Here is a 56,339-nt window from a genome sequence, read left to right on the forward strand (position 1 = left end):
TTCATGGGTGTAGGCGGCATGGCATCCGTCCCCGGCCCGCCGCCAGGTCCGCTGCAGCTGACGTCGGTCAGTGAGACTGTGACACGGCGGGTGTACAGGTTGACTCCGCGGACCTCGACGAACACCTCATCGCCGGCCTGCGGGTCGAAGGCCGTACGGTCGGCGTGGTCGGCCAGGGGCACCAGGGCCTGGATGCCCTCGCTGACCTCGACGAAGAATCCGATCGGTGCGATCGTCGTCACTCGGGCCTTGATCCGCTGCCCCAGCTTGGTGCGAGCGAAATCCTGGAGGGGATCGGGAGACAAGTCCTTGATGGACAGCGCGACGTCCCCCCGCTCCGGGTCGATCCCGAGGACGACGACCTTCACCTCGTCTCCGACACTCACCGCCTCGGAGAGGTCGCCGAGGCGCTGCCAGGACACCTGAGGAACGGTGACCAGGCCTTCCACTCCGCCGCCGATGTCCACCAGCACTCCGAAGTGGGCGACGGACGACACCACGCCCGTGCGCACCTCGCCGGGCTGCAACGATTCGATGCCAGACCTGTCCACCTCTACGCCTCTCTCCGGTACGGCTATCCCTCGAAGATCTCACCGTCGTCGCTCCAGCCCATCTGGGCGTCGTGGTTCCAATTCCACCACTTGGCCTCGGCGATGAGGGAGTTGAACCGGGGGATGTGCTCCTGGTCGATGATCCATTCATACTCCTCGGAGCCGCGGGAGTTCTGGTGGATGCGCCGGTACCTAGGGTTGTCGGCCGGGAACTCCTGCTCGAACTCAGGCTTCATCTTGTACTCCCAGAAGCCGTCCTCGAAGCCGGTCCTTCCCGCGTACTGTCCGGCCACGCCGCCGGTCTCACCGAGGTAGGCGGTACCGCTGTGCCGCCCGTTGGCACCGTGAGCACCCGGGTCGAGGCCGTGTTCCGCCTGGGCCTTGGTCCCCGTCTTCGGCGCTCGGAAGAGGCTCCTCGACTTCGGCGGGTGCGGCGACAGGCCGAGCGGGTCGGACCAGGTGTGCGGGTTGTGGACATAGGTGTCCGGGTTCGGTGCCGGCGCCAGACCGAGCGGGTCCGGCGTGACGTAGCGGGCGGTCTCCGGGTCGTAGTAGCGGTTGAGGTTGTAGTGGAACCGGGTCTCGGGGTCGAAGTACTGGCCGGGGAACCGGAGCGGTGTGTACGTGGCGCTGGTACTGGACCAGGTGGTGTTCCCCCAGAGAGTGGTACTGGCGCGCCAGGCGATCGTCGCGGTGGCGGTATCGACGAGTTCGGTCGGGGTCCCGACCAGGTCCGTGACGATGGCGAAGAACCGGCGGTCGACGTTGTCCGGTGATCCGGCTTGCCGCGCAGGCGTGGCGATGCGTTCCGTCTGGGCGATCGGGTGGAGGCCCCGGTGGTCCCAGCTGAGGGTGTGCGGGCCCGGGAGATACCCCGCCGTGGTGATCTGCTCGGCCAGGACGGACCCGTCCCAGGTGAAGTCGGTCTGCTCCTCGACACCGACGCCGTCAGCAGCGAGCCGGAGCTTGGCCATGCGTCGGCCGAACGGGTCGTAGAGATATCGCCACTCGGTGCCGTCAGGGGTGGTGACCTGGGTGAGCCGGTTGGCTGCGTCCCAGCTGTACTGCCAGGTGTCCGGCTTCCGGGACAACCGGGTGACCTGGCGCAGGACGATCCGACCAGCGGCGTCGTACTCGTAGCGGACGCGCCCGGCGCCGACGAGCTGGGTTCCGTGATAGCTGCGGGCGCCGAGCGCCGCTGCTGTGGCGCCTGCCGCGGGCCAGTCCGCCTCGGTGAGGTTGCCGGTGGGGTCGTAGGCGTAGGCCTCGGTCCAGGTAGCAGCACTCACCGAGGTGACCCGGCCCGCCCGGTCGAGTTCGAAGGAGCGCCGCCCGGTGAGCTGATCGTCGACGGAGGTGAGCCTGCCGTCGGCCCGGTAGCTGAAACGGCGCTCTTGCAGCGGACCGGACTCAGTGCTGAGGGACTGGCCGGTGAGGCGGTGCATGCCGTCCCAGATGCTGACGAGGCTCAGCGTTGTCGAGACTGTCCGACGCCGCTCGCGTCCGCCGTCGTCGTAGGCGAAGTCGATGGTTCCCTCGCCGGTGCGCAACGAGGTGGGGCGGCCGGAGGCGTCGTAGACCCAGGAGCTTGTGTGACCGCCCGGGGTGGTTCGCTCGGTACGGCGACCGAGAACGTCGCGCCGGACGGTCAGCGTACGTCCGTTGACGGACTCGGTCAGCAGGTTGCCGAGCGGATCGACGACCCGGACCAGGTCGACGGTCGGGCTGGTGGCCCGGACGAGGTGCCCAGCTCGGTCGTACCGGTAACTCGTGATCTGGCCGGCCGTCTCCGAGGTGGTGGTCAGGCCGAGCAGGTCGTAGGTGTAGTGGGTCTGCTGGCCGAGCGGGTTGGTGCGGGCGGTAATCTGGCCGACGGCGTCCAACCGGTACTCGACCGTCCGCCCGGCGAAGTCACACTCTCCGACCAGGCGTCCGGCAGCGTCATAGCGGTAAGTCCACTGCTGCCCCAGCGCATTGGTGACTCCGACCAGCCGCATATTGGCATCGTGCTCGAACGAGTGCCGAGCACCGTCAGGGCCGGTACGAGCGGCCAGGGTTTCGAAATGGGTGTACTCGAAGGCGGTCACCTGCCCGAGTTGGTCGGTGTGGGTGAGCCGGTTGCCCTCACCGTCGTACGTCCACGTCTCCGTTGTCCCGTCGGGAGCGGTCCGCGAGCTCAGCTTCCCTTCCACCGTCCAGGCCATCCGGACGACACCGCCGAGCGGTTCGGTGATGGCAGTGGCCCGGCCGAAGGAGTCGCGCTCGTACCGCGTCACGGCACCCGAGGGATCGGTGATCTCGACCGGTAGGCCCGCCGGGTTGCACCGGATGAAAGTGCTGTTCCCCAGGGCATCGCTGATCGAGGCCAGATGGCCCAGCTCGTCATGACCGTAGGTGGTGACCGCTCCTGTGGGCCCGGTGAGCGATGTCCGCAGGCCGGTTCTGTCGTACGTCTGGCGCCAGACGACGTCACCCGGCTCGAGGACGAGGGTGGGCAGACTGAGGCCGTCGGCGTACTCGGCAGTGATCCGTTCACCATCAGGCCGGGTGATCCTGATGGGGTCCCCCGCGCCGTCGTACTCGTAGCGGGTGGTGCGGCCGAGGGGGTCGGTCTCGCTCAACAGGCGGTCGTACTCGTCGCGTTCGTAGGTGGTGGTGTGGCCGAGGGGGTCGGTGACGGCGGCGACCTGGGCGTGGTGGTTGATCGTGTAGGTGGTGGTGTGGCCGAGGGCGTTCGTCTCGGTGTGTTCGCGCAGGCCGGTGGCGGGGTCGGGGCTGCCGTAGGTGAAGTGGAAGCGGAGGGCGCCGTCGGTGCCGCCTTCGTCGGTGACGCGGTCGAAGGCGTCGTAGCTGTAGCGGTACTGGGAGTTGTTGCGGTCGGTCCAGGAGAGGATGCGGCCGGCGGTGTCGTTGGCGAAGCGCAGGGGCTTGCCGGAGGAGTTGTAGACGGAGCTGAGGTGGCCGTCGGTGTAGCCGTAGCGCGTCAGCAGGGCGTCGCCGTCGGGGGTGGCCAGGCGCAGGGCGGTGATACGGGCGTGTTCGACGGTGACCAGCAGGCGGTAGCCGCCGGAGTGGGTGATGGAGAGGGGGGTGCCGTCGGGGTCGTAGGTGAGGGTGTAGTGGCGGCCGTGGCGGTCGCGGACTTCGGTGAGGAGGGCTTCGTCGCCGTCGGGGGTGAAGGTCTTCACCAGACCGGTGGCCGGGTCGGTGACGGTGAACAGGCCGTCTTCGAGGGCGAGTTCGTGGCGGGAGCCGGCGGAGGCATAGACGGGGTCGCCCGGTTCGGGGTACGGGAAGGCCTGGGTGATGCGGTCGGCTCGGATGTGGACGACGCCCTGCTCGTCGAGTTCCAGGCGTTCGTCGAAGGTGCAGAGCCACTTCGGGCCCATCCAGCGGCCGGTCAGCAGGCCGGACTCGAAGTTGCGGGTGAACAGCAGCGGCAGCGAGCCGGGCAGGGACGCGTCGGTCTGGTCGATGAACATCCGCCCGGTGGCGATGTCGACGGGCTCGCCCGGGCATTTGCGGGTGCCGTGGTCGCGGCCCTCGGTGCGGGGGTCCTTGACCTGGTCGCGGCCGCGCCCCTTGGGGTGGCCGTGGCCCTTCGGCCCGCCGCCCTTGGGGGCGTGCGGGTGGTGACCCTCGCCCTTGCCGCCCTCGAAGGCCTTCGCCAGGTCCTTGGCGTGCTTCTCCTCCACCTCACGGACGTTGGCCGCGACCTTCTTCAGGTTCTTGCCCGCCGAGTGGTACAGGTCCTTGACGGCCTTGCTCGCATCCTTCGCGATCGCGGTACCGACCTTCTGGGCCGCGTGCTCCAGCGCCTTGACGATCTGGTTGCTCACTCGCAGCTCACCCCCGAGAGCGTACGTGTGGTGCGCTCGCGAACTCATCTGTGGATCACGGCGCTTGGGCGTACCGAAGGTAGCCGACGGAGGACCGGCGCGGGGCCGACAGTCGAAAACCCGCGCGGGTTAATCGAGTGCCGGCTGTCGGCCGCCGACGCTAGGGTGCCCGGAAAACGGCTGATGGGGAGGGTAGATGCGCACGACAAGCGTGGTCACCGAGGACGAGCTGGCAGCGTACGAAGCGCTGGTCGCGCGGCTGCGTGCGATGCCCGCCGACCAGCCGCTGCGGATGCGGGCGGAGAAGCTGGCGGAGGTGTTCGTGCGCGAGGGGCGGCGCCGTCGGCGCGGGCTCGACCGGGCGCAGGCCGTCGCCGCGGACAGCGAGTTGGCGGCCGCCACCGTGACCGGGGCGCTGGACCGCCCGGAGGACGTGCCGCTCGCGCTCCCGGCCACCGCCGCGCCGGTCGGCTCGTACCGCCGGGCCCACAAGTGCTATGTCTGCAAAGGCTGGTACCGGGAGGTGCACGGCTTCTACCACTCGCTCTGCCCGGCCTGCGCGGTGGAGAACGCCGACTGGCGCGCCCTCGGCACCGACCTGCGCGGGCGCCGCGCGCTGCTCACCGGCGGCCGGGTGAAGATCGGCTTCCAGCTCGCCCTGATGCTGCTGCGCGACGGCGCCGAGCTGATCATCACCAGCCGCTTCCCCCAGGACGCCCTCCGGCGCTTCCACGCGGAGCCCGGAAGCGGCGAGTGGCTGCACCGGCTCACCGTGGTCGGCATCGACCTGCGCGACCCGCGCCAGGTGCTCGGCCTCTGCGAGCAACTGGTCACCGACGGACGGCCGTTGGACATCCTGATCAACAACGCCGCGCAGACCGTCCGCCGCCCGCCCGAGGCGTACGCGGTGCTCACCGCCGGCGAGCGGGGTGCGCTGCCCGCCCAGGTCGCGCTCGCCCCCGGCTACCGGCCGAGCCTGGAACTCGCGTCCCCGAACGCCGACTTGGCCGTTCTCACCACCGAGTCCGGCCTGCTGCCGGACACCGAGCCGGTCAACTCCTGGTCCGCCCGGCTCGGCGAGATCGACCCGGCGGAGCTGCTGGAGACCCAGCTGGTCAACTCCGTCGCCCCGGCGCTGCTCTGCGACCGTCTGCTGCCCCTACTGCTGAGCAGCCCGCAGCCGCGGCGCTACATCGTCAACGTGACCGCGGTGGAGGGCCGTTTCGCCGTCCGCAACAAGACCGGCGGCCACCCGCACACCAACATGGCCAAGGCCGCGCTCAACATGCTCACCCGCACCAGTGCGGCCGAACTCGCCGTCCAGGGTGTGTACATGTGCGCGGTCGACACCGGCTGGATCACCGACGAGAACCCGGCTCCGCGCAAGGCCCGGATCGCCGCCAAGGGGTTCCGGCCGCCGCTGGACACCGTGGACGGCGCCGCCCGGATCTACCACCCGATCGTGCGGGGCGAGGCCGGCGAGCCGATCGCCGGGGTGTTCCTGAAGGACTACCAGGAGGCCGAGTGGTGAGCGGGCCGAGCTGACAGCGTCTCGGTCGGTCGACGAACGAAGCCGCCGCGTGCCGCCCCGAACCGGCCTCCGCCGCCCGGCCGGAGGACTACGATCACCTGATGACGGACATCACGGAGAGAGCAGGGGAACTCGCGGACCTGGCGGCCCGGTTCCCGCAGTTGCACGCGCCGCAGCGCTGGGCCTGGGGCGGGATCGACGCGCAGTTCTCGGCGCAGCTGCCGCCGGACGGGCTGATCACCAACATCCACCTGGTGGGCTTCGAGCAGGGCCGGGTGGTGCTCTGCAAGGACAACCGGGGGCACTGGTTCCTGCCCGGCGGCACCCGGGAGGCCGAGGAGAGCGTCGAGGCCTGCCTGGCCCGGGAGCTGCGTGAGGAGGCGGGCGCGCGGCTGGCCGGCACGCCCGTCTGGCTCGGCGCGCACCACTGTGTCACCGACCACCCCGAGCCGTACCGGCCCTGGCAGCCGCACCCGGAGAAGGCCTGGCTCTGGGGCTGGGCGGAGGTCACCGTCGACTCCGCCCCCACCAACCCGGAGGACGGCGAGCAGGTGGTGGAGGTCCGCGCGATGCCGGCCGAGGAGGCCCGCCGCCTGCTGGTCCGAGGCCGCGCCCCGTGGTGGGGCGAGCTGATCAGCCTCGCCGTCGAGTCCAGGGAAGCCGCGGCGGCCCCCGGCCGCTGAACGAGCGACCGGGGGCAAGCCCGCCGGTGCTACTTGGTCAGGCCGGCGCGGCGGAGGGCGTCGGCCATCGCCCCACCCGGCGCCGGCGCCGAGGACTGCCCCCGCCGGTCCTGCCGCGGCGGACGGCCACCCTGGCCGCGGTCGCGGTCGCGATCACGGCCCTGCCCCTGACCCTGGCCACGATCGCGGTCACGGCCCGAGCCGCCCGGACCACCGGCGGTCACCTCGTCGTCCAGCCGCAGCGTCAGCCCGATCCGCTTGCGCGCCACGTCCACCGTGGTCACCCGCACCCGCACGATGTCGCCGGGCTTCACGACCTCCCGCGGGTCCTTGACGAAGTTCTTGGACAGCGCCGAGACGTGCACCAGCCCGTCCTGGTGCACGCCCACGTCGACGAACGCCCCGAAGGCGGCCACGTTGGTGACCACCCCCTCCAGGACCATGCCCACCTCCAGGTCGCCGATCTTGTCGACGCCCTCCTTGAAGGTCGCGGTCCTGAAGGCCGGGCGCGGGTCGCGGCCGGGCTTGTCCAGCTCGCCGAGGATGTCGGTGACGGTCGGGATGCCGAAGGTGTCGTCGGCGAAGTCGCCGGGGCGCAGCGCGCGCAGGGCGGCGGAGTTGCCGATCAGCGCCCGCAGGTCGCCGCCGGTCGCGGCGAGGATGCGCCGCACCACGGGGTAGGCCTCGGGGTGCACGCTGGAGGCGTCCAGCGGGTCGTCCCCGCCGGGGATGCGCAGGAAGCCCGCGCACTGCTCGAAGGCCTTCGGGCCGAGCCGCGCCACGTCCTTGAGCGCGCGCCGGGTCCGGAACGGCCCGTTGGCGTCGCGGTGGGCGACGATGTTGTCGGCCAGCCCGGCGGTGATGCCGGAGACCCGGGTGAGCAGCGGCGCGGAGGCGGTGTTGACGTCGACGCCGACGGCGTTGACGCAGTCCTCGACCACCGCGTCGAGCGAGCGGGAGAGCTTCACCTCGCTGAGGTCGTGCTGGTACTGGCCGACGCCGATCGACTTGGGGTCGATCTTCACCAGCTCGGCCAGCGGGTCCTGCAGCCGCCGGGCGATGGAGACGGCGCCGCGGATGGAGACGTTGAGGTCGGGCAGTTCCTGCGAGGCGAAGGCCGAGGCGGAGTACACCGAGGCGCCGGCCTCGGAGACCATCGCCTTGGTGAGCTTCAGCTCGGGATGACGCTTGATCAGGTCCTCGGCGAGCTTGTCGGTCTCGCGCGAGGCGGTGCCGTTGCCGATCGCGATCAGGTCGACCTGATGACGGGCCGCCAGCGCCGCGAGGGTCGCGATCGAGGCGTCCCACTTGTTGGCGGGCTGGTGCGGGTAGATGGTCTCGTGCGCGACCACCTTGCCGGTGGCGTCCACCACGGCGACCTTGACGCCGGTACGGAAGCCCGGGTCCAGGCCCATGGTGGCGCGGGTGCCGGCGGGGGCGGCGAGCAGCAGGTCGCGCAGGTTGGCGGCGAAGACGCGCACCGCCTCCTCCTCGGCCTCGGCGCGCAGCCGGGTGCGCAGGTCGATGCCGAGGCGGACCAGGATGCGGGTGCGCCAGGCCCAGCGGACGGTGTCGCCGAGCCACTTGTCGGCCGGGCGGCCGCGGTCGGCGATGCCGAAGCGGGCGGCGATGCGCTGCTCGTAGTCGCTCTCGCCGGGGAGATCGCTGTCCGAGGAGCCGTCCAGCGGGGACAGTTCCAGGTCGAGGATCTCCTCCTTCTCGCCGCGCAGCATGGCGAGGATCCGGTGCGAGGGGAGCTTGGTGTACGGCTCGGCGAAGTCGAAGTAGTCGGCGAACTTGGCGCCGTCCTGTTCCTTGCCGTCCCGGACGGTGGCGACCAGCCGGCCGCGGGTCCACATCCGCTCGCGCAGGCTGCCGACCAGGTCGGCGTCCTCGCCGAAGCGTTCGACCAGGATCGCGCGGGCGCCCTCGAGGGCGGCGGGCGCGTCGGCCACAGTCTCGCCCAGGTAGCCGCCGGCGGTCGCGGCAGGGTCGAGCCCCGGGTCGGCGAGCAGCGCGTCGGCCAGCGGCTCGAGCCCGGCCTCGCGGGCGATCTGGGCCTTGGTGCGGCGCTTGGGCTTGTAGGGGAGGTAGATGTCCTCCAGGCGCGCCTTGGAGTCGGCGGCGAGGATCTGCGCGCGCAGGGTGTCGTCCAGCTTGCCCTGGGCCTCGACGGACTCCAGGACCGCCGCCCGGCGCTCCTCAAGCTCGCGCAGGTAGCGCAGCCGCTCCTCCAGCGTGCGCAGTTGGGCGTCGTCGAGCTCGCCGGTGACCTCCTTGCGGTAACGGGCGATGAACGGCACGGTCGCGCCGCCGTCGAGCAGCTCGACGGCGGCCTTCACCTGCCCGTCCCGGACGCCCAGTTCCTCGGCGATCTTGCGTTCGACGGACACGTTCACTGGCGTGGTCACGAAGCCTGGCACCTTCTCCATACGGGGTCGGGATCGGCCCGGGGGGAGCCCCGGGCACGCCCTGCATTCTGGCAGGTACCCGGCCCGGGAAGGGCAGGGTCGTGCCCTCGGGGCGGCGTGGCGCGTTGTACCCGGGGTGGCGGGGCCCGGTGGGTGCCGTCACACCGGACAATCCGACCATATCTGCACAGTGCTCGTGGAGGCGATGGTGGCGCAGGCCCCGACGCCGGTCACCCCGTGGGGCATCCCACAGGCCGGCCCGTTCCGCTGGACCAACCCCGCCACCTGGCCACGCGAGGCACTGGCCCTCACCGGCTACTGGCTGGCCAGCCGGCTGGTGATGGTGGGCATGATCCGCTCCGGCAAGGCCGAGCAGGCGATCGAGGTCTACCGCACCTACCACCAGTGGTACGAGATCCTGGTCCAGGGCCACTTCCCGACCGGGGACGTCACCTGGCAGTACCCGCCCGGCGCGGCGCTGGCCATGCTCGCCCCCGGCCTGCTGCCCTTCCTCAGCTACCTGCAGGCCTTCGCCCTGCTGATGCTGCTCACCGACGGCGTCACCCAGGCCCTGCTGGTGCGGGTCTCGCTGCGCCGCAGCGGCGGCCTGCACCGGGGCCGCTCCACCGCCGGGGCCTGGCTCTGGGCGCTCGCCCTGCCGCTGCTGCTCGGCCTCCCGTACGGGCGCTACGACCTGCCGGTGACGGCGCTCGCGATGGCCTCGGTGCTGCTGCTGCCCAGCCGCCCGCGCTTCGGCGGGGCGCTGGCCGGGCTCGGCGCCATGGTGAAGGTCTGGCCGGCCCTGGTGGTGCTCGGCACCCCGCGCGGGCGCGGCACCCGCCAGGCCTGGACCGCCCTGTGCTGCTCGGCCCTCGCGCTGCTGCTCGTGCTCTGCACGCTCTTCGACGGCGCCTTCGACTTCCTCGGCGCCCAGCAGGGCCGGGGCGTGGAGATCGAGTCGCTCGGCGGCAGCGTGCTGCAGGTCGCCCGGCTGTTCGGCTGGCCCGGGGACGTCGACCAGCACTACGGCTCGCTGGAGTTCCTCGGTCCGCACGTGCAGACCGTCGCCAAGGCCTCGCTCGCACTGACCGGCCTGGCCTTCGGCTGGCTGCTGCTCTGGCGCTTCCGCGCCCGCCGCTGGAGCGCCGCGACCCCGTACGACGCGGCGCTCACCGCCGTGCTGCTCTTCACCGTGACCAGCCGGGTGATCAGCCCGCAGTACCTGATCTGGCTGATCGGGCTGTGCGCGGTCTGCCTCACCGTGCGGGGCTCCTCGCAGCGGCCGACGGCGCTGCTGGTGCTGCTCACGGTCGGGGTCACCACGGTCGACTACCCGCTGTTCTTCGACGCTCAGATTCACGGCGGCTGGCAGCCCACGGTGGTGATCGTGCTGCGCAACGCCCTGCTGCTGGCCGCCGCGCTCTGCTCGGCGACCCGGCTGTGGCGGGCCAGTGTCACGCCGGTGCCCGCCGCTCTGCCGGCCTCCCAGCTGGCCCGGGGGCCGATCCGGGTGGCCTAGGCGCGGCCTGGACCCCCTGCCCCGCGAAGCCGGGGGCGCCGACCCGGGCGTCCAGGTCCCACAGGACGCACTCCTCTCCGGGCCGGGCCACCAGCGACCAGGCCACGGCGGTGCGGCGCAGTTGCTCGTGCATCGACCCCGAGCGCCGCGCCGCACCGGGCGGTGCGCCGCCCTCGGGGTGGTGGTGCAGGAACCGCCCGTAGGCGGCCCGGCAGAACGCCTGGTAGCGGCCGGTGCACAGGATGAGGCCGTGCCAGGCCTCGTCCACGGCGTACGAGGGCATCCCGATCACCTGACGGTCCAGCAGGGCCGCCCCGCAGCAGCGCAGCCACTGCCGCAGGCCGGTCTCGATCAGCTCCCGGGGTTCGAACGGACAGGTCCGGAAGACCGCCGGGGGCAGTTCGAGCGCCTCGACCGCCACCCGCACCCGCGCCGTCCGCCGGTCGAACCACCACCCCGACGGGCCGCCGTCCGGCTCAGCTCCCACCGCCACCGCACCCCCCGCCGCATCCGCCCGAGCCCCCGCAGCCCCCTCCGCCGCCCCCGCTGCCCCCGCTGCCCCCGCAGCCGGACCCGGCCCCGCTCCCGTCGTCGTTCCCCGGGTACGTCCCGCCGCTCCAGTCCCGCTTGCGGCGCAGCAGCCGGGAGACCCCCCACGCGACGGCCGCCCAGAACAACAGATCCATGAATGTCATCGGTCCACTCCCTCGCACCCTTCCGGCCTGCCGGAGTTCGGTACGGGGACCGTAACGGCGCACGGGCGACGGGGGATTGTAGAAATCCGCGCTCACAGGTCAAGGTCGGGTCCGCTCCGGCCGGTGACCAGCAGCGCGCCGGGGGTGAGGCCGGCCAGTGCGCCCAACTCGTGGGTGAGGTGGGACTGGTCGGTGAATCCGCACTGGACGGCGGCCGCGGCCAGGCTCGGCGCTCCGGCGGAGAGCACCCGCACCGTGCGGTCGAGGCGGAGCACCCGGGCGGCCTTCTTCGGCGCCAGACCGACCTGCCGGGTGAAGACCCTGGTCAGGTGCCCTGGGCTCCACCCCACCTCGGCGGCGACGCGGCTCACCGGGCTCCGGCCGCCGGAGCCGGCCAGCAGCCCCCAGGCCCGTTCGACCTGCCAGGCGGGGCAGGTGGCACCGGCCAGCCGGTCGAGCAGTGCCCGGTCGAGCAGGTCGAACCTGGCCGACCAGCTGCGGGTGGCGGCCAACCGCTCCACCAGCTCCTCGCCGCGCGGCCCGAGCACCTCGGCCAACCCGACCACCCGGTTGGTGAGTTCCGCCATCGGGCGGGCCAGCAGCCGGTAGGCCCCCAGCGGCGTGAACTCCAGCCGGATCGCCTCCTTGCCGCCGGGGTGCTCGCACTCCTCGGGGCCGTCGGCGAGGCCCGCGACCACTGAACCGATCCGCCCGGTGGCCGAACCCGCCACCCCGGGGCGGTGGAAGTCCGTGAACGGACGCCCGAGGTTGATCATCATGACCACCCGGGGCATCGGCACCAACCGCACCCGGTACGGCTGTGCGACGGCCTCCCAGTAGCCGGCCCGCTCGGTCAGGTGCGCGGCCAGCCCCGGGTGCGAGGGCCGGCGGGCCCGCCAGAGCGCACCCACCCGGTCGACCTCGACCCCCCGGCAGTCCCGCCCGGCCAGCTCCATGGCACCTCCTGCGCCGATGACCAGTTCACCCGAAGACCGCGCTCCCGGGAAGTCCTCGGACCTCCCGGGAGCGTCCGGGCCGAGGTCAGCTCACGTTCAGCGCGGCGTCGTCGATGACGAAGCTGGTCTGCTGGCTGGAGTCCTCGACGCCGGTGAACTTGAGCGTGACGCTCTTGCCCACGTAGGCCGCGAGGTTGACGGTCCGCTGGGTGAAGCCGCTCGCGGCGTTCACGTTGGAGTAGCTCGCCACCGTGGTGCCGTTGGCGGTGAGGGTGAGCTTGTCGTACGCGGTGGAGCCGGTCTCGGCGGTGTCGATGTGCAGCCAGTAGGTCAGGCTCGCGGTGGTGCAGCCGGCCGGGACGGTGACGGTCTGGCTGAGCGTGTCGGTGTGCGCGCTGCCGTAGCCGTTCAGCCAGGCCTTCCAACTGCCGCTGTGCGCGGCCTCGCTGGAGGAGTTGTCGATCACGCCGCTGCTGGCCGTCCAGGGCGCGGCGCTGCCGGTCTCGAAGCCCGGGTTGCCGAGCAGTTGGGCGGCCGTGCAGCCGCCGCCCTGGGCCGGGTTGACCGTCCAGGTGAAGGTCGCGCTGCCGCTCGGGCCGGTCGAGTCGGTCGCGGTGACGGTCACGGTGTACGTCCCGGCGGTGGTCGGCGTGCCGGAGACCAGCCCGGTGCCCGCGTTGACCGTCAGCCCGGCGGGCAGGCCGCTCGCGCTCCAGCTGAGCGTGCCGCCGGCCGTGTCCGAGGCACCGAGCTGCAGCGAGGCGGCGGTGCCGGCCGTGGCGGTCTGGCTGCCGGGGTTGGTCACCGAGACGCTGCCGCCGCCGGTCGAGGTGTTCCAGACGTCGGTGATCGAGGTGGCGCTCGCGGCCGAACCGGCGTACGGGAGGCCGTACATGTCCTCGATGGTGCGCAGCACGCCGAAGTGGTCGACGTGCTCGGTGTAGGTGCCGGGCTTGACCGACTGGCCGTTGAAGATGGTGGCGATCTGGTTGGCGCTGGTGGTGCTGTCGTCCTCGTCGAAGGTGGTGATCAGCAGGCTGTTGTGGGTCTTCGCCCACTGCACGTAGCTGTCCAGGTGGGCCTTGAGCCAGCTGTCACCGGTCGCGGTGGAGCAGTCGTGCATGTCGTCGCAGAGGTTCGGGATCACCCAGGAGACGGTGGGCAGTTGGGTGAAGTCGGTGGGGAAGGCGGAGAACGGCTGGTTGTCGGCCGCGGGCACGTTGGTGAAGTTCACCCAGGGGTTGTGCTTGCGGGCGTAGCCGCTGGTGCCCGCCGTGCAGACGGTGGAGCCGGCCGAGGGCAGGTTCTCCGAGTAGCCGGTGAAGCTCAGGCCCTTGGCGATCAGCTGGGCGGCCTCGTTGGTGGTGGAGAAGGTGTGCGGGCAGGAGTCGTCGGTGACGCCCTGGTTGGAACCGGAGAAGAGGTCCAGGTAGTTCGGCTGGCTCGGGTGCTCGATGGCGAAGGAGTTGGTGAAGTTCGCCCCGCTGTTCGCCAGTTGGTTGAAGTACGGGGCGTCCGGAGAGCCGATGATCGAGCCCTCCGAGGTGTTCTCGAAGACCACGACCACCACGTGGTCGGGCCGGGGCACGGTGGCGGCTGCGGCGGTGGCCTGGGTGGTGACCGCGGCGGTGGCCGGGGTGGTGACCAGGCCGCAGAGACCGGCCAGCAGGCCGAGGGTGGCGGCCGCGGAGGTCAGGAGTTTGGCGCGCACGGGGCGTACTCCTCGTCGGGGAGAGGGGTGAGGGCAGGGTGTTGCCGTCGAGCGCTGGCCATCCTTCTGGGATTGAGGATGTGCAGACAAGCCTTCGCGCTCCGACTTTGCGATGAATTTCCCTGTCCGCGACGCGAGTTCACTCGCGCAACCGATCCGCCACCGGCTGTCTAGACTCGCGACATGACTCAGTCACCACTCCAGTCACTCGGGGCAGGCGAGTACCTCCTCGTCACGACGTTCAGGAAGGACGGCACCGCCGTCCCCACCCCGGTCTGGGTGGTGCCGGACGGCGACGCCCTGGGCATCTGGACGGTCGCCGACTCCTGGAAGGTCAAGCGGATCCGCAACCGCCCCGACGTCCTGGTCGGCCCCTGCGACGTCCGCGGCCGCCCCACCGGCGAGTCCGTCCCCGCCACCGCCGAGATCTGCGGCCCCGAGACCCGCGCCGCCTACCGCCGCCTGCTCCAGCGCAAGTACGGCCTGATCGGCCGCCTCACCCTCCTCGGCAGCCGGCTGCGCCGTGGCGAGGACGGCACCGTCGCGATCCGGATCACCCTGACCGACTGACTGTCGGTCCCGGTCACTACGGTGATCACCATGAGCATCCGGTACGTCCGAGGCGACGCGACCCAGCCCCAGGCCGCCGGGCCGAAGATCATCGCGCACGTCTGCAACGACCTGGGCGGCTGGGGGAAGGGCTTCGTGCTCGCGATGTCCCGGCGCTGGCCGGAGCCGGAGGCGGCCTACCGGCGCTGGCACCGCGAGCGGGCGGGCAACGACTTCGGCCTGGGCGCGCTGCAGCTCGTCCAGGTCGAGCGCACCGTCTGGGTGGCGAACCTGGTCGGCCAGCGCGGCATCCGCACCGGCAGCAAGGGCGTCCCGGTGCGCTACGAGGCCATCGATGCCGCCCTGGCCCGGCTCGCCCCGCGCGCGCTCGAGCTCGAGGCCTCCGTCCACCTCCCCCGCATCGGCTGCGGCCTGGCCGGCGGCAGGTGGGAGCGCGTCGAGCCGCTCCTGACGGACCGCCTGGTCTCCGCCGGCCTGTCCGTCACCGTCTACGACCACGACTGACCGGTCAGAGCGGTCTGGTCATGAAGGTGCTGTGCGGATCCGGCCGGTACTCCCCGAAGGGTCCGCACTCCTCGAAGCCGAACTTGCGGTACAGCTCCCGCGCGGGCCGGAAGAACTCGGCCGAGCCGGTCTCCAGGCTCAGCCGGGTGCACCCCAGGCTCCGGGCCTGGGCGATGATGTGACTGAGCAGCAGGGAGGCGACTCCGCTGCGCTTGCGCCGGGCGCCGGTACGCATCGACTTGAGCTCGGCATGGCCTTCGCCCAGCTGCTTGAGCGCGCCGCAGCCCACCAACTCCGGGCCGTCCGCCGTCTCGTCCAGCACGGACCAGAACGTCACCTCCGGGCGCCGCAGCCCGTCGAGGTCCAGCGCGTGCTTGCTCTCCGGCGGGCTGATCGACCGCATCTCCCGCAGGTGCTCGGCCAGGAACTCCGCGATCTCCGGCCCCGAGAGATCGTCCACCACGATCCGCACCGCACCCACCTCCTGGTCGTCCTCCCGGCACCCTACCGAGGTCCTAGGTCCTCGGCGGGCGCCCCCGGGCCCTCCGGCCGATGTGCCGGGTGCCCGCCGGCTCCTAGCGTTCTTGCCATGAAGATCCCGGAGCACTACCAGTACTCGGTCGTCCCGCACATCCTGGTCGACGGCGCCGCCCAGGCGATCACCTTCTACGCCGAGGCCTTCGGCGCCACCGAGCTGTTCCGGCTCGACGGCCCGGACGGGCGGATCACCCACGCCGAACTCAGCATCCAGGGCTCCACCGTGATGCTCGGCGACGCCGAGACCCCGCACACCCCGCCCGCGAGCCCGAACGTCCTGCTGCACGTGTACGTCCCCGACGTGGACGCGCTCACCGCCCGGGCCACCGCCGCCGGGGCCGAACTCCTCGCCGCGCCCGCCGACATGCCGTACGGCGCCCGCCAGTCCACCGTCCGCGACCCCTTCGGCCACCTCTGGTTCTTCCTCACGCCCCTCGCCTGAGGGTGTCAGCCCTCGTACGGGAGCAGTTCGGCCCGCTTGGGCGGGCGGCCGTCGCCGGAGGAGCGGCCGGTGAGGCGGCGGCCGATCCAGGGGCCGAGGTGCAGGCGGAGCCAGTGCAGGTCGGCGCGGAGCTGCTCGGCGCGGCCGCGCGGGGCGGCCGGGGGCAGCGGGGCGCGCCAGTCGAAGCCGGCCGGGCGGCCGAGCGCCTCGAGCACGGCCGCGGCGACCCGGCGGTGACCCTCGGGCGAGAGGTGCAGCCGGTCCTCGTCCCAGAGCCGGCGGTCGTCGAAGCAGGGGGCCGAGAACAGGTCGACCACCAGCAGCCGGGGGTGCTGCTTGGCGAGCCCCTCGACGTACGCCTTCATCCGCAGGATCGTGGGCAGCAGCCGGGCGCCGCCGGCCATCCGGCGGGCCGGGTCGGTGCTGGTGAACATCACCACCGTGGCGCCGTCCGCGAGCAGCGCCTCGGCGCAGGAGCCGAGCAGCTTCTCCACCTGCTCGATGTCGCAGCCGGGGCGCAGCACGTCGTTCAACCCGCCTGCCAGGGTGACGAGTTCGCCGCCCATCGCGGCCGCGCGGTCGATCTGCTCGGCGTGGATCTGGCCGATCAGCTTGCCGCGCACCGCGAGGTTGGCGTACCGGAAGCCCTCCCCGCCCGCCTGCTCGGCGGCCAGCGCGGCGGCGACCCGGTCGGCCCAGCCCCGGTACTGGCCGCCGGGCAGCAGCTCGTCGCACATCCCCTCGGTGAAGGAGTCACCGACGGCGACGTAGCTGGCGAACCTGCGGAGGTCGGTGTCGTTGTCCATCCCCCGATCTTCGCAGGCCGTCCCGGCCCGCGGACCCGGCACCTCCACGTGCAACAAACAGGTTGCGCCTCACTGCGCCGAAGTGCAACCCTTGGGTAGCACATCCGACGAGAAGAGGTCCCCGTGCTCTCCGACGCCATCGCGCGCACCCTCGTGATCAACGCCGAGCCCGAGCGGGTCTGGGCGGTGCTGACCGAGCCCTCCTTCCTGGGCCGCTGGTTCGGCGGCGGCGAGCCCGTCCGGCTCGACCTGCGGCCCGGCGGGCTGCTGCTCTTCGACCACGGCGTGCACGGCGCACTGCCCGCCCGGCTGATCCGGGTCGAGCCGCCGCACACCCTCTCCTGGCGCTGGTCCCAGGGCCCGGCGGGCGAGGAGCCCACCGAGCACAACTCCACCCTGGTCGAGTTCACCCTCGCCCCGGCCGCCGGTGCGACCAGCCTCACCGTGCTGGAGAGCGGCTTCGCCCGGCTCGGCCTCCCCTTCGAGGAGATCGACGCCCGCCGCCAGGCCAACGCCCGCAACTGGCCCGGCAAGCTCGACCAGCTGCACCAGGAGTGCGCGCTCACCACGGCGCAGCCGCCGGGCCGGTAAATCCGTGGCGTCCGGGTGCGGCGGCTGCTTGGATGCCCTCCGTGACGCACCCTGACCTCCCCGGCCCGGCCGCTCCGCTCGGCCCGGCCGCCCTGCTCGGCCCGGCCGGTCTGCTCGGCCGCATCGAGGAGTACTACGACGCCGTACCGCGCAGCGGCGCCCGCGCCGAGCGCTTCGGCCCGCTGACCCTCTTCGTCCGCGAAGGCTCCGGCGGGCCGTACTACGCGCGCCCCGCGCTCGGCGCGCCGGAGGCGGCGGGCGTCGCGGACGTGGACCTGGTCCGGGCCCGGCAGCGGGAGCTCGGCGTGCCCGAGGCCTTCGAGTGGGTGGCCGAGACGACTCCGGGCCTGCGGGCGGCCGTCGAGGCCTCCGGCCTCACGGTGCACGAGCACCCGCTGATGGTGCACGACCCCGCCGCCGCACCGGACCGCCCGGCCGAGCTCGCGCCCGACGGCGGGCGCACCGCCGTGGTGCGGCTGCTCAGCGCGCAGGACCCGGCGCTGGCAAGCGCGTTGGGCGTGATGTGGGCCGCCTTCGGCGAGCCGGGCACGGCGGTCGGCTCCGGCGGCGCCGAGGAGCTGGCCGCCCAGATCCTCGCCCGGACGGCGGACGGCACGCTCACCCGGACGGCCGAGCGCATCACCGCCGGGTACACCGTCGTGGCCGCCGCCCTCGCCGACGGCCAGGCCCTCGGCTCGGGCCAGCACCAGCCGGTCGGCACGGTGAGCGAGATCGTCGGCGTCGGCACCCTCCCGAACGCCCGCCGCCAGGGCCTCGGCCTGGCCGTCACCGCCGCCCTGCTCGCCGACGCCCGCGCCGGCGGCGTCGAGACCGTCTTCCTCACCGCGACCGACGAAGCGGTGGCCCGCATCTACGCCCGGCTCGGCTTCCGACGCATCGCCACCGCCCTGATAGCCGAGACGTCCTGAGCTGGCGTTCTGAGCCAGCGCTCTGAATCAGCGTTGTGGACCAGCGCTCTGGACCAGCGTCGGAAAAACCGGTTGGCACCGTTCCGGCGCGGTGCTAGCTTCGGCCCCAGCTGGCACAACTGATCGATATGCAGGAGGAGGTGAGGGTTATGTCCGCCATAAATCTACTCCGCCATGCCCTCATCCGGGCCACCGACTGAAGCGGCCCTGCCCGCCGTCGCGGCCCGGATCCCCTTTCACGATCTCCGGAGTCGCACACCGTGCACAGCTCTCGTACGTCCTCCTCCCGCCCGCTGAGCCTGCTCGTCCTCGGCGGCACCCGCTTCCTGGGCCGTGCCCTGGTCGAGTCCGCCCTGGCCGACGGCCACCGGGTCACCCTCTTCAACCGGGGCCTCACCGCCCCCGGCCTGTTCCCTGACGCCGAAACCGTCCTCGGCGACCGCACCGAGAGCCTCGCCGCCCTCGACGGCCGCCGGTGGGACGCCGTGGTCGACGTCGCGGGTTACCACCCCGAGGTGGTGGCCCGCTCGGCCGAGGCGCTCCACGGCCGGGTCGGGCGGTACGTCTTCGTCTCCTCCCTCTCCGTACTCGCCGACCAGCGCACCCCGCAGTGCGAGACCGGCACCGTGCTCGAGCTCCGCGACGGGCAGCCGCCGCACGAGCTGTACGGGGCGCGCAAGGCCGCCTGCGAGCGGCTCGTGCTCTCCGCCTTCAGCCCCGCCGCCACCGTGATCCGCCCCGGCATGATCGTCGGACCGCACGACCCCACCGACCGGTTCGCCTACTGGCCGCGCCGCTTCGCCCGCGGCGGCCGGGTCCTGCTCCCCGGTGATCCGGCGGACTTCGCCCAGTTCATCGACGTCCGCGACGTGGCCCGGTGGATCCTCACCTGCATCCGCTCCGGCCTCGACGGCGTCTTCCACACCACCGGCCTCCCCCAGCCCTTCGGCGAGTTCTTCGAGGCCTGCCGCACCGTCACCGCCTCGACCGCCACCCCGGTCTGGGCCCCCACCCCCGCCCTGCTCGCCGCCGGGGCCGACCCCTGGATGGGCGTCCCGATGTGGATCGCCGACCCCGACTGCACCGCCATCAACCAGGTCGACACCACCCGCGCCCGCGCCGCCGGTCTCCAACTGCGCCCCCTGCCCGAGACTCTCACCGACACCCTCGCCTGGGACACCGCCCGAGGCCTTCCCACCCCCGAGGGCCTCACCCCGGCCGAGGAGCAGCGCCTCCTCGCCACCCTCATACCCGCCTGACCACCCCTCACCGGTCGGCCCACCCGGGCCGACCGGCCCCACCTCGCCTCCGGAGGCCCTCCTTGTTCCCGACCTGCTCTCCCCGCCCGCCGGGAGCCGAGTAGATGGCCGGCATCCGAGTCGTGGTCTGCCTCCCCGCCGAAGCCCGGCACGACCTCCGCGCCGCCCTCGACCAGGCGATGGCCCCCTTCCGGATGGACGCCAACCCGCGCTGGCGCTACATCTGGGACTGGTGGGCGATCCGCGGCGGCAGCGACGGCAGCGGCTTCAGCCCGCTGCCCGGCCACGAGGACAGCCCCCGGCTGGTCCACGACGACCCCCACTACGACGGCACCCCGCTCCCCAGCCTCCCCGGCCAGTGCGCCGGCGGCCCCCGCGGTCTCCTTGACCTCACCGAGTTCCGCGAGCTCTCCGACCGGGTCACCGCCGTCCGCAGCCGCGCCGGCGACCCGTGGGACTTCTGGCAGCACCTCAAGCCCGACCACCCACCGCTCCAACCGTGGTCGGCCTTCTGGGCGCGCCACCAGGCGGACCCTCAGGGGTACCCGGCCGAGCGGCTCCGGCACGACTTCGCCGCCCAACCGCTCCTCCAGGCCTTCACCGCAGACCCACTCAGCCAGATCCCCGGCCTGCACACCATCGCCTGGCACTACCAGCAGGCCGGTCTCCTCGACACCCTCGACGGCCCCCGGCCGAGCTTCGTGGCCCGCATGACCGACCTCCTCCCGCAGCCCGACCTGCTGACCCTCGACGGCTGGTGGATCGAAGACGGCACCTTCCCCGTCCACGGCCACTGCGAGGCCGCGGAGACCTGCCCACACCTGGACGAGGGCAACCGCTACCAGCGCGACATCGGCGGCTACCTGACTTCGCTGCCCGACGACGCCCTACTCATCAAGCTCAAGTGCCATGGCTGACCGCCCCCTGCTCTTCCTCGACGTCGACGGCCCCCTCAACCCCTACGCCGCCCAACCCGAGCGCCGCCCCGCCGGCCACACCACCATCCGCGTCCCCCGCCCGACCACCGCCTGGGAGCGCCACCGCCCCCTCCGTGTCTGGCTCGACCCCACCCACGGCCCGGCCCTCCTCGCCCTCCCCTACGACCTCTGCTGGGCCACCACCTGGATGGCCACCGCCAACCGGTGGATCGGCCCCGTCCTCGGCCTCCCCGACCTCCCCCACGTCGACTTCGGCGACACCCTCCACCGACACCGCCCCGACCTCGTCCACTGGAAGACCGACCACCTGATCACCTACGCCGCCGGCCGCCCCTTCGCCTGGGTGGACGACGAACAGTCCCCCGCCGACCACACCCACGTGACCACCCACCACCCCGCCCCCGCACTCCTCCACCACGTCAACCCCCGCCTCGGCCTCCGCCCCACCGACTTCACCGCCCTCGCGGAGTTCGCTGCCGCCCTCAACTGACCTGGCGCGTCGGCAAGTCCGCCCGGGCTCGCCAGAGGTCTGCGTCGCGAGGATCGGCCAGCCAGTTCGCCATGCGGTCAGCGCAGGCTTCGAAGGCATGGGGCAGGGAGATCTCGTCACCGACGACGAACCTGAGGACGTCGGCGTCGTGGGTGCCGTGGTCGGCCTCGCACCAACAGCCCACGTTGACCGAGGTGGCCACCTCGTACTGACCCTGGTCGGTCCAGCCCACTTGAAGCTGGAACTCCAGCCAGTCACTGTCCCCCGACGGCTGAACAACACACAGGATCAGGATCACCCACGTCCGGGACTCCGGCCCCGCGAAGACCTCGTGCCCTGGGAACCAGTCCCAGCCCTTGACGACATTCCCAGGCCGAGCCGCGCCGAGGCTGCCGACCGCGCGCTGCAGTGATTCAACGTCAGCAGCCGACAGCCGAGGGAAGAGTGCACCCAGAGGGACGTCCTCGATCGCGCCTGGTCCTATGTCCATGGGCTCATTGTCCGGTCGCTCGGCCAATCCTCGGTGGCGACGGTCTGCGCCGAACCCCCACTTCCATAAGCTGTGAATATAAAATTGCTATGCTTCGAGCATGAGTCATCAAGACACCGCTCCTGGCGCGTCCGCCGCCGTCGGTGCAGCCCTCTACGGCCTGGCCACCAGGGCCGCGAGGCGCCTGCCCCGGGACATGAGCCTGACGTCCGCCGCCACCCTGGCCACCCTGGACCGGACCGGACCGCGCCGCATCACCGATCTGGCCGCGGTCGAGGGCGTCACCCAGCCCGCGATGACCACCCTGGTCCGGGTGATGGAGGGGTCCGGCCTTGTCGAGCGGCGGGGCGACCCGTCCGACAAGCGGGTCACGCTGGTGTGCCTGACCGAGGCCGGCGCCGCCTACGTCCGGACGCGGCGCCGGACGGGCGTCCACGCGTTCGAGCGGTTGATCGGCGAGCTCACCGGCGACGAGGTCGAGGCGCTGGTGGCGGCCCTTCCGGCACTGAAGCATCTGGCAGAGCTCGAGAGCCAGGACCGCGAAGGGCCGAAGCAGTGACCGGGCAGCCGGTCGGCCCGGTCACGGTGAAGGCAGTCCCGGTGGCGCGCTCCGAGGCGCGGCTGCTGGTCCCCGCCCTGATGTTCATCGCCCTGGTCGTGGCGGCGGTCGGCAGCCTCGGGACGCCGCTCATCACCAGCGTGGCGACCTCCTTCCACGTCTCGCTCGGCAGCGCGCAGTGGACGCTGACCGTCGCGCTGCTCAGCGGCGCCGTCGCCACGCCCGTCCTGGGCCGGCTCGGAGCCGGCCCGCACCGGCGGGCCACGATACTCGCCACGCTGGCGGTCGTCGTCGCCGGCAGCGCGCTCACCGTGCTGCCGCTGCCGTTCGGGTGGCTGCTGGCCGGCCGGGCGGCCCAGGGCGTCGGGCTCGGGCTGACCGCGCTGATGATGGGCGTGGCCCGGGACCACCTCCCCGAGGAGCGCAGCGCGAGCGTGATCGCCCTGATCTCGGTGGTCTCGATCATCGGGGCCGGCGTCGGCTACCCGCTGGCCGCGCTGCTCGCCGAGCTCGGCGGGGTACGGGCCGCCTACGGCCTCGGCCTGGTCGTCACCGCGGCCGCCCTCCTGACCGCGTGGCGCTCGATGCCCGAAGCCCCCGAAGGCCGCTCCGCCCACGTGGACGTGGCCGGCGCGGTCGTCCTGGCCACTGCGCTGTTCCTGGTGCTGTTCCTCGCGGGCGAACGGAATCTGTGGAGCCAGCACCTCGCCGTGGCAGCGGGCCTCGCCGTCGTCGCGGTGGTGCTGCTCGGCATCTGGGCCGTCATCGAGCTGCGCAGCCCGACACCCCTGGTCGGTGTGCGGGCGGTGCGGCACCCGGCGGTCGCCGGGGCGAACCTGGCCATGTTCGTCGGCGGGATCGGCATGTACCTCCTGCTCACGCTCATCACCCGGTACGCGCAGACGCCGCACGGCGCCGGCTACGGCTTCGGGCTGACCACCTTCGTCGCCGGGCTGGTCCTCATCCCGTTCTCGGTGCTGGGGTTCGCCGCCGGCAAGCTCACGCCGCGGGTCCGGACGCGGATCGCCGCCCCCGTGGTCCTGGCCGGCAGCGCCGTCGTGGTCGGCGGCGGGTTCGCCCTGTTCGCGGCGGCCAGGTCGGACCTGGCCGAACTGTTCGCCGCGATGGGCGTGCTCGGCTTCGGCGTCGGCGGCTTCTCGGCGGCGATGCCCGGCGTCATCCTGGCCGCCACCCCCAAGAGCGAGACGTCGAGCGCCATGAGCTTCAACTACGTCGTCCGCAGCGTCGGGTACTCCCTGGGCAGCGCGATCGGCGGCCTGATCCTCGCCGCGGGCACCGGCCCCGGCCGCCTCTTCCCCGACGACAGCGCCTACACCACCGCCGCGCTGGTCGGCATCGGCGCCATGGCGATCACTACGCTGACAAGCCTCGCACTCGCCCGCCGACGCTCGTCCGAGACCAACCCGTAAACCAGATGCGCTTCGTCCCAACAGTGGAGGTTCCATGCCCAAGGGCTACTGGGTCAGCATCTACCGCACCACTTCGGACCCTGAGAAGCTGGCTGCCTACAACAAGCTGGCCGCTCCCGCCGTCAAGGCCGCGGGCGGTCGGACCTTCGTCCGTGGCGGTCGGGTCGTCGCGTACGACGCCGGAATTGCCGAGCGCACCGTCCTGATCGAGTTCGACAGCTTCGAGCAGGCCGTCGCGGCCCGCGAGAGCGCGGCCTACCAGGAAGCACTGGTCGCCCTCTCCGACGGCGTCGAGCGCGACTTCCGCATTGTCGAAGGCCTCGACTGACCCGGCTGAGCCTGTGGCACAGCAGGCGGAAGTGACATGCCGATCTCGCGGCAATCGAGGGGTTTGAGCTGTGCGACCGTCACGCTGGAGTTGTCGATGACAGCCGCCGCCCGGAGGAGGACGTGTGAGCGTGGAGTGGGCCGAGCTCTCGGCTGCGGACTTGCACTCCGTCGTCGAGCTCTATGGGCGTTGCCTCACCGCGGACGGCGGGTGGCCGGCCACGGCCTCACGGGGCTTCCTCGCGAAGCGGTACCTCGGTGACGGAGTGACAGCCGTCGGCGCTCGCCGCCACGACGGACTGGTCGCGGCCGGCTCCGTCCGCGACGTTGTGGGAGCCACCGTGGTGACCGGTCAGGTCGATCCGGTGCATCGCGGCCGAGGGTTGGGGGCGGCCCTGCTCGACCGGCTGCTGACGACGGCTCGTCGGCGGGCCGGTGCGGTCCGGGTCGAGACGGAGTACCTGAGCGCCGGCGCGGCCGAGCTCTTCCGCTCACGGGGCCTGCGCCGAACGTTCGCGGAGGATGTCATGCGGCGAAGCCTGGACACTCCCCTCCCCGAGGCCTCCGTTCCGGCGGAGGTCGAGCTCGAGGAGTGGAGCGAGGCGAGGCGGGGCGCCTTCTTCGCGGCCTACCGCTCCGCGTTCGCCGACCGCCCCGGCTACCCGGGCTGGACCGAGCCGCAGTGGGCGGCCTGGACGGCCGGGGGCGAATTCTGTCCGCAGTACTCGCTGCTGGCCTGTTCGTCGGCGGGCGCTCCGCTCGGCTTCGTCACCTGCGGCCGGGGCTTCCTGATCCAGGTGGGGGTCGTTCCGGAGAACCGCCACCGGGGCCTCGGGCGCGCTCTCGCCGTTGCGGCCTTGTCACGGATGCGGTCCGGCGGCGAGACCGAAGTCCTCCTCGACGTCAACGTGAACAATCCCGCCTCCGCCGCGCTCTTCCTCGGTCTGGGCTTTCGCCCCGTCGCGCGGCGCGCCCGCTACGAACCGAGCCGGCCGGCTGTCTAGGGCAGGCGCGGCCTCAGCCCTCGCCACCACGGGCCGAGAGCACCAGCCGTGCAGCCGTGACCCGGTAGCCCGCCCGCAGGAACGCCGCCGCCATGGGGGCGTTCAGCGAGTCGGTGTCCGCCCGGACGCGGTCCGCGCCACGGGCTGCGTGGGAGCGGGTGGCCTCGGCCACCAGTTCGTCGGCCAGGCCGTGGCCGCGTAGTGCGGGCAGCACGCCCAGGTACCCCACCACCGGGCCGCCGTCGTTCGCCGAGGGTATGACGAACCCGGCCAACTGCCCCTCCGCCGTGCGGGCCACCCGCCACCACGAGCGGTTGCCCGGGAGGGAGCGGTAGTAGTCGAGGGTTTCGCGGGCGTGCTCCGAGATCCCGCAACGGGCAACGTCCCGCTGCGTGAAGTCGTCCAGGCTCCCCACCGCGACCGAGGCGAAGAGTTCGCGGAACACCTCGTCGGAGGCCGGCCCGAAGCGCAGCCGCCCGTCGGCCGGCGGCGGCACCGCCCCCGGCCGGCGCCACTCGAACCGCAGCCGCTCCAGCTCCCGGGTCAGCCCGGCCGAGGCCGCCGCCGCCCGGCGCCACTCCACCTGGGCCACGACCGAGGCGTCCGCCTCCCACCCCGGCGGCAGCATCAGTTGGTACTCGGGCACGGCGCCGAGCGAAGCATGGGCGGCACGGAGCAGCGAGCCCCCCCACCGCCGCCGGGTCGGGCACCGCCGGATCGACCCACAGGCAGTCCAGCACCTCCGGCACCCCGCCGCCGGGGGCCCACCAGACGGCGCGGGCGACCACCCGGCCGTCGTCGTCCACCGCGATCCAGGTGTGCTCGGGCCGGTAGACCCCCTCCGCCGCCCGGGCGCGGTAGACCGAGGCGGACACCCGGTCGAACGGGGCGGGCAGCACGCAGCCGGCCACCTCGGGCAGATCGGACTCAACACTGGGGCGGTACAGCACACGTTCTCCTGCCGGTCGGGGCACAGCCTGCGGCCGACCGCGCCCGCGATCGCCCCGGCGACGCTAAGAACCGCTCCCCTGACGCGTCAACAGGTATACCCCCAGTGCGGTCGCGCCCGTGATCGCCGGCCGGCGCACCGCTGCGCTGCACCGCAGCGGTCAGCGGACGCCCGTCACCCAGTGCTCCCGGACCGCGTCCGTCGGCCGCTGCTCACCGAGCGCGTCCAGCCCCCACTCGCCCAGCGCGGCCACCACCGGCCGCAGCGCGGCGCCGCGCCCGGTGAGCTCGTACACCGTGGCGTTGGCGGGCCGCTCCAGGCGGCGGCGTTCGACCAACCCCTCGCCCTCCAGCTGCTTCAGACGACTGGCGAGGATGTCGGTGCTGACGCCGGGCAGGTCGGCGTGCAGGTCGGTGTAGCGGCGCGGGCCGCCGAGGAGTTCACGGACGATCAGGAGACTCCAGCGTTCCCCCACGGCGTCCAGGGCCCGGGCGACGGCGCAGTACTGGTCGTAGCTTCGACGTGGCTGGCGTGACATGTGGATCAGCATAGCCAAAAGGTTGGACTTTCCAAGTGGATACTTGGTAGAACAAAGCAACAAGGCGAGGGTCGGGAGGCCGCTGATGGAGTTTCGGCAGTCCAGCAAGCTGGCGGGCGTGTGCTACGAGATCCGCGGGCCGGTGGTCGACCAGGCCAACGCACTGGAGGAGGCCGGCCACAGCGTGCTCCGGCTGAACACCGGGAACCCGGCGCCCTTCGGCTTCGAGGCGCCGGAGGAGATCCTCCAGGACATCATCCGCAACCTCCCGAACGCCCACGGCTACAGCGACTCCCGCGGCATCCTGCCCGCCCGCCGGGCCGTCGTGCAGTACTACCAGGAGCGCGGCGTCGAGAACGTCACGGTGGACGACGTCTACCTCGGCAACGGCGCCTCCGAGCTGATCCAGATGGCCGTGCAGGCCCTGGTGGACGACGGCGACGAGGTGCTCGTACCCGCCCCCGACTTCCCGCTGTGGACGGCGGTGGTCCGGCTGGCCGGCGGCAAGGCCGTGCACTACCTGTGCGACGAGGAGGCCGACTGGTACCCGGACCTCGAGGACATCGCCAGCAAGATCACCCACCGCACCAAGGCCATCGTCGTCATCAACCCGAACAACCCCACCGGCGCGGTCTACCCCAAGGAGCTCCTGGAGGGCATCCTCGACCTCGCCCGCCGGCACGGCCTGCTGGTGATGGCGGACGAGATCTACGACAAGATCCTCTACGACGACGTCGAGCACCACTGCATGGCCGCCCTGGCCGACGACGTGGTCACCCTCACCTTCAACGGCCTCTCCAAGGCCTACCGGGTCGCGGGCTTCCGCAGCGGCTGGCTCGTGGTCTCCGGCCCCAAGCAGCACGCCAAGGACTACCTGGAGGGGCTCACCATGCTCGCGGGCATGCGGCTGTGCCCCAACGTGCCCGCCCAGTACGCGGTGCAGGCGGCCCTCGGCGGCCACCAGTCGATCAAGGATCTGACGCTCCCCAACGGCCGGCTCACCGAGCAGCGGGACGTCACCTGGCGCGCGCTCAACGAGATCCCCGGGGTCAGCTGCGTCAAGCCCAAGGGCGCGCTGTACGCCTTCGCCAAGCTCGACCCGAAGGTGCACAAGATCGTGGACGACGAGCAGTTCGTCCTGGACCTGCTGCTCCGCGAGAAGATCCACATCGTCCAGGGCACCGGCTTCAACTGGCCCCGCCCCGACCACTTCCGTTTCGTCACCCTCCCGAGGGCCGACGACCTGGAGACCGCGATCAGCCGCATCGGCCGCTTCCTCACCACGTACCGCCAGTAGTCTCCCCGCCCCCGGCCCGCCCGGCGTACCCTCGGTGCACCCGCGCCGGGCCGGGCCACGAGGGGAGCCGCACCGATGAGACCCAAGCCCCCGAACGGCTGGGAGAGGCGCCTCCCCGCCTTCCTCCACCCGCCCGCCCTGCTGCGCGAGCGCGCGAGCCTGGCCTCCGAGCGGGTGGTCACCCCGCGGCTGGCGCTGGTCTTCCTGACGGCGGCAGCCCTGCTGCTGCCCTGGACGGTGCTGCTCTTCCTCACCCTCCCCGGCCGCCAGCAGGCCGAGCGGTGGAACATCGCCTGGGGCGGCTTCGACGCGCTGCTCATCCTGGTCTTCACCGGCGCGGCCGTCCGCATCCTGCGCCTCTCCCCCAAGAGCGCCTTCGTCAACGCGGCGGCCGCGACCCTGCTGGTGGTCGACGCCTGGTTCGACGTGATGACCGCCCCCACCACCGGCGAGCTCGTCCAGGCCCTGCTGATGGCCGGCCTGGTCGAACTCCCGATGGCCGTCATCTGCGCGCGGACGGCGCTGCGCGTCCTCTCGCTGCTCGAACAGGCCCGCCCCTACCTGGTCGAAGCCGGCTTCACCATCGCCGACGGCCGGCTCGTGCCGCCCCCCGGCGGCACGCCCCCGACCTGATCCCACCGCGTCAGAGCAGGACGAGCAGCTTGGTGCCCGGCACCAGCTTCCGGTTGACCGAGGTCGACTGGACGAACACGGTGTACGACGGGTTCTCCCCCGGCTTCACCGTGGCCTCCGCGTCCGGCAGGCCGAGCAGCTGCCGGGCGGCCGGGCCGGAGTACACCCTGCCGGTCAGGCGGCCGGTGGCCTTGTCCTTCTCCGCCACGGCCAGCTGCTTGCCGCCCTGGATCTTCTCGCGCTTGGACAGCTCGTAGAAGGCGCAGCCGGTCGTGTAGGGCTGCCCGGAGCTGGTGACGAACTCGCGGATCGGCGCGGCCTGGTCGACCGGGAGCAGGACGTACTTCCCGGCGTCCAGCGGGTCGAGGTTGGCCGTCACGTCGGCGGTGCGCAGGCCCTGGCCCATGGCGAACAGGTTCTTGGTGCCGCGCACGCCCTGCTCGCGGCCCTGGAGGAAGCCGGCGGCGGCCGACTTGACGGTGCCGATGGCCTCCTCGACGCCCTTGCTGGAGTCCGCGTCCCAGATCGCGATGTTGCCCGCCGGGAAGCCGTACTCCTGGGCGGTGCGCTTGGCCAGCGAGTTCGGCACCAGGATCGCCGACGTCCAGTGGTCGGGGAGCTCGTCCATCACCGTGCGGATCCGGTCCGTCCAGTGCTGCAGGTGGGCGGAGCCCCGCCGGGTGTTCATCCGGATGTGCATCGTGCCGGTCTCCGCGAAGCCGGAGGCGTTCTCCTCGCCGTCGGTGACCACCACCTGGAGGAAGGCGTGCTCGCCGTAGCCCTCCCAGATGTTCTTCAGGTCCTCGACGGATTTCACGCCGGCCTCGATCAGCGCCGTCGCGCCGTTGTTCACCCGGTAAAGGCCGCGCAGGGACGGCAGGTGCTTGACGTCCATGTCCCAGACCAGATTCTGTACTTCGTGGTCGAATGCATAGAGGCTGATCCGGGTCTCGTGGCCGAGCCGGTCCGACTCCTCCTGCAGGCCCTTCACGAACTCGTCCACCACGCGCACGAGTTGATCCGCGTGCGGCTGCATCGAGCCGGACTTGTCGACCACCAGCGAGACGTGGTTGACCTTGTGCTTGATACGACCGGACATGATGGTGCCCCCAATTCCCACGCCATTTCGACGCCCGCTCCGGCGCCCCCTTCGACGTAGTAAAAGATTACGGCGAGGCACTGACAACGACCTTTTGCGGCGTCAGCGCCCGCGCGGGGCGTACATGATGATGCCCACGCCCGCCAGGCACACCAGTGCGCCGAGCACGTCGTAGCGGTCCGGCCGGTAGCCGTCGAGGGCCATCCCCCAGAGCAGCGAGCCCGCCACGAAGACACCGCCGTACGCGGCCAGGATCCGGCCGAAGTGGGAGTCCGCCTGCAGCGTGGCCACGAACCCGTACGCCCCCAGCGCGACGACCCCGGCCCCGATCCAGCCCCAGCCCCGGCTCTCCCGCGTGCCCTGCCAGACCAGCCAGGCACCGCCGATCTCCAGCACGGCGGCCAACAGGAACAGCAGGACGGAGCGCACGACACCCATGACGTGGGAGTTTACGCGCCCGCCCCGGCCCGGCTCAGCGCACGTACGCCTTGAGGATCTCGGTCCCCAGCACGAACCCCACCGGCTCCGGCAGCTCGACCGCGTCCCCGTAGGCCCGCGTCAGCGCGGTCCGGTACCGCCCGCCCCGCGGATCGCTACGGACGGTGACCTCGCACCGCTCGCGGTCGATCAGCAGGTACACCGGGATGCCTGCCTGGGCGTAGGCCACCGGCTTCTCCACCCGGTCCCGCTGGTCCGTGTCACGGTCGTACGAGGTGATCTCGACCGTCATCAGCACGCCCGTCGGCTCCGCCCACTCGCCCTGGCCCGCGAAGTGTGCCACCGGGGCCAGCACTCCGTCGGGGCGGGCGCAGCCGCTGCGGTAGGTCTCGACCCGCAAGCCCTGCTCGATGTGGAGATCCAGTTCGGGGCGGTGCTGCATGCACTGGCGGAGCAGCCACATGATGATCGCCCCGTGGTCACCGTCGGGCACAGCCTTGACCCCCAAGCGTCCGTCGATGAATTCCAGGGTCACCGTCTCCGGTGCCGAGGCAGCGATCTGCTCGAAGTCCTCGACCCGCATCTGCGGCCGGGATTCGGCCATGGCCGTCATGATGGCTCCTTCGCGGTCGATGACCCGGCGCGGCCCGCCCTGACACCGTCATACCACGGAAAGGCATCGGGCCCGCAGCCGCCGGAGCGGTGCGGGCCCGAGCGCCGGGGAAGCGTCAGTGGTGGTGGGTGCTCTCGCCCGCGGTGCGGACGATGGTGTAGTGGTCCACCTGGGTGCCGTTCTCGGCGAGGGCGGTGACCTTCATGGCGGACTTGGCGCCCTTGGCGGCAGGGGTGACGTCGACCTTGATGAAGGAGAAGCCGGTGTAGCGCACGCGCGACCACTCGACGGTCTCGGTGACCTTCACCTGGCCCTTGTCGAAGTGGAAGGTGTCCACCGAGTCGAGGCGGTGCTCGTGGCCCTCGTAGGTGTCCGGGGCGTCGAAGCGGTAGAGGCTGCGACCGGCGGCACCGGCGGTGACGTACACGACGCCGTCCTTGGCGGGCTCGACGGTCTCGCCGCTCGGCACGGCCTTGGAGACCTTGTTGCCGAGGATCGCGTCGGTGCGCTCGTAGACGTGGTTGTGACCGTTGATCACCAGGTCCACGCGGTACTTCTCGAACAGCGGCACCCAGGCGTCCCGGACACCACCGTCGGAGGCGTGCTGGTGCGTGGTGGAGAAGGCGCAGTGATGGAAGAAGACCACGATGAAGTCGACCGTCTCGTCCGCGCGGAAGTCGCGCAGCTTGCGGTCCAGCCAGGTGGTCTGCTTGCCGGCGGTGAGGCCGAGGTTGGCCGGGATCTCGTAGGAGACGTCGTTGGCGTCCAGCGAGATGACACCGACGTTGCCGTACTTGAAGGAGTAGACACCGGGCACCAGGCGCGGGTCCGGGCCGTTGGTCGGCAGGAAGAAGCGGGCGTTCTCGCCGCCGTAGCCGTTCGGCGAGTACCAGGCCTCCAGGTCGTGGTTGCCGTAGGCGACCATCCACGGGACGGTGGCGGCCACGGTCTCGGTCTGGACGAAGAAGTCGTCCCAGGTCTTGGCGTTGAACGCGACCTTGTCGGCGTCCTGGCCCTGGCCCATCGGGTCCGCGTAGGCGATGTCACCCGCGTGCAGGTGGAACTTCGGGTTCTGCGCCAGGATGACGTTGTCGTTGCCGGCCGCGTGCGCCGAGACACCCTGGTCGCCGAAGGCGGTGAAGGTGAAGGGCTCGTACGCCTTGCCGCCGCGCCAGCCGCGGGCCGGAGCGGTGCGGAAGGTGCGCAGGGTGGAGATGGCCTGCTGCGAGGCCGGGTCGAAGCCGTCGTGGCCGACACCGTAGTAGTACGTGGTGTCCGGCTCGAGGCCGTGCAGCGAGGCGTGGATGTAGTACTGGTCCAGCTCGGGGGCGTTCTGCACCAGCGACGGGGTGTGCAGCACGCGCTGGTCGGCCCACACCTTGTGGCTGAGGTCCCACGGGGCCTTGCCGAAGCGCAGGAAGGCGCGCTTGACGGGGGCCGGGGTCTGCCAGGAGATGCGCATCTGGGTGTCGGCCTCGCCGCCGAAGGCGAGGTGACGGCCCATCGGGGCGACCATCGAGCCGTTGATGCCCTCGGTGACACCGGCGCCCAGCAGGCCCGGGGTGGCCGGGGCGGCCGCCGAGGCGGTGCCGGACCCGATGACGCTGCCGACCGCGAGCGCGCCGACGGTGACGGCACCGGTCCGGAGGGCCTTGCGGCGGGAGAACTTGCTGCGCAGGTACTCGTGCTGCTCAGCCATGCTCATGCGGTCGGCGAGCTTCTCGGGCACGCCCATGCGAGGGATATCCATGCCGTGGAGGCTTCCAGCGAAGCGTGGCGCGCACACGTACTGCCGGTGAACAACCGTCGTCGCGTCGGCCTACCACCCGGTAAAGACCGGTCACATGTTCGTAACGGCCCCTCAGCCACCCCGACGAGTACCCACCGGGGTGGCCGTGGCGGACGTCAGAGCAGGTCACCCGGCAGATCGCGGAACGCGGCCAGCAGCTCGCCGAGCACCGGGTGGTCGGCCCGCAGCGCGGTCTCGTCGATCCGGGCGATCGGCCGCACGCCGACCACCGCGTTGGTCGCGAAGGCCGCGTCGAAGGAGCCGAGCTGACCGAGAGTCACCTGCTCGGTGACGGACGGCCGAAGGCCCTTGAGCAGTGCCATCGCCGTACCGGGCAGGCTGGGCGCGTCGGGCCAGACGGTCTCCTCGCCGCGGACGAAGCCGACGTTCCAGGTGCCGCCCTCGGAGACCACCCCGGCCGCGTCCACGAAGAGCGCGTCGCCGTAGCCCTCCAGCATCGCCAGCCGGCGCTGGTGCAGCGCGCCGAACAGGCCCACGCTCTTGACCTCCGGCAGGTCACGGGCGAACAGCCGCGAGCGGGCGGCCAGCGCCGGGCCGGAGAGCGCGCCGGACGGACGGGCCGTCACCAGCACCTTCGGCTCGGCCGCCAGGCCCATCTTCCCGATCTCGATCGCCGGATCGAGCACCGTGACCCGGACGGCCAGCGCCTCGTCCGTCTCCGGCAGCGCCGCCCGGACCAGCTCGCGGACCCGGTCCGCGTCCAGCTCGGCGTCGAACACCACCCGGCAGTCCCGGACCAGCCGCTCCAGGTGCAGCTCCAGACCCCGCACCCGACCCGACTCGGCCCGCATCGTGGTGAAGTGCCCGTAGTTGGTCAGTGCCAGTGTCTGCAGCTCCGCCGGGGTAACAGCCCGGCCATCCAGTGTCGCCATGAACCCCAACATATCCAGGGGGAGTCGTTGCGTCCGCTTCAGCTGCCCACGAGTTCGTCAGCTCGCGCCCGGTCAGCTGCTCAGCGTCCCCGTCAGGGTGCCGTTGAAGACGGCGCCGGCGCTGAAGGTGTGGAAGGCGGCCGTACCGTGCAGGCCGGTGAACTGGCCGGTGCCCCGGGTGAAGGTGACGGTGTCGTCCTCGTGGAAGGGGTGGCCGTAGGACGGGTTGCCGCGCTGGGCCTCGGAGCCGCCCGGGTGGCAGAAGACGCCGGTGAGCGGGCCGGAGAGCGTGCTGCCGTCGGACTGGAGGGTGAGCAGGAGGGTGCCGTCCACGGTGTAGCAGCCCTTGGTGCCGTCCGGCTCGAAGGTCGGGCCGTAGCGGTAGGCGAAGGCGGCGGGGCCGTAGCCGGTGAGCTGGATGACCCCGCACTCGTCGCCGTCGGCACAGGCCGTGGTCGTGTAGTTCGGTTTCTGCACCTTGGAGGTGAAGGAGCCGTCGAGGGTGGCGGCCGAGGCCACCCCGGGGGTCAGGGCCAGCAGGGCCGCCGACAGGGCGGCGAGCAGGAGCCGGCGAGAAGTCGAGGCCATGGTGCACGACCTTTCGAGCAGTGCCCCTGCCTCCACCGTTGCCCTCCGACCGCGCCCCTGTCAACGGCGGCCCGCGTCAGTCCTTCGCTGCCAGGGCGTCGCCCACCCGGCGGGAGACGGTGAACGCCTGCAGGTCGAGCACGCCCGGCGGCTCGGCCAGGCCGGGGCCGCCGTCGCGGACCCACTGGCAGATGTCGTCCAGCATGTCCTCCGCCAGGACCCAGCCCAGCCAGACCGGGCGACCGCCCGCCCGGCGGCCCTCGGAGGAGGGGCTGACCACGACGACGTTCGAGTGGTCGCAGGCGTCGATGCAGTTCACGGCCCGGACCCGGCCGGCCGTACCGACCCCGGCCTTGAGCCGCTCCAGCTGACCGGCGTGGTCGACGCCCGGGTGCTTGGCCGCAGTGCCGCAGCAGCAGCCCCGGCACACCGTGACGGTGACCGGCGAAGCCGCCTCGGCCGCGGCCGCACCCTTCGTACGACGCCCCATCGCCACTCCTCCTCGAAGATCAGTTCCCCCGGGAAGCTACCAAACGCCGGCCGCAGTGGTCCGCGACGGTCTCGGCGAAGGCACGGGCCAGCGGGGAGAGGGCGTCCCAGCTACGGACCGCCCAGCCCGCACTGAGGGCGGGCAGCGCGGGGACGGGGACCAGGCGCAGGTCCGGGTGGCCGGGGCCGGTCCAGGCGGGCAGGGCCGGGACGACGGCGATGCCCAGACCGAGCTCGGCCAGCAGGATCGCGGTGTCCCAGTCGACGACGCTGGTGTCGAACACCGGCCGGATACCGGCCTCCGCGAGCCAGGCGCCGAGCTGAAGACGCGAAGTGGAGTTCTGCGGGAGCCCGATGAGCCGGGCGTCCTGCAGGTCGCTCGGCTCGACACGCTCCTTGGCCGCGAGCGGGTTCGCCGCCGAGACGGCGAGCGCCCAGGGAACTTCGACCACGGGGTGCTGCTCCACCGTGCGCTCCGTCGGGCCGAGCGTGATCCAGGCGAGGTCCACCCGGCCGGCGGCGAGCGCGTCGAAGCAGCCTCGGCTCGAGGTCTCGGTCTGGAACTCCAGACTGGCCCGGGGAAAGCGCCGCCGGAAGTCGACAACAGCCGCCGCCATGAAGTGCCGGACGGTCGTGGCACCCGTCGTGACCCGCACCGATCCGCTCTCCGCCCGTGCGGCCTCCTCGAGTCGGCGCAGGGCATGGTCGATGCTGCCCAGGCCCTCGGCGACCCCGGCCTGCAGCAGGTGACCTGCCGAGGTCGGCACCACACCGCGCGGGTGCCGTTCCAGCAGGCTCAGGCCCAGCTCCCGCTCCAGCCGCTTCACGTGCTGACTGACGGCGGACTGGGTGCAGCCGAGGTCGCGAGCCGCCCCGCTCAGGGAGCCGGCCCGGCAGACCGCGGCGAAGACGCGGAGGTCGTCGAGAGTCACGGAGACCCAAGCTATTGCTTGGACCGGTACCAGTAAAGCCGCTGATTGACTTGGATCTGACGGACGCTCGATCATGGCTGCAGGGCCCAGGGCGGCAACCCGCCGGCTGCTCGAGCCGGTCCGGACGCGGACCGGCGAGGAGCCGGCGGGTGTCGACCCGCCACGCGACCGACGCGACCCGAGAGGTGGACACCCGATGCCCTCCGTCGAAGACCTGCTGCGCGAACGCGGGGCCGCCGAGCTGCCGCACCCCGGCGGCACCCTCCTGGACCACCTGAACCGCGTCGCACGACTGCTGGCCGACTGGGGCGCGGACCCCGACGTGCAGGCCGCCGGGCTCTGCCACGCGATGTACGGCACCGACGGATTCGACCGAGCCCTGCTGGGCACCCACGAGCGCCCGCTGCTCGCCGAGTCGGCCGGCGAACGGGCCGAGGCGCTCGTCCACCTCTACGCGAGCTGCGACCGCGGCGTCGTCCACCCCCGGCTGGCGAACGGGCGGCCGGTCGTCTTCCGCGACCGCTTCACCGGCCGCGAGCACACCCCCGCCGAGCCGGACCTCCGCGCCTTCGTCGAGCTCACGGCTGCCAACGAACTCGACGTGCTGGCCCACAGTCCCGACCTCGCAACCCGCTACGGCCCCGCCCTGCTACGGCTCTTCACCGGCGCACACGACCTGCTCTCCGCCCCCGCCTGGGACGCGTGCCGGCGGCAGCTGGGCCGCGGAGCCTGAGCGGCCGGGCGGACCCTAGCCCGTGGCCCGGGCCGCCGCCCGGCCGGCGGCCCGGCCGGAGAAGAGGCAGCCGCCGAGGAAGGTGCCCTCCAGGGAGCGGTAGCCGTGCATGCCGCCGCCCCCGAAGCCGGCCGCCTCGCCCGCCGCGTAGACGCCGTCGAGTACCGAACCGTCGGCCCGCAGCACCCGCGAGTCCAGGTCCGTCGCCAGCCCGCCCAGCGACTTGCGGGTGAGCACCGAGAGCCGGACGGCGATCAGCGGGCCGGCCTTGGGGTCGAGCAGGCGGTGCGGGGCGGCGGTGCGGATCAGGCGGTCACCGAGGTAGCGCCGGGCGCCCTGGACGGCGGTGAGCTGGAGGTCCTTGCCGAAGGGGTTGGCCAGCTCGCGGTCCCGGGCCTCGATCTCCCGCCGCAGTGCGGCCTCCTCGATCAGCGGCTCGGCGGTCTTCGCGTTCATCCCGGCCACCAGCTCCCCGAGCGAGGACGCCACCACGAAGTCCACCCCGTGCCGCTTGAACGCCTCGACCGGAGCCGGGGCGCCGGGCAGGGCGCGCCGCAGCACCTCGCGCACGCTACGGCCCGTCAGGTCCGGATTCTGCTCGGAGCCGGAGAGGGCGAACTCCTTCTCGATGATCTTCTGGGTGAGGACGAACCAGGTGTACTCGTGCCCGGTGGTCATGATGTGCTCCAGCGTCCCCAGCGTGTCGAAGCCGGGGAACAGCGGCACGGGCAGCCGCCGCCCCCGTGCGTCCAGCCAGAGCGAGGAGGGGCCGGGCAGGATGCGGATGCCGTGCTGCGGCCAGATCGGGCTCCAGTTCTCGATGCCCTCGGTGTAGTGCCACATCCGGTCACCGTTGATCAACGAACCACCGGCCTGCTCGGCGATCCCCAGCATCAGCCCGTCCACGTGCGCGGGCACCCCGGAGAGCATCCGCGCGGGCGGCGTGCCGAGCCGCGACGGCCAGGCCGCCCGTACCAGCTCGTGGTTGCCGCCGATGCCACCGGAGGTCACCACCACGGCCTGGGCCCGGAGTTCGAACGGACCGGCAACCTCCCGCGAGCTGGCCTCGCCGCGCGCCACCGCACTCGGCACCAGCACCTCGCCGCGTACCGTGTCGACGGCCCCCGCCGTCGCCGCCAGCCCGGTCACCCGGTGCCGGAACCGCAGCTCGACCTGGCCGCGCGCCGCGGCCTCCCGCACCCGCCGGGCGAACGGCTCCACCACACCCGGGCCGGTGCCCCAGGTGATGTGGAAGCGCGGCACGGAGTTGCCGGGGCCGTCGGCGTTCAGCCCGCCGCGCTCGGCCCAGCCGACCACCGGGAAGAGCCTGATCCCCTGCGCGCGCAGCCAAGCCCGCTTCTCCCCGGCCGCGAAGTCCACGTACGCCTCGGCCCAGCGGCGCGGCCACTCGTCCTCGGGGCGGTCGAACCCGGCGGTGCCCAGCCAGTCCTGCCAGGCCAGTTCGCGTGAGTCGCGGATGCGCAGCCGCCGCTGCTCGGGCGAGTCCACCAGGAAGAGGCCGCCGAAGGACCAGTGCGCCTGACCACCCAGCGAGGCGGCCGGCTCCTGGTCGAGCAGGATCACCCGCCGCCCGGCGTCGGCGAGTTCGGCGGTGGCGACCAGGCCGGCCAGGCCCGCTCCGATCACGATGACGTCGGCGTCCAGGGCCACTCGGCGCTCCTCACTCGATACAGGTGTGTATCGGATTCTGAGCGCCCGACCCCCGGGGGTCAAGCACCAATTTCGATCCACCGCGAATCGGAATTGGCTTCGCTACGCCCCGGAGCGTAATTCACGAATTCCACCCATGAATGCAGAATTCCGAAGCCCAATTCACTGGACACGCTTGTAACCTGACAGTAACTTACTTGTCAGTAGCCGATAATTCGCTCCCCCACCCGTCGCAAGTTTCTCTCCCCCAGGAGGAACCGTGAAGCGCTCCGCCCTGTTCGGTGCCGCTGTGTTCGCCGCCGCCCTCACCACCCTGACGCCCGCCGCGGCGCAGGCCGCCGCCCCCACCGGCGACTACGTGGCCCTGGGCGACTCCTACGCCGCCGGCGCCGGGGTGCCCGGCCAGTCCGCCGGGCTCTGCCTGCGGTCGGACCACAACTACGGGCACCTGGTGGCCGCCGCCCTCGGCAGCACGAGCTACACCGACGTCACCTGCTCCGCGGCGAAGATCAACGCGATGACCTCGCCCCAGTACGACGCCTTCATCCGCGTCAACGACCCGCAGCTGAACGCGGTGAACGCCGGCACCAAGCTGGTCACCCTCGGCATCGGCGGCAACGACCTCGGCACCTCGGACCTGGGCATCGGCGAGGTGATCGCCACCTGCATCGCGGGCGCCGTGGTCAACCCGCTCGGCACCCCCTGCCACGACCACTACGGCCACGGCTACTGGAACTGGAGCGACTGGGCCTGGGAGTACGGCGACGACACCCTGGTGGACAGGATCGACGCCGCCGCCCCGCAGCTGGCCGACACCCTCCAGCGCATCCACGCCAAGGCCCCGGACGCCAAGGTCGTCGTGGTCGGGTACCCGTCCGTGCTGCCCGAGGACCAGTGGAGCTGCCTGGGCAAGCAGCCCGTCACCGTCGGCGACGTGGCCTACCTGCGCACCGTCCTGGTCAAGCTCAACAGCATGCTGGCCGACGCCTCCGCCGCCAACAACGCCACCTACGTCGACACCATGGCCCCCACCCGGGGCCACGACGTCTGCTCCGACGACCGCTGGATAGAGGGCGCCCTCCCCGGCTCCCCCGCCGTCCCCTTCCACCCCAACGCCAAGGGCGAGCAGGCGATGGCCGACGCCGTCCTCGACGCACTGCGGTAAGCACGAAACACCAAGGGCGCGGCTTCGCCGCGCCCTTGGTGTTTTCCGCCGTTACGGCCGGATGCGCACGATCTGCGGATCGTGGTCCGAAGCCTGCACCGCGAACTCGGAATTCACGTGCACCACGTCGTACTGGACATTCGTCAGCGCCGGGCTCACCAGCGTGTGGTCGAGCACCTGCGAGTTCCCCTGGTACACGTACGTGTACCGCTGGCTCGGGTACAGGTCGTTGACCAGATCCCGCAGCACCCCGCCACCCGTCAGGGTCTGCAGCGCGGGCGAGAACTGGTAGTCGTTGAAGTCGCCGAGCGAGACGATCTTCGCGTCCGGGTCGGCCGCCTCGAGCTTCGCCACGAAGGCGTTCTCCACCGTGGCCTGCTTGACCCGCTGCACCTCGGAGCTGCGGGTCGGCGCCTGGAACCGGCTGTCGATGCCCTGGTCGCCACCCTTGCTGTTGAAGTGGTTGGCGATGACGAACAGCTTCTTGCCCCGGAAGGTGAACTGCCCCACCAGCGGCTTGCGGCTGGTCGTCCAGGCCTCGTTGTCCGGGTCGATCCGCCCGGGCGAGGCGGTCAGTGCGGTGTCGGCGCCGGTGCCCGTGATGTCCACGGCGGTGGTCGAGTCCCCGCCGGGTATGTCGGTGAAGGAGATCCGGGCCGGGTTGTACAGGAAGACCTGGCGGATGTTGCCGTCCGGCTCGCCGCCGTCCTTGCCGTCCACCGGGTTGATCGAACGCCACTCGTACGCCGGGCCGCCGGCCGCCTTGATCGCGTCGATGAACTTGCCGATGGTCACACTGGCGTCCACCACGCCGTCACCGGCCGGCCCGTTGTTGTCCTGGATCTCCTCCAGGGCGACGACGTCGGGCGAGCGCAGGTTGGTGACCACGCCCTGGGCCAGCTCGGCGAACTTCGAGTCCGGGTCGCCCGGGTCGAGGTTCTCGACGTTGTAGGTGGCGATGGTGGCGGTGCCGTCCGGCGCGGGCGCGGTGATCTCGCGCTGCAGGCCGTTGTCCTTGTACGTGCCGACGGTGGAGGCGGCGATCGTGTAGCCGCCGAACTGGTTGTAGTCCAGCGGGCCCGAGGTGACACCGAGCAGCTGGTCGCCCACGTTGGCCGGCGGCAGCTGGGCGCCCTGGGTCTGCACCATCAGGCGGCCCGAGTTGGGCGCCGAGTACCCCAGGTAGAGGGCGCCGCCGCGGGTGGACTTCACGTCACCCTTGCGCGCCTCGACCCACAGCTCGTTGTACTTGTCGGTGGCCTGGACGACCTTGGTGTCCCTGACCTGGACGAGCATGCCCTCCAGCGACTCGTACTTGTCGAGCGCGTAGTCGGCCGGCCGCAGCGGCAGGCTGTCGATCGAGCCGCCGTTCGCGTCCGGCGCGAGCACGGCCGGTATCGAGGTGTCGTTCAGCACGACGGGCGCCGGCAGCGCGTTGCCGGCGGAGAGCACGGTGACGGCCGGGTTGGTCAGCTCGGTGACCGACTGGCTGCCCGAGGTGTAGGCCGGGTAGTACTCGCTGACCTTGGCGGTCACCAGCACCGAGTCGCCGGCCTTGACGGCCGGGGTGGCGCTGCCGGTGTAGACGAAGATGCCCTCGCTGGTGGCCGGGTCGGCGTCCGGGTGGGTGTCCTGCATCCAGAAGCCCTTGGAGCCGGACAGCCGCACGCCGGTGACCACACCGGGGATGCCGAGCACGGTCTTGCCCGTCTCGGGCGAGAGCCGGGTGGCGCCCTGGATGTCGTGGATGCGCAGCGGGCCGGGCTCGGTCGGGCCGGTCGGGGTGCCGCCCAGGTCGACCGTCTCACCGCGGCTGTTGACCGGGGTGGGGGTGCCGGCCTTGAGGTCGGCGGCGTTGTCGTCGGTGTCCGCCAGGCCGGCGGCGCGGGCCACCGAGGCGGCGTTGGAGGCGCCGGGCACCGAGCCGGAGCCCTCGTGCACGACGGCCGAGCCGAAGCCCACCAGGTCCTTGACGTGCGGGTCGGCCGCGCAGTCGGCGGCGGTCTTGCAGGTGAGCGGGTCGGTGCCCTGGACCAGCGCGACGGTGCCGTTGGCGGCCGAGAGCGCCAGGGTGCCGGTGGCGTCGGGGGTCGGCAGGTCGACCGTGCCGCCCGCGCCCGCCGACTCGCCGACCAGGAACCGCCCGCCCGCCGGGATCGCACCGCTCAGCGGGGAGACGGACCACTGCGAGGTGGCGCCGGGGGTGCCGGAGATGTACTGGACGCTCCAGCCGGCCAGGCCGAAGGCGGCACCGCCCTTGTTGGCCAGCTCGACGAAGTCGTTCTTCAGGACGGCACCGGAGTTGCCACCGCCGCCGTAGACCTCGGAGATGACCGCATCGGCTGACGGGGCCGCGAAGGCGCCGGGCAGCGGGACGAGGACGAGGGAGGCGGCGACGCCGACCGGCAGGATCACCGAGCGCAGCGCCGTACGGCGGGTGCGGGCGGCGGAGGGGGGGTTGGTCACCTGTGCAGGGCTCCTCGGAAGAGTACTGACGGACCGTCATCGCGTGGGGCGCGCCGGGCCGTCACTAGGACGGGGCAAAGATACGCGCGTAGAAAATGACGCGACAAGACATCGCGCGTTAACTCTTGGCGCCCACCGCTGCCCCACTGCACCTCAGGTCAAACATTTTCCAACACCAAAATCGACCAGCCAGCTTTCGGCCATACTCACCCAGAACTGGCCAACAGCCCAGCTGTAGAGCTGATCTGACCGCTACGCAGCCCTTGACGTGAGCCTGAAACGCCGCTGTCATATGTTGCATTCCGTTGGAACTCGTCGGATTATTTTCCTTTAGGAGCCCCGGTGCTGTCCCGCAGAAACTCCTGGCGCCGCCGATCAGGCGCGGCGCTCACCTCGCTCGCCCTGCTCACCGGCGGTGGCGCGCTCGCCGCCGTCACCCTGGCCGCCGCTCCCCCCGCGCTGGCCCTGGACAACGGTCTGGCCCTCACCCCGCAGATGGGGTTCAACAACTGGAACTCCACCCACTGCCGGGCCGAGTTCAACGAGTCGATGGTCGAAGGCATCGCCGACCTCTTCGTCAGCAAGGGCCTCAAGGACGCCGGCTACCAGTACGTCAACCTGGACGACTGCTGGGCCCTCCCCCAGCGCGACGCCGCCGGCAACCTGGTGCCGGACCCGGTGCGCTTCCCGCACGGGATCAAGGCCGTGGCCGACTACGTGCACGGCAAGGGCCTCAAGTTCGGCCTCTACTCCAGCGCCGGGACGATGACCTGCGACGAGCAGGGCTTCCCCGGCGGCCTCGGCCACGAGCAGCAGGACGCCAACCTGTGGGCCTCCTGGGGCGTGGACTACCTCAAGTACGACAACTGCAACAACCAGGGGCTGAACGCCCAGCAGCGCTACAAGACGATGCGCGACGCGCTGGCCGCCACCGGCCGCCCGATCCTGTTCTCGATCTGCGAGTGGGGTGCCAACTCCCCGTGGCAGTGGGCGCAGCCGGTCGGCAACTCCTGGCGCACCACGGGCGACATCAGCGACAACTGGCTGAGCATGATCAACATCGCCCACCAGAACGAGGGCCTCGCCCCGTACTCGCACATCGGTGCCTGGAACGACCCGGACATGCTGGAGGTCGGCAACGGCGGCATGACCGGCACCGAGTACCGCACCCACTTCAGCCTCTGGGCCGAGATGAACGCCCCGCTGCTGATCGGCAGCGACCTGCGCAGCGCGAGCGCCGAGACGCTGGCGATCCTCACCAACAAGGACGTCATCGCGGTCGACCAGGACCCGCTGGGCCGCCAGGGCACGGTCGTCCCGTCCGCCGCCGGCACCACCGTGATGACCAAGCCGCTGGCCGACGGCAGCCGGGCCGTCACCCTCACCAACGAGGGCTCGTACACGACCAGCATCACCGCCACCGTGGCCTCGCTCGGCATCGGCGGCGCCAAGCAGTACGCCACCAAGGACCTCTGGTCCAAGAAGACCGGCTCGGTCAAGGACCAGGTCAGCGCGTCCGTGCCCGGGCACGGCACGGTGATGCTGCGGGTCACCCCGAACAGCCCGGTGCCGCCGCCGGACGGCATGAGCCGGCTGAGCGACCTGCAGTGGCTCTCCGCCGACAACGGCTGGGGCCCGGCCGAGCGCGACCGCAGCAACGGTGACATCGCCCTGGGCGACGGCCGGACGATGGCCATCCGCGGCACCCAGTACAGCAAGGGCCTGGGCGTGCACGCCCCGAGCGACATCACCTACAACCTGGCCGGCCGGTGCCGGGACCTGGTCGCGACCGTGGGGGTGGACGACGAGGCGTACGGCAACGGCTCGGTGGACTTCAAGGTCTACAAGGACGACGTCCTGGTCGCCGACAGCGGTGTGGTGACCGGCAAGGACGCCGCCAAGCAGCTCAAGGCGGACCTGACCGGCGGCCAGAAGCTGCGCCTGGTGGTCACCGACGGCGGCGACGGCACCAGCTGGGACCACGCGGACTGGGCCGACCCCCGGGTCGCCTGCGGCCCCGGCCCCGCCGCCGGTGTGCACGCGGTCAGCGACCTCACCTGGTCGAACGCCTCCAACGGCTGGGGCCCGGTGGAGAAGGACATGAGCAACGGCGAGCAGGCCCAGGGTGACGGCGGCCCGATCACCGTCAAGGGCGTCAAGTACGCCAAGGGCCTGGGCACCAACTCCTACAGCGAGGTGACCTACTACCTCGGCGGCAGCTGCAGCACCGTGAGCACCGACGTGGGCGTGGACGACGAGGCCGGCCCGCTGGGCTCGGTCACCTTCGAGATCTGGAAGGACGGGACGAAGGTCGCCGACAGCGGTCTGCTCCGCACCGGCGACGCCGCCAAGCACCTGACCGGTGACGTGACCGGCGGCGACGAGCTGCGCCTGGTCGTCACCGACGGCGGCAACGGCAGCAACTCGGACCACGGAGACTGGGCGGCCCCGCAGCTCACCTGCAGCTGACTCCTCGGAGCCCGCCCGAGCGGGCCGCCGACCATCCCCCCGGTCGGCGGCCCGCTCAACCCTCCTTACGGGCCGCCAGGCCCGCCGACCACTTCTGCTCGACCTTGCCGAACTTCCAGAAGGCAAGCGCGCCGCCCCAGGTCAGCACGAACAGGCCCACGATCGCGTAGCCGACCAGGTTGAGGTCGAGCCCGGCGATCCAGCCGATCGGGCCGGTGGTGATCTCCAGCTTCTCGCCGAGCAGGCCGACCAGCTCGATCACGCCGATCACCAGCGCGACCAGCACCGAGAGCCCGGTCACGGTCAGGTTGTAGTAGATCTTGCGGACGGGCTTGGAGAAGGCCCACTCGTAGGCGAAGTTCATGAACGAGCCGTCGATGGTGTCCAGCAGGCTCATTCCGGCCGCGAACAGCACCGGCAGCACGAGCAGCGCGTACCAGGGCAGCGAGAAGGCCGCCGCGCCGCCGGCCAGCACCAGCAGCGAGACCTCGGTGGCGGTGTCGAAGCCGAGGCCGAAGAGCAGGCCGACCAGGTACATGTGCCAGGGCTTGGTGACGGCCCGGGTGGCCCGGCCCAGGATGCGGTTGAGCAGGCCGCGCTTGTCGAGCTGGCGCTCCAGCTCGGCCTCGTCGAACTCGCCCTCGCGCATCTTGCGGAAGACCCTGAGGATGCCGTTGAAGGCGCCCAGGTTGATCAGGCCGATCAGCACCAGGAAGGTGCCCGAGACGCTGACCCCGATCAGGCCGGTGGTCCGGTGCAGCGAGGAGTCGTCGGACTCGACCTGCCCGGCCAGCGAGCGCACGCCGAAGGCGAGCAGCGCGCACAGGGCGAAGACGATCGAGGAGTGGCCGAGGGAGAACCAGAAGCCCACCGAGAGCGGGCGCTTGCCCTGGCCCATCAGCTTGCGGGTGGTGTTGTCGATGGCCGCGATGTGGTCGGCGTCGAAGGCGTGCCGCATGCCCAGCGTGTAGGCGGTCAGGCCCATGCCCGCGCCGAAGACCTGGCCGCCGACCTGGTAGTGCCTGGGCGCGATGACCGCCAGCAGGGTGAACCAGCCGATCACGTGCAGGGCGAGCACGAAGCCGCCCATCCCGGCGAGGCGGATCCACTCCTCCCGGGTGAGCCGGTCGCGCAGGCGGGCTGGGGCGGCGGGCATGGGGTGTCCTCTCGGCGGGGCAGGCGGCCGGGTCGGGCAGCTGGGCTGGGCCATCCTTCCCTCCCCAGGGGTGTAGTTGCAAGTTGTTTGCAACTACGAGCCCCCGGCGCACAGGGGAGCCGGGCGCCGCGCCCGGGCGGGCGGCTGACCGCGGATCAGTACCTTTCGCGCGCTAAGGTCCGTATTCGTCCGACTTTTCCGCGTGCCCAGCCGACCGCCGGGAGCCGTCGTGCCGAACCCGTACGCCACCACCCGCGAAGACGTCCGCATCCCGCTCACGGACGGCACCGAGCTGTCCGCCCGGATCTGGCGGCCGGTCGGCGCGGAGCCGGTGCCCGCCCTGCTCGAGTACCTGCCGTACCGGCTCAGCGACTGGACCGCGCCGTGCGACGCCCAGCGCCACCCCTGGTACGCGGCGCACGGCTACGCCTCCGTCCGGGTGGACATCCGCGGGCACGGGAACTCCGGCGGGCTGCCCGGGGACGAGTACTCGGCGCAGGAGCTGGCCGACGGGGTCGAGGTGGTCGAGTGGCTGGCGGCGCAGCCGTGGTGCACCGGCAGGGTCGGCATGTTCGGCCTCGCCTGGGGCGGCAGCAACAGCCTGCAGATCGCGGCACTGGCCCCCGAGCCGCTCAAGGCCGTGGTCACCGTCTGCGGCACCGACGACCGCTACGACAACGACGGGCGCTACTTCGGCGGCTCGCTGCTGGCGGCCGGCCTGCCCGCCCGGTCGGCCACCCTGCTGGCCTTCACCGCCCGCCCGCCGGACCCGAAGTACGTCGGCGACGACTGGCGGCGGATGTGGCTGGAGCGGCTGGCGGCGATCACCCCGCTCGTCCACCCCTGGCTCACCCACCGGACCAGGGACGGCTACTGGCGCCGCGGCAGCGTCCGCGAGGACTACGGCGCGGTCGAGGCGGCCGTGCTGGCCGTCGGCGGCTGGGCCGACCCGTACCGGGACACCGTGCTGCGGCTGGTCGAGCACCTGAAGGCCCCGGTGCGCGGGATCATCGGCCCCTGGTCGCACCAGTACCCCGACCGGGGGCTGCCGCCCGGCCCCGCGATCGGCTTCCTGCAGGAGAGCCTGCGCTGGTGGGACCACTGGCTCAAGGGCGTCGACACCGGGGTCATGGCCGAGCCCGCGCTGCGCAGCTGGATGAACGAGTCCGTGCCGCCCGCCACCGCCTACGCCAACCGGCCCGGCCGCTGGATCGGCGACGAGTCCTGGCCCTCGCCGGACGTGCGGCCGGTGCACTACGGCCTGGACGACGCGCTGCGCACGGCGGGCACGGCGGAGCGGTTCGTGCCGGTCCGCTCGCCCCAGCACACCGGGATCGACGCCGGGCCGTTCGTCCCGTCCGGCAACGCGGCCGACCTGCCGCCGGACCAGCGGGAGGAGGACGGGCGCTCGGTCTGCTTCGACTCGACCCCGCTGCCCGAGCGGGTGGAGCTCCTCGGCCGGGCGGGGGTGCGGCTGCGGGTGCGGTGCGACGCGCGGCGCGGGCAGGTGGCGGCGCGGCTGTGCGACGTCGCGCCGGACGGCTCCTCGACGCTGGTCACCCGGGGCGTGCTCGACCTCTCGGCCCGGCACGGGCGTCAGGAGGCGGTGGAGTGGGAGCCCGGGGCGGTCGAGGACGTGGAGTTCGAGCTGGTGGGCATCGCGCACGCGTTCCCGCCCGGGCACCGGCTGCGGCTGGCGCTCTCCTCCGCGTACTGGCCCTGGGTCTGGCCCCGGCCCGGCACCACCGGCTTCGAACTCGACCCGGGCCACAGCGCGTTGACCCTGCCGGTGCGGCACCTCGCGGCCGACGCGGGCAATCCGCCGGTCAGCTTCGAACCGCCCGAGCAGGCCCCCGCCCTGGACGTCCGGCAGACCGAACCGCTCACCGCCCGGCCCGAGCGGCTGGTCCACCACGACCTCGCGGCCGGCAGCTGGCGCCTGGAGGTCGCCCCCGACCACGGCGGCTCCCGGATCCTCCCCGACGGCCTGGTGCTCGACGAGCAGACCCTGGAGTCCTACGAGATCACCGCCGACGACCCACTGACCGCCCGCACCCGCTCGGACCGCACGATCCGCCTGCAGCGCCCCGACCTCGGCTGGGACACCACCGTCATCACCCGCTCCGAGATCACCGCCTCCGCCACCCACTTCACCACCCGCGACCACCTGACCGCCCTGGAGGCGGGCTCGGTGGTCTTCGAACGCGAGTGGGAGCAGCGCGTGCCGCGAACGTCCTAGCCTGCGCTGAAGGTGCGCCGCAGGTGGGCCTCGAGCCGGCCGGGGGCGGTCAGGGGGAGGCGGGCGCCGAGGTACCAGTCCGGACGGACGAGGAAGGCCTCGCCGTCCTGAGCGTCGTAGGCCGCCCGGAACGCTCCGGTGGCGTCGTGCACGACCGGCAGATCGAGGCCCTCGGCCGGCGCGCCCGGGCCGAGCACGGCGTAGGCGTCGAGGAGGCCGCGCGCCGCCGACCGGGCCGTCTCGGCCATGGCCCGGAGGTCCGCCACGGGTGTGGCGGTGCCCGCGTACAGCAGGAGGGTGTGGCGCGGGCTGCGCAGCAGGTCGAACAGCCGCAGCGGGTAGGCCGCCAGGGGCCGCAGCAGCCCGCCGCAGTCCGGGGCGCGGTCCCCCGGCGCCGGGGTACGGGCGGCCTGGTCCGTCAGCGGGCCGCCGCGGTAGTCCAGCAGCAACTGGGCCTCGCGGAGCAGCAGGGTGGCCGGGTCCTCGGGGTCGGCCGCCATTCCGTCCCGGGCGTGCCGGACCGTCCGGCCGACGACCTCCTCGCCGACCGGGTGACGCTCGGCGTGGTAGCTGTCGAGCAGGGTGTCGGCAGCGGCGCCGCGCACCACCAGGGCCAGCTTCCAGGCCAGGTTGAAGGCGTCCTGCACTCCGGTGTTCATGCCCTGCGCGCCGGTCGGCGGGTGGATGTGGGCCGCGTCGCCGGCGAGCAGGACCCGGCCCTCGCGGTAGCGATCGGCCAGCCGGTGGCTGATCCGGAAGAGCGAGGACCACCGCAGGGTGTCGGCCGTGGTGGGCTGCGGGGAGAGCCGGTCGAGCACGGTCTGGATGTGGTGCAGCTCGGGCTCGTGCCCGCCCTCCATGCCGTGCTCGATCCCGTCGCCGGACGAGGCAGCGGCCAGCTCGGGCGGCACGAGCATGGACATCCGGTACCGCTTCCGGCCCGGCAGCGGGACGCAGACCAGGAAGTCGTCGGCGCTGCCGTCGGCCCCGCGGTGGGTCGACCTGATCGCGTAACCCTCCGGGAGGTCCCAGTCGACCTGCACGTCCCCCAGCATGAACTGCTCGGGGAAGGCGTCGCCCTCGAACCCGATCCCGACCGCCTTGCGGACCCGGCTGTGTGCGCCGTCGCAGCCCACCACGTACCGGGCCAGCACCTCCTCGGTGCCCCCCGGCGTCGCCAGGGTGACCCGCACGTGGCCGTCCGACTGGGCCAGCTGCAGCAGCTCGGTGCCGCGCTCGACCCGGGTGCCGTACCCGGCGAGGTGGTCGGCCAGCAGGCGTTCCGTCGTGTACTGGGGCAGGCCGGCGAACCGGTACGGCACCTCGGGCGGCAGCACCAGCTCGGTCCGGGGGCCGGGCTCGCCGTTCACGAAGGCCAGCTCGCCGAGCGTCGGCACGGCCTCGTCCAGCACCTCCCGCACCAGGCCCATGGCGTCCCAGACCTCCAGCGTCCGGGGCTGGATACCGACGGCCTTGGCGTACGGCTGCGGAGTCGGCAGCCGGTCGACGATCCGGCAGTCCACGCCGTGCCGGCGCAGTTCGGCGGCCGCGGTCAGCCCGACCGGGCCGGCTCCGACGACCAGGACTTCGGTGTCACCCATAACCGCTCCCGAGACCTTCCGACGACCCCTCTCCAGGCTGCCCCGCCCGCCCCCCTTCCGGCCACTCGGCCCGGCCCCTTCACCCAGCGGCCCCGCTCCGGTGGGCTCCGGCTCACCGTGGATTCACCGGGCCGGGTAGGCGACCGAACAGCCCTGCCCGCGCCAGCCCGGAGGCTTCTGATGCCCGCCGAACCCGGCACTCCCCGCCCCGCCCGCCGCGCCGTGCTCACCGCCGGCGCCGCCACCGCCCTCGGCCTGGCCGCCACCGGCCGGGCCTCGGCTGCCGAGCCGGACCGTACCGTCACGCTCAGCGGCCATCTCCCGGCCGGCGCACCGGACTTCGTCTAGCTCCCGGTCGAAGTCCCACCAGGTGTACGGGAGATCGCCGTCGCGTACAGCTACGACCGGCCCGCCGTGCCGCCCGGCACTCCGGGCAACTCCTGCGACATCGGCATTTTCGACCAGCGCGGCACCGGCCTCGGCGGCGCGGGCTTCCGCGGCTGGTCCGACGGCTTCCGCACCGAGTTCAGCCTCTCGCGCTCGGCCGCCACCCCCGGCTACCTGCCCGGCCCGGTCGAGCCGGGCATCTGGCACATCGTGCTCGGTCCGTACCAGGTGGCGCCGCAGGGGCTGGACTACCAGGTGCAGGTGACCCTCCGGTTCGGCGAGCCGGGGCCGGAGTTCACCCCGCACTACCCGCCGGAGCGGGCCGAGGGCCGGGGCCGGGCCTGGTACCGGGGGGACTGCCACCTGCACACCGTGTACTCCGACGGGCGGCGGCTGCCCGAGGAGGTCGCGGCGGGCGCCCGCGCGGCGGGGCTCGACTTCATCGTCTCCACCGATCACAACACCAGTTCCTCGCACGGTGTTTGGGGCCCGCTGGCCGGGCCTGACCTGCTGATCGTCACCGGCGAGGAGATCACCACCCGCAACGGCCACTGGCTGGCCCTCGGCCTGCCCCCGGGCGAGTTCGTCGACTGGCGCTACCGCTCGCGCGACGAGGCCTTCCCGCGCTTCGCCCGCCAGGTGCGCCGCTCCGGCGGCCTGGTGGTGCCCGCGCATCCGTACTGCCCGTACGTGGCCTGCCAGTGGAAGTTCGGCTACGAGCAGGCGGACGCCGTCGAGGTGTGGAACGGCCCCTGGACGTACGACGACGAGTCGGCGGTGGACACCTGGGACGGCCGCCTCGCCGTCGCGCTGCGCGAGGGCAGGCCCTGGCTGCCGGCCATGGGCAACAGCGACGCGCACAGCGCCCCGCAGCCGATCGGCTCCCCGCACAACGTGGTGCTGGCCGAGGACCTGAGCCGCGCCGCCGTGCTGGAGGGGCTGCGCGCGGGCCGCAGCTGGCTCGCCGAATCCGCCTCCGTACGGCTGGAGTTCACCGCCACCGGGCACGGCCGCCAGGCCGGGATCGGCGAGCAACTGACCGTGCCCGGCGACGCACCGGTGGACGTCCGGCTGACCGTCTCCGGCGTCCCCTCGGGCACCGTCCGCCTCCTCACCGACGAAGGCCAGCTGCACCAGGAGTCGCTCCCCGCCACCGGCTCCGGCACCGTCACCTGGCGCACCACCGCCTCGCTCGCCGCCTACGTCCGGGCGGAGGTCCGCCACCCGAAGGCCGACGGCACCCCCGGCAAGGGCAACTCGATCACCACCGACCTGCCCTGGGGGCCGATGGCCGCGATGACCAACCCGATCCTGCTGCGAAACACCGACCGCTGAGATCCGATAAACGCCAATTGCCGTCCGGCACTGGGCCGAACGCAAGCCCCGGCTCGCCCTGGCCCGCCCCGCGAACCGTGGACCCTGCTGCTCCGGCCCGCCTGACCGCGCCTCAGACCACCGCCACCAGGCCGCACTCGTAGGCGAGGATCACCAGCTGGACCCGGTCACGGGCGTCCAGCTTGGCGAGCAGCCGGGTGATGTAGGTCTTCACGGTGGCGATGCTGAGGACCAGTTCAGCGGCAAGCTCGGTGTTGGAGAGCCCCCGGCCGACCAGGGTGAGGATCTCGCGCTCCCGGTCGGTCAGCACGGCCAGCCGGCCGGAGTCCGCCCTGCGCGTGGCTTCGGGGCGGGCGGCGAAGTCGGCGATCAGGCGGCGGGTCACGCCGGGGGCGATCAGGCCGTCCCCGGCGGCGACCACCCGGACCGCGGCCAGGATGTCGTCCAGCGCCATGTCCTTGACCAGGAAGCCCGAGGCCCCGGCCCGCAGCGCGCCGTAGACGTACCGGTCCTCGTCGAAGGTGGTGAGCACCAGGACCCTGGTCCCCCCGGCCCCCTCGGTGACCGCCCTGGTCGCCTCGATCCCGTCCATCCCCGGCATCCGGATGTCCATCACCACCACGTCCGGCCGCAGTTCCTCGACCAGCCGGACGGCCTCCGCCCCAGTGCCCGCCTCACCGACCACCTCGACGTCCTCGGTCGCGGAGATCACCATCTCCAGCGCCGCCCGCACCAACGGCTGGTCGTCGGCCAGCACCACCCGCACGGTCATCGCACTCCCTCCACCACGGGCAGCCGCGCGGCCACCCGGAACCCGCCGCCCGCGCGCGGGCCCGCCTCGAACTCCCCGTGCAGCAGCGCGACCCGCTCCCGCAGCCCGGTCAGCCCGTAGCCGGGCTCCCCCGTGCCCCGGCCGCGCCCCCGGTCGGTGACCTCCAGCGCCAGGGCGCCCCCGGTCAGCTGCTCGACCCGCACCCGGCAGTGCGTCACCCCGGCGTGCCGCACCACGTTCGCCAGCGACTCCTGCACGATCCGGAAGGCCGCCAGCTCCGTCTCCGGCGCCAGGGTGCCCGGCTCGCCGACCCGGTGCAGGTCGACCCGGACCCCGGCCGCCGTGGTCTCGGCGGCCAGCCGCTCCAGCTCCGCCAGCCCCGGCCCGGCCTCGGCCTCGCGCAGGGCGCCCAGCAGTCGCCGCACCCCGGCCAGCGTCTCCCGCCCGGCGGTCTCGATCGCGCCCAGCGCCTGCTCGGCCCGCTCCGGGCGGGTGGCGATCACCCGCCGGGCCGCCCCGGCCTGCAGCGCGATCACGCCCATGCTGTGCGCGACGGTGTCGTGCATCTCCCGGGCGATCCGCAGCCGTTCGGCGGTGACGGCCTGCGCGGCCAGCTGGGCGCCGAGCGCGGCGGTGTGCTCCCGGGCCTGCCGCACCGAGCGCCCCACCAGCCAGGCGATCACGGCGCCCAGCGCCCCCTCGTCGGAGACCCCGAGGCGCGGCAGACCGCTGGTCAGCCGGTACGGCCCGACGGTGAACACCGTCGCCGGGCCCTGGCCATCGATCACGGTGGTCAGGCCGAAGGTGTTGCCGGTGGTCATGCCCAGGTGCAGCACCAGCGGGAGCAGCACCAGCAGCAGCGCGGCCCGGGCGGTGCGGTGCGGCCCGGCGGCCGTCACCGCGCACAGCGCCACGTCCACGGCCAGCAGCGAGGTCAGCGGCAGTTGCACCCCGGCGCTGGTCGCGTCGGTCACCGCGAAGGTGGCGACCAGCAGCAGGGCGAGCGCGAGCAGCGGGCGGCGGCGCAGCAGGGCGGCACCGGCGAAGGCAAGGGCCGTGGCGGCGGCCAGGAAGCCCGGGTCGGGGTGCCCGTGGCCGCCGACCGCGAGCGACGGGGAGGCGACCGCCAGACACCAGGCCGCCGCCACCCACCCGCCGGGGTGCAGGCGGCGCAGCAGCGGCAGGGCGGGGGTGGTGGACATGCGGTGATCGTAACCGGCACCGTCCGCGCCGGGCATCGGACCAGGGTTGTACAACCTGGGCGTGACGCACTGTCAGTGCTGGTCGGATGTGGTGCCGGGGGTGCTCCGGCCACTGTTGAGCCATGATCGAAGTCACCGACCTGACCAAGCGGTACGGCCGCACCACCGCCGTCGACCGCCTCAGCTTCACCGTCCGCCCCGGGCAGGTGACGGGCTTCCTGGGTCCGAACGGCGCGGGCAAGTCCACCACCCTGCGGCTGATCCTCGGCCTGAACGCCCCCACCAGTGGTACCGCGACCATCCACGGCCGATCGTTCCGCAGCCTCCCCCGCGGACTGCGGGAGGTCGGCGCGCTGCTCGACGCGGGCGACGTGCACGGCGGCCGCAGCGGCCGGTCCCACCTGCTGGCGCTGGCCCGCAGCAACGCGATCCCCTCTGCGCGGGTCGACGAAGTGCTGGCCGAAGTCGGCCTCACCGGTGCGGCCCGGCGCCGGATCGGCGAGTACTCGCTCGGGATGAAGCAGCGGCTGGGCATCGCCGGGGCACTCCTCGGCGATCCGCCCGTCCTGCTCTTCGACGAGCCGCTGAACGGGCTGGACCCGGAGGGCGTGCGCTGGGTGCGCGGACTGCTGCGCAAGCTGGCCGCCGAGGGGCGCACCGTGCTGCTCTCCAGTCACCTGATGAGCGAGATGGAGCACACCGCCGACCAGCTGGTGGTGATCGGCCGGGGCCGGCTGCTCGCGGCCGGGAGCCTGGCCGAACTCACCGCCCGGACGGGCTCCCTGGAGCAGACCTTCCTCGACCTGACCGCCGACGCCGCCGACCACCGCACCATCGCCGACCACCGTGCAGGAGACCTCCGATGACCCCGCGATTCCACCACCTGCTGGCCGCCGAGTGGACGAAGTTCTGGTCCCTGCGCTCGATCCGCTGGGTGCTCGGCGTGAGCGTCCTGGCCATGCTGGCGGTCAACCTGCGGTCGGCGCAGTACGTGTACGCCGGCTACCGCCCCGGCGACACCTTCCACCCCCAGAACGCCTTCGACACCGCCTTCACCCTGGTCGGTGCCGACCTGCTGCTGCTGGTCACGGCCAGCGTCGGCGCGATGGTGTCGGTCAGCGAGTACGCGACCGGCCTGCTGCGCACCACCTTCGTCGCGGTGCCGCACCGCCGGGCGGTGCTGACCGCCAAGGCCGCCGTGGTCACGGGGGTCATGACGGGGTACGGCCTGCTGATCTCGGGGCTCTCCTTCTGGCTGACCCAGGCGCTGCTCGCCGGACGGCACATAGGCCTGTCCGTCACCGCTCCGGGCGCGGTGCGGTTCATCGCGGCAACCGCCCTGTTCGCACCGGTCTGCGCCCTGGTCGGCCTCTGCCTGGGCGTCCTGCTGCGGCACGGCGCCGCGACCGTGGTGGCGGGGGTGCTGGTGCTCTTCATGCTGCCCTCGCTCTGCACCGACACCCACGCCTGGACGGCCGCCGTCAAGCACGCCATGCCGTTCAACGCCTGGCGCTTCCTCACCCAGATCGACGTCACCAACCAGCTGCCCTCCCCGCACCCGGCCAGCATCCTCCTCTCCTGGGCCGCCTACCTCGGCTGGGCCCTGGCCGCGACCGTGACCGCCGTGGTGGTGGCCGACCGGCGGGATCTGTGACCTGGCCAGGCCGCTAAGGTCATGATCGACACGAGCCGGTCGACGGGGGACGAGGGCGATGGACGCGATCATTTTCAACGTCACAACTGCGGCACTGATGGTGCTGATGTTCAAGGCGGGCATGGCCCTGCTGGGCGAGCAGACGCTGCGCCGGCGCAGCGTGCCGTGGGCCGCCGTGGCGCTGACCGGCCTCGCGGCCGGTGCGGTGGTGCTGCAGCTGTGCTGGTCCGGTGCGATGGCGGCGCTGGACGCGGACCCGTCCAAGCACGGCTGGTGGCGGGTCCTGACCTCCGTCTTCATGCAGAACGGCGGCATCGGCGGCGGCGCCTGGAACCTCGCCACCCTGGCCGCCATGGCGGCCTTCGCCGAGTGGTTCTGGGGCGGGCCGCTGATGCTCGGCCTGTTCCTCACCGGCATCCTGCTGCCCGAGCGGATCGACGCGCTGTTCGGCGAGGCCTCCCGCAGCACCGACCCGCGCAACTTCGCGGGCAGCTCGGGCGCCACCTACTTCCTCGGCGCCACCCTGGCCGCCGCCCTGCTGCTCCACGGCGGACACGACGGCAAGGGCAGCCGCCAGGAGCAGCTGCTCGCCCTCGGGGTGCCGGTGTTCGGCCTGGTCCTCTGGTTCGCCCAGTCCAACGGGCACGGCTTGGTCGCCGCGTACGGCTTCGCGGTCGGCGCCCTGGCCTGGTTCGCCTTCCGCCGCCTGCGCCCCGCTCTCGCCTGAGCACACCGGCCGAGCCGGTGGCCGGGCGTCCAATTCGGTCAACTACGATCGGCGGATGCCCAGTCTGACCGGAGTACCGCTGCAGATCATCGCCGCCGTCGTGGCGGTGGCCGTCTTCGCCGCCACCATGTGGCTCTGGCCCAAGCTGGCCGGGAAGGGCTGGCGCAGCTGGCTGGGCCGGCTCGGCGCGTTCCTGGCCGCGCAGGTGGCGGTGCTGGTGGCGATGGGCCTGGTCGCCAACTCGTACTTCGGGTTCTACACCACCTGGAGCGACCTGCTGGGCACCGACGGCGGGCCCGGCACGGTGGTCGACCACCAGCCGGGCAAGGCGATCTCGCTCACCGGCGAGCAGAAGATGTACTCCGCCCAGGGCTCGGCCAAGGACCGCTCCGGGGTGATCCAGAACGTCACCATCAAAGGAGCGGGCTCGGGCCTGAGCAGCCAGGCGTACGTCTACCTGCCGCCGCAGTACTTCCAGCCGGCCTACGCCGCGCATAAGTTCCCGATGGCCCTGGTGCTGGCCGGGTACCCGGGCTCGGCGGAGAAGCTGATCTCGCTGATGGCCTACCCGGCCTCCACCCTGCAGGCGATCACGGCCGGGCAGCTGCCGCCGACGATCCTGGTGATGATGCGCACCACCCCGGCCGGCGGCAACCGCGACACCGAGTGCATGGACATCCCGGACGGCCCCAAGGTGGAGACCTACTTCACCGAGGACCTGCCCAAGGCGATGACGGCCGGCTACCGGGTCAGCGACCAGCCGCAGTCCCGCGCGGTGATCGGCAACTCCACCGGCGGGTACTGCGCGCTCAAGTTCGCCCTGCGCAAGCCGGACGCCTACCGCGCGGCCGTCTCCCTCTCGGGCTACTACACCGCCCCGATCGACCCGACCACCGGTGACCTGTTCGCGGGCGACGCCAAGCTCAAGCAGCAGAACGACCTGCTCTGGCGCCTGCACACCCAGCCCGCCGCGCCGGTCTCGCTGCTGCTCGCCACCAGCCCGAACGAGGACGACTACGAGGGCACCCAGAAGATGATCGGCGCCTTCAAGGCCCCGACCCAGCTCTCGACCATCACCCTGGACAGCGGCGGCCACAACTTCCACACCTGGACCAGGGAGATCCCCCCGGCCCTGGAGTGGCTCGGCAAGCGCCTCACCCCGCCGCAGGCCTGATCCCCGTTGGACGCGATAGCGGCGTTCTCCAAGCTGGTCCCGGTGGCGCTGGCCTTCGGCTGCGGGGTGGTGCTGGCCCGCCGCAAGGTCGTCCCCGCCGAGAGCTCCAAGGCCTTCGCCGACTACGCCTTCCTCTTCGCGGTGCCCTGCTACCTCTTCGGCAGCATCTACCGCAGCGACCTCGGCACCCTCTTCGACTGGCGGGCGATCGGCGGCTACGCGACCGCCGCCGCCTGCGCCGCCCTGCTGATCGGCCTGGTCGCCCGGGCTACCGGCACCCGGGACCCGCGCGGCATCGCGCTGCGGGTGATGGCGGGGGTGCAGGTCAACACGGCGTACTTCGCGGTGCCGGTCTTCGTCATGCTGTTCGGCGACGCGGCGCCGATCTTCCCCGTGCTGCTGTTCCAGGTCTGCGTCCTCTCGCTGACCATCATCGCCACCATGGAGCTCGGCCGGCCGGGCCAGGGCGGCCCCGTCCGGCGGCTGGCCCGGGCGCTCGGCGCCTCGCTGCTCACCCCGCTGGTGCTGGCCTGCAACGCCGGGATCCTGCTCAACCTG

50 protein-coding genes and 2 pseudogenes (2 of these 52 only partly in view) are annotated in these 56,339 nt (G+C 72.4%); 27 read left to right on the forward strand and 25 right to left on the reverse strand.

Features of this window, described 5'->3' with window-relative positions; genetic code table 11:
- Positions 1–551: the 5' portion of a S1 RNA-binding domain-containing protein gene (locus tag ABT095_RS04680; protein WP_350527810.1), read on the reverse strand. 7 nt of this gene lie to the left of the window's left edge; 551 of the gene's 558 nt are visible here — the first part of the coding sequence; it begins with the start codon at positions 549–551; its stop codon lies off the left edge, out of view.
- 23 nt (positions 552–574) lie between these two features.
- Complete coding sequence (locus tag ABT095_RS04685) at positions 575–4,390, reverse strand: RHS repeat-associated core domain-containing protein (protein ID WP_350527811.1); 3,816 nt, start codon at positions 4,388–4,390, stop codon at positions 575–577.
- A gap of 196 nt (positions 4,391–4,586) precedes the next feature.
- Here ABT095_RS04685 and ABT095_RS04690 point away from each other — a divergent pair, with 196 nt between their 5' ends.
- Together ABT095_RS04690 and ABT095_RS04695 are read left to right on the forward strand one after the other, a co-directional pair.
- Positions 4,587–5,921 carry an SDR family NAD(P)-dependent oxidoreductase gene (locus tag ABT095_RS04690; RefSeq protein WP_350527812.1) on the forward strand — a complete coding sequence of 445 codons (1,335 nt, stop codon included), beginning with the start codon at positions 4,587–4,589 and terminating at the stop codon, positions 5,919–5,921.
- A gap of 101 nt (positions 5,922–6,022) precedes the next feature.
- Positions 6,023–6,604: an NUDIX hydrolase gene (locus ABT095_RS04695; protein WP_350527813.1), complete on the forward strand. Its 582-nt coding sequence runs from the start codon at positions 6,023–6,025 to the stop codon at positions 6,602–6,604.
- Positions 6,605–6,633: 29 nt separating this feature from the next.
- On the opposite strand, the gene ABT095_RS04700 is transcribed toward ABT095_RS04695, so the two are convergent.
- Positions 6,634–9,015: a Tex family protein gene (locus ABT095_RS04700; RefSeq protein ID WP_502884813.1), complete on the reverse strand. Its 2,382-nt coding sequence runs from the start codon at positions 9,013–9,015 to the stop codon at positions 6,634–6,636.
- 205 nt (positions 9,016–9,220) lie between these two features.
- On the opposite strand from ABT095_RS04700, the gene ABT095_RS04705 reads away from it, so the two are divergent.
- Positions 9,221–10,534, forward strand: coding sequence for a glycosyltransferase 87 family protein (locus ABT095_RS04705; RefSeq protein ID WP_350527865.1), 1,314 nt, complete (start codon positions 9,221–9,223; stop codon positions 10,532–10,534).
- Here the strand turns inward: ABT095_RS04705 and ABT095_RS04710 are convergent.
- The 3 genes from ABT095_RS04710 to ABT095_RS04720 form a co-directional block, all read right to left on the reverse strand.
- Entirely contained in the window at positions 10,470–11,021 is a 552-nt protein-coding gene (locus ABT095_RS04710; RefSeq protein WP_350527814.1) for a UCP032817 domain-containing protein, read from the reverse strand. The genes ABT095_RS04705 and ABT095_RS04710 overlap by 65 nt on opposite strands.
- 300 nt (positions 11,022–11,321) lie before the next feature.
- Complete coding sequence (locus ABT095_RS04715) at positions 11,322–12,185, reverse strand: helix-turn-helix domain-containing protein (protein ID WP_350527815.1); 864 nt, start codon at positions 12,183–12,185, stop codon at positions 11,322–11,324.
- An 85-nt stretch (positions 12,186–12,270) separates the two neighbouring features.
- Positions 12,271–13,896, reverse strand: a complete 1,626-nt coding sequence (locus tag ABT095_RS04720) for an alkaline phosphatase family protein (RefSeq protein WP_350527816.1) — start codon at positions 13,894–13,896, stop codon at positions 12,271–12,273.
- A 183-nt stretch (positions 13,897–14,079) separates the two neighbouring features.
- On the opposite strand from ABT095_RS04720, the gene ABT095_RS04725 reads away from it, so the two are divergent.
- Both ABT095_RS04725 and ABT095_RS04730 read left to right on the forward strand, forming a co-directional pair.
- Complete coding sequence (locus tag ABT095_RS04725; protein WP_350527817.1) at positions 14,080–14,466, forward strand: PPOX class F420-dependent oxidoreductase; 387 nt, start codon at positions 14,080–14,082, stop codon at positions 14,464–14,466.
- Positions 14,467–14,496: 30 nt separating this feature from the next.
- Positions 14,497–14,970 carry a macro domain-containing protein gene (locus ABT095_RS04730; protein WP_350527818.1) on the forward strand — a complete coding sequence of 158 codons (474 nt, stop codon included), beginning with the start codon at positions 14,497–14,499 and terminating at the stop codon, positions 14,968–14,970.
- Positions 14,971–14,974: 4 nt separating this feature from the next.
- Here ABT095_RS04730 and ABT095_RS04735 read toward each other — a convergent pair whose 3' ends face one another.
- Complete coding sequence (locus ABT095_RS04735) at positions 14,975–15,442, reverse strand: GNAT family N-acetyltransferase (protein ID WP_350527866.1); 468 nt, start codon at positions 15,440–15,442, stop codon at positions 14,975–14,977.
- 117 nt (positions 15,443–15,559) lie between these two features.
- Between ABT095_RS04735 and ABT095_RS04740 the strand changes: the two genes are divergently transcribed.
- A complete protein-coding gene (locus ABT095_RS04740) occupies positions 15,560–15,949 on the forward strand; it encodes a VOC family protein (RefSeq protein WP_350527819.1) in 390 nt (129 codons plus the stop codon).
- A gap of 5 nt (positions 15,950–15,954) precedes the next feature.
- Here the strand turns inward: ABT095_RS04740 and ABT095_RS04745 are convergent, their stop codons facing one another.
- The gene (locus ABT095_RS04745) at positions 15,955–16,755 is read right to left on the reverse strand and encodes an SGNH/GDSL hydrolase family protein (protein ID WP_350527820.1); all 801 of its coding nucleotides are present in this window, start codon (positions 16,753–16,755) and stop codon (positions 15,955–15,957) included.
- A 123-nt stretch (positions 16,756–16,878) separates the two neighbouring features.
- Here ABT095_RS04745 and ABT095_RS04750 point away from each other — a divergent pair, with 123 nt between their 5' ends.
- The 5 genes from ABT095_RS04750 (at position 16,879) to ABT095_RS04770 (ending at position 20,962) form a co-directional block, all read left to right on the forward strand.
- A complete protein-coding gene (locus ABT095_RS04750) occupies positions 16,879–17,346 on the forward strand; it encodes an SRPBCC domain-containing protein (RefSeq protein ID WP_350527821.1) in 468 nt (155 codons plus the stop codon).
- Between the two features lie 41 nt (positions 17,347–17,387).
- The gene (locus ABT095_RS04755) at positions 17,388–18,275 is read left to right on the forward strand and encodes a GNAT family N-acetyltransferase (protein ID WP_502884814.1); all 888 of its coding nucleotides are present in this window, start codon (positions 17,388–17,390) and stop codon (positions 18,273–18,275) included.
- 260 nt (positions 18,276–18,535) lie between these two features.
- Positions 18,536–19,534 (forward strand): NAD-dependent epimerase/dehydratase family protein, encoded by a 999-nt coding sequence (locus tag ABT095_RS04760; protein WP_350527822.1) that lies wholly within the window; start codon positions 18,536–18,538, stop codon positions 19,532–19,534.
- 104 nt (positions 19,535–19,638) lie between these two features.
- On the forward strand, positions 19,639–20,451 hold the full coding sequence (locus ABT095_RS04765; RefSeq protein ID WP_350527823.1) for a hypothetical protein: 813 nt from the start codon (positions 19,639–19,641) through the stop codon (positions 20,449–20,451).
- Positions 20,444–20,962: a hypothetical protein gene (locus ABT095_RS04770; protein ID WP_350527824.1), complete on the forward strand. Its 519-nt coding sequence runs from the start codon at positions 20,444–20,446 to the stop codon at positions 20,960–20,962. The genes ABT095_RS04765 and ABT095_RS04770 overlap by 8 nt, the downstream gene beginning before the upstream one ends.
- On the opposite strand, the gene ABT095_RS04775 is transcribed toward ABT095_RS04770, so the two are convergent.
- Positions 20,955–21,452: a hypothetical protein gene (locus tag ABT095_RS04775; protein WP_350527825.1), complete on the reverse strand. Its 498-nt coding sequence runs from the start codon at positions 21,450–21,452 to the stop codon at positions 20,955–20,957. The genes ABT095_RS04770 and ABT095_RS04775 overlap by 8 nt on opposite strands.
- A gap of 100 nt (positions 21,453–21,552) precedes the next feature.
- Between ABT095_RS04775 and ABT095_RS04780 the strand changes: the two genes are divergently transcribed.
- From ABT095_RS04780 to ABT095_RS04795, 4 genes are all read left to right on the forward strand, one after another.
- A complete protein-coding gene (locus tag ABT095_RS04780; protein ID WP_502884815.1) occupies positions 21,553–22,011 on the forward strand; it encodes a MarR family winged helix-turn-helix transcriptional regulator in 459 nt (152 codons plus the stop codon).
- Complete coding sequence (locus ABT095_RS04785; protein WP_350527826.1) at positions 22,008–23,441, forward strand: MFS transporter; 1,434 nt, start codon at positions 22,008–22,010, stop codon at positions 23,439–23,441. The genes ABT095_RS04780 and ABT095_RS04785 overlap by 4 nt, the downstream gene beginning before the upstream one ends.
- A gap of 34 nt (positions 23,442–23,475) precedes the next feature.
- Entirely contained in the window at positions 23,476–23,769 is a 294-nt protein-coding gene (locus ABT095_RS04790; RefSeq protein WP_350527827.1) for a DUF1330 domain-containing protein, read from the forward strand.
- 124 nt (positions 23,770–23,893) lie between these two features.
- Positions 23,894–24,772, forward strand: coding sequence for a GNAT family N-acetyltransferase (locus ABT095_RS04795; protein ID WP_350527828.1), 879 nt, complete (start codon positions 23,894–23,896; stop codon positions 24,770–24,772).
- A 13-nt stretch (positions 24,773–24,785) separates the two neighbouring features.
- On the opposite strand, the gene ABT095_RS04800 is transcribed toward ABT095_RS04795, so the two are convergent.
- Positions 24,786–25,418 (reverse strand): GNAT family N-acetyltransferase, encoded by a 633-nt coding sequence (locus ABT095_RS04800; protein ID WP_350527829.1) that lies wholly within the window; start codon positions 25,416–25,418, stop codon positions 24,786–24,788.
- 481 nt (positions 25,419–25,899) lie between these two features.
- A pseudogene (locus ABT095_RS04805) lies at positions 25,900–26,259 on the reverse strand (winged helix-turn-helix transcriptional regulator); the annotation flags it as partial.
- A gap of 85 nt (positions 26,260–26,344) precedes the next feature.
- Between ABT095_RS04805 and ABT095_RS04810 the strand changes: the two are divergent.
- Both ABT095_RS04810 and ABT095_RS04815 read left to right on the forward strand, forming a co-directional pair.
- On the forward strand, positions 26,345–27,556 hold the full coding sequence (locus ABT095_RS04810) for a pyridoxal phosphate-dependent aminotransferase (protein ID WP_350527830.1): 1,212 nt from the start codon (positions 26,345–26,347) through the stop codon (positions 27,554–27,556).
- 75 nt (positions 27,557–27,631) lie between these two features.
- Positions 27,632–28,189 carry a hypothetical protein gene (locus ABT095_RS04815; RefSeq protein WP_350527831.1) on the forward strand — a complete coding sequence of 186 codons (558 nt, stop codon included), beginning with the start codon at positions 27,632–27,634 and terminating at the stop codon, positions 28,187–28,189.
- A gap of 10 nt (positions 28,190–28,199) precedes the next feature.
- Here ABT095_RS04815 and ABT095_RS04820 read toward each other — a convergent pair whose 3' ends face one another.
- The 8 genes from ABT095_RS04820 to ABT095_RS04855 form a co-directional block, all read right to left on the reverse strand.
- Entirely contained in the window at positions 28,200–29,291 is a 1,092-nt protein-coding gene (locus ABT095_RS04820; protein ID WP_350527869.1) for a vWA domain-containing protein, read from the reverse strand.
- Between the two features lie 99 nt (positions 29,292–29,390).
- Entirely contained in the window at positions 29,391–29,726 is a 336-nt protein-coding gene (locus tag ABT095_RS04825) for a YnfA family protein (RefSeq protein WP_350527832.1), read from the reverse strand.
- A 34-nt stretch (positions 29,727–29,760) separates the two neighbouring features.
- Entirely contained in the window at positions 29,761–30,339 is a 579-nt protein-coding gene (locus ABT095_RS04830) for a Uma2 family endonuclease (protein ID WP_350527833.1), read from the reverse strand.
- Between the two features lie 115 nt (positions 30,340–30,454).
- Positions 30,455–32,089 (reverse strand): purple acid phosphatase family protein, encoded by a 1,635-nt coding sequence (locus ABT095_RS04835; protein ID WP_350527834.1) that lies wholly within the window; start codon positions 32,087–32,089, stop codon positions 30,455–30,457.
- 155 nt (positions 32,090–32,244) lie between these two features.
- On the reverse strand, positions 32,245–33,021 hold the full coding sequence (locus ABT095_RS04840) for an aminotransferase class IV (protein ID WP_350527835.1): 777 nt from the start codon (positions 33,019–33,021) through the stop codon (positions 32,245–32,247).
- 72 nt (positions 33,022–33,093) lie between these two features.
- Positions 33,094–33,609, reverse strand: a complete 516-nt coding sequence (locus ABT095_RS04845) for a hypothetical protein (RefSeq protein ID WP_350527836.1) — start codon at positions 33,607–33,609, stop codon at positions 33,094–33,096.
- Between the two features lie 76 nt (positions 33,610–33,685).
- Positions 33,686–34,099, reverse strand: a complete 414-nt coding sequence (locus ABT095_RS04850) for a (2Fe-2S) ferredoxin domain-containing protein (protein ID WP_350527837.1) — start codon at positions 34,097–34,099, stop codon at positions 33,686–33,688.
- Positions 34,100–34,118: 19 nt separating this feature from the next.
- The gene (locus tag ABT095_RS04855; RefSeq protein WP_350527838.1) at positions 34,119–35,030 is read right to left on the reverse strand and encodes a LysR family transcriptional regulator; all 912 of its coding nucleotides are present in this window, start codon (positions 35,028–35,030) and stop codon (positions 34,119–34,121) included.
- 196 nt (positions 35,031–35,226) lie between these two features.
- On the opposite strand from ABT095_RS04855, the gene ABT095_RS04860 reads away from it, so the two are divergent.
- Positions 35,227–35,763, forward strand: a complete 537-nt coding sequence (locus tag ABT095_RS04860) for a DUF6817 domain-containing protein (protein WP_350527839.1) — start codon at positions 35,227–35,229, stop codon at positions 35,761–35,763.
- A gap of 15 nt (positions 35,764–35,778) precedes the next feature.
- Here the strand turns inward: ABT095_RS04860 and ABT095_RS04865 are convergent, their stop codons facing one another.
- Positions 35,779–37,434: an FAD-binding dehydrogenase gene (locus ABT095_RS04865; RefSeq protein WP_350527840.1), complete on the reverse strand. Its 1,656-nt coding sequence runs from the start codon at positions 37,432–37,434 to the stop codon at positions 35,779–35,781.
- Positions 37,435–37,693: 259 nt separating this feature from the next.
- Here ABT095_RS04865 and ABT095_RS04870 point away from each other — a divergent pair, with 259 nt between their 5' ends.
- On the forward strand, positions 37,694–38,599 hold the full coding sequence (locus ABT095_RS04870) for an SGNH/GDSL hydrolase family protein (protein ID WP_350527841.1): 906 nt from the start codon (positions 37,694–37,696) through the stop codon (positions 38,597–38,599).
- A gap of 51 nt (positions 38,600–38,650) precedes the next feature.
- Here the strand turns inward: ABT095_RS04870 and ABT095_RS04875 are convergent, their stop codons facing one another.
- Positions 38,651–41,065 carry a DUF8508 domain-containing protein gene (locus tag ABT095_RS04875; protein ID WP_350527842.1) on the reverse strand — a complete coding sequence of 805 codons (2,415 nt, stop codon included), beginning with the start codon at positions 41,063–41,065 and terminating at the stop codon, positions 38,651–38,653.
- 342 nt (positions 41,066–41,407) lie between these two features.
- On the opposite strand from ABT095_RS04875, the gene ABT095_RS04880 reads away from it, so the two are divergent.
- Positions 41,408–43,534 (forward strand): NPCBM/NEW2 domain-containing protein, encoded by a 2,127-nt coding sequence (locus tag ABT095_RS04880; protein ID WP_350527843.1) that lies wholly within the window; start codon positions 41,408–41,410, stop codon positions 43,532–43,534.
- A 55-nt stretch (positions 43,535–43,589) separates the two neighbouring features.
- Here ABT095_RS04880 and nicT read toward each other — a convergent pair whose 3' ends face one another.
- A complete protein-coding gene (gene nicT, locus ABT095_RS04885; RefSeq protein ID WP_350527844.1) occupies positions 43,590–44,690 on the reverse strand; it encodes a Nickel transporter NicT in 1,101 nt (366 codons plus the stop codon).
- 229 nt (positions 44,691–44,919) lie between these two features.
- Here nicT and ABT095_RS04890 point away from each other — a divergent pair, with 229 nt between their 5' ends.
- A complete protein-coding gene (locus ABT095_RS04890) occupies positions 44,920–46,929 on the forward strand; it encodes a CocE/NonD family hydrolase (RefSeq protein ID WP_350527845.1) in 2,010 nt (669 codons plus the stop codon).
- On the opposite strand, the gene ABT095_RS04895 is transcribed toward ABT095_RS04890, so the two are convergent.
- Positions 46,926–48,530, reverse strand: coding sequence for an FAD-dependent monooxygenase (locus ABT095_RS04895; RefSeq protein WP_350527846.1), 1,605 nt, complete (start codon positions 48,528–48,530; stop codon positions 46,926–46,928). The two genes, ABT095_RS04890 and ABT095_RS04895, sit on opposite strands and share 4 nt — an antisense overlap.
- Before the next feature lie 180 nt (positions 48,531–48,710).
- Between ABT095_RS04895 and ABT095_RS04900 the strand changes: the two are divergent.
- Positions 48,711–50,252 (forward strand): annotated as a pseudogene (locus tag ABT095_RS04900) (CehA/McbA family metallohydrolase).
- Positions 50,253–50,364: 112 nt separating this feature from the next.
- Here ABT095_RS04900 and ABT095_RS04905 read toward each other — a convergent pair.
- Together ABT095_RS04905 and ABT095_RS04910 are read right to left on the reverse strand one after the other, a co-directional pair.
- Complete coding sequence (locus ABT095_RS04905) at positions 50,365–51,024, reverse strand: response regulator (protein ID WP_350527847.1); 660 nt, start codon at positions 51,022–51,024, stop codon at positions 50,365–50,367.
- Entirely contained in the window at positions 51,021–52,226 is a 1,206-nt protein-coding gene (locus ABT095_RS04910) for a sensor histidine kinase (protein ID WP_350527848.1), read from the reverse strand. The genes ABT095_RS04905 and ABT095_RS04910 overlap by 4 nt, the downstream gene beginning before the upstream one ends.
- A 122-nt stretch (positions 52,227–52,348) precedes the next feature.
- On the opposite strand from ABT095_RS04910, the gene ABT095_RS04915 reads away from it, so the two are divergent.
- The 5 genes in view from ABT095_RS04915 to ABT095_RS04935 are tightly spaced (at most 58 nt apart) and all read left to right on the forward strand, a layout consistent with a single transcriptional unit that may run on beyond the window.
- Positions 52,349–53,092, forward strand: coding sequence for an ABC transporter ATP-binding protein (locus ABT095_RS04915; protein WP_350527849.1), 744 nt, complete (start codon positions 52,349–52,351; stop codon positions 53,090–53,092).
- Positions 53,089–53,880, forward strand: coding sequence for an ABC transporter permease (locus ABT095_RS04920; RefSeq protein WP_350527850.1), 792 nt, complete (start codon positions 53,089–53,091; stop codon positions 53,878–53,880). Before ABT095_RS04915 ends, ABT095_RS04920 begins: the two co-directional genes overlap by 4 nt.
- Before the next feature lie 58 nt (positions 53,881–53,938).
- Complete coding sequence (locus ABT095_RS04925; protein ID WP_350527851.1) at positions 53,939–54,607, forward strand: hypothetical protein; 669 nt, start codon at positions 53,939–53,941, stop codon at positions 54,605–54,607.
- A 55-nt stretch (positions 54,608–54,662) separates the two neighbouring features.
- Positions 54,663–55,781, forward strand: coding sequence for an alpha/beta hydrolase (locus ABT095_RS04930; protein ID WP_350527852.1), 1,119 nt, complete (start codon positions 54,663–54,665; stop codon positions 55,779–55,781).
- A gap of 6 nt (positions 55,782–55,787) precedes the next feature.
- Positions 55,788–56,339, forward strand: the 5' portion of a protein-coding gene (locus ABT095_RS04935) for an AEC family transporter (protein ID WP_350527853.1). It continues 393 nt past the right edge of the window; the window shows 552 of its 945 coding nt (coding positions 1–552); its start codon is at positions 55,788–55,790; its stop codon lies beyond the right edge, outside the window.

It is taken from the genome of Kitasatospora sp. NPDC002227, from assembly GCF_040296285.1.
Lineage (GTDB): Bacteria > Actinomycetota > Actinomycetes > Streptomycetales > Streptomycetaceae > Kitasatospora.

Bases quoted from the DNA above. Each gene is read 5' to 3' on its own strand.
- ABT095_RS04825 (WP_350527832.1), bottom strand. From the start codon at position 29,726: ATGGGTGTCGTGCGCTCCGTCCTGCTGTTCCTGTTGGCCGCCGTGCTG.
- ABT095_RS04840 (WP_350527835.1), bottom strand. From the start codon at position 33,021: ATGGCGACACTGGATGGCCGGGCTGTTACCCCGGCGGAGCTGCAGACA.
- ABT095_RS04690 (WP_350527812.1), top strand. From the start codon at position 4,587: ATGCGCACGACAAGCGTGGTCACCGAGGACGAGCTGGCAGCGTACGAA.
- ABT095_RS04835 (WP_350527834.1), bottom strand. From the start codon at position 32,089: ATGGATATCCCTCGCATGGGCGTGCCCGAGAAGCTCGCCGACCGCATG.
- ABT095_RS04930 (WP_350527852.1), top strand. From the start codon at position 54,663: ATGCCCAGTCTGACCGGAGTACCGCTGCAGATCATCGCCGCCGTCGTG.
- ABT095_RS04705 (WP_350527865.1), top strand. From the start codon at position 9,221: ATGGTGGCGCAGGCCCCGACGCCGGTCACCCCGTGGGGCATCCCACAG.
- ABT095_RS04790 (WP_350527827.1), top strand. From the start codon at position 23,476: ATGCCCAAGGGCTACTGGGTCAGCATCTACCGCACCACTTCGGACCCT.
- ABT095_RS04695 (WP_350527813.1), top strand. From the start codon at position 6,023: ATGACGGACATCACGGAGAGAGCAGGGGAACTCGCGGACCTGGCGGCC.
- ABT095_RS04810 (WP_350527830.1), top strand. From the start codon at position 26,345: ATGGAGTTTCGGCAGTCCAGCAAGCTGGCGGGCGTGTGCTACGAGATC.
- nicT (WP_350527844.1), bottom strand. From the start codon at position 44,690: ATGCCCGCCGCCCCAGCCCGCCTGCGCGACCGGCTCACCCGGGAGGAG.
- ABT095_RS04775 (WP_350527825.1), bottom strand. From the start codon at position 21,452: ATGGACATAGGACCAGGCGCGATCGAGGACGTCCCTCTGGGTGCACTC.
- ABT095_RS04905 (WP_350527847.1), bottom strand. From the start codon at position 51,024: ATGACCGTGCGGGTGGTGCTGGCCGACGACCAGCCGTTGGTGCGGGCG.
- ABT095_RS04920 (WP_350527850.1), top strand. From the start codon at position 53,089: ATGACCCCGCGATTCCACCACCTGCTGGCCGCCGAGTGGACGAAGTTC.
- ABT095_RS04815 (WP_350527831.1), top strand. From the start codon at position 27,632: ATGAGACCCAAGCCCCCGAACGGCTGGGAGAGGCGCCTCCCCGCCTTC.
- ABT095_RS04895 (WP_350527846.1), bottom strand. From the start codon at position 48,530: ATGGGTGACACCGAAGTCCTGGTCGTCGGAGCCGGCCCGGTCGGGCTG.
- ABT095_RS04770 (WP_350527824.1), top strand. From the start codon at position 20,444: ATGGCTGACCGCCCCCTGCTCTTCCTCGACGTCGACGGCCCCCTCAAC.
- ABT095_RS04915 (WP_350527849.1), top strand. From the start codon at position 52,349: ATGATCGAAGTCACCGACCTGACCAAGCGGTACGGCCGCACCACCGCC.
- ABT095_RS04745 (WP_350527820.1), bottom strand. From the start codon at position 16,755: ATGGACAACGACACCGACCTCCGCAGGTTCGCCAGCTACGTCGCCGTC.
- ABT095_RS04910 (WP_350527848.1), bottom strand. From the start codon at position 52,226: ATGTCCACCACCCCCGCCCTGCCGCTGCTGCGCCGCCTGCACCCCGGC.
- ABT095_RS04780 (WP_502884815.1), top strand. From the start codon at position 21,553: ATGAGTCATCAAGACACCGCTCCTGGCGCGTCCGCCGCCGTCGGTGCA.
- ABT095_RS04830 (WP_350527833.1), bottom strand. From the start codon at position 30,339: ATGACGGCCATGGCCGAATCCCGGCCGCAGATGCGGGTCGAGGACTTC.
- ABT095_RS04845 (WP_350527836.1), bottom strand. From the start codon at position 33,609: ATGGCCTCGACTTCTCGCCGGCTCCTGCTCGCCGCCCTGTCGGCGGCC.
- ABT095_RS04715 (WP_350527815.1), bottom strand. From the start codon at position 12,185: ATGGAGCTGGCCGGGCGGGACTGCCGGGGGGTCGAGGTCGACCGGGTG.
- ABT095_RS04765 (WP_350527823.1), top strand. From the start codon at position 19,639: ATGGCCGGCATCCGAGTCGTGGTCTGCCTCCCCGCCGAAGCCCGGCAC.
- ABT095_RS04730 (WP_350527818.1), top strand. From the start codon at position 14,497: ATGAGCATCCGGTACGTCCGAGGCGACGCGACCCAGCCCCAGGCCGCC.
- ABT095_RS04725 (WP_350527817.1), top strand. From the start codon at position 14,080: ATGACTCAGTCACCACTCCAGTCACTCGGGGCAGGCGAGTACCTCCTC.
- ABT095_RS04925 (WP_350527851.1), top strand. From the start codon at position 53,939: ATGGACGCGATCATTTTCAACGTCACAACTGCGGCACTGATGGTGCTG.
- ABT095_RS04860 (WP_350527839.1), top strand. From the start codon at position 35,227: ATGCCCTCCGTCGAAGACCTGCTGCGCGAACGCGGGGCCGCCGAGCTG.
- ABT095_RS04850 (WP_350527837.1), bottom strand. From the start codon at position 34,099: ATGGGGCGTCGTACGAAGGGTGCGGCCGCGGCCGAGGCGGCTTCGCCG.
- ABT095_RS04740 (WP_350527819.1), top strand. From the start codon at position 15,560: ATGAAGATCCCGGAGCACTACCAGTACTCGGTCGTCCCGCACATCCTG.